Origin of the sequence: Paenibacillus sp. GCM10027628, assembly GCF_042676385.1 — a bacterium.
In the GTDB taxonomy this organism is placed as follows: Bacteria; Bacillota; Bacilli; order Paenibacillales; family NBRC-103111; genus Paenibacillus_E.
On the sequence record NZ_JBHTHA010000040.1, the window covers coordinates 1 to 52,760 of the forward strand.

General features: G+C 48.2%; 45 protein-coding genes and 2 other annotated features. Of the genes, 14 read left to right on the forward strand and 31 right to left on the reverse strand.

Going from position 1 to position 52,760, the window contains the following annotated elements; genetic code table 11:
• Positions 1-159: 159 nt before the first annotated feature.
• The 9 genes from groL to ACFQZT_RS26180 form a co-directional block, all read right to left on the reverse strand.
• Positions 160-1,788, reverse strand: a complete 1,629-nt coding sequence (gene groL, locus ACFQZT_RS26140) for a chaperonin GroEL (protein ID WP_379304745.1) — start codon at positions 1,786-1,788, stop codon at positions 160-162.
• Positions 1,789-1,884: 96 nt separating this feature from the next.
• A complete protein-coding gene (gene groES, locus ACFQZT_RS26145; protein WP_379304747.1) occupies positions 1,885-2,166 on the reverse strand; it encodes a co-chaperone GroES in 282 nt (93 codons plus the stop codon).
• A gap of 238 nt (positions 2,167-2,404) precedes the next feature.
• The gene (gene tatC, locus ACFQZT_RS26150; RefSeq protein WP_379304748.1) at positions 2,405-3,163 is read right to left on the reverse strand and encodes a twin-arginine translocase subunit TatC; all 759 of its coding nucleotides are present in this window, start codon (positions 3,161-3,163) and stop codon (positions 2,405-2,407) included.
• A 366-nt stretch (positions 3,164-3,529) separates the two neighbouring features.
• Positions 3,530-3,874, reverse strand: coding sequence for a twin-arginine translocase TatA/TatE family subunit (locus ACFQZT_RS26155; protein ID WP_379304750.1), 345 nt, complete (start codon positions 3,872-3,874; stop codon positions 3,530-3,532).
• Between the two features lie 217 nt (positions 3,875-4,091).
• Positions 4,092-5,102: a molybdopterin-binding protein gene (locus ACFQZT_RS26160; protein ID WP_379304752.1), complete on the reverse strand. Its 1,011-nt coding sequence runs from the start codon at positions 5,100-5,102 to the stop codon at positions 4,092-4,094.
• Positions 5,099-5,593, reverse strand: a complete 495-nt coding sequence (gene mog, locus ACFQZT_RS26165) for a molybdopterin adenylyltransferase (RefSeq protein WP_379304754.1) — start codon at positions 5,591-5,593, stop codon at positions 5,099-5,101. The genes ACFQZT_RS26160 and mog overlap by 4 nt, the downstream gene beginning before the upstream one ends.
• A gap of 54 nt (positions 5,594-5,647) precedes the next feature.
• Positions 5,648-6,145, reverse strand: a complete 498-nt coding sequence (moaC, locus tag ACFQZT_RS26170; protein ID WP_379304756.1) for a cyclic pyranopterin monophosphate synthase MoaC — start codon at positions 6,143-6,145, stop codon at positions 5,648-5,650.
• A gap of 6 nt (positions 6,146-6,151) precedes the next feature.
• The gene (locus ACFQZT_RS26175) at positions 6,152-6,784 is read right to left on the reverse strand and encodes a 5-formyltetrahydrofolate cyclo-ligase (RefSeq protein WP_379304758.1); all 633 of its coding nucleotides are present in this window, start codon (positions 6,782-6,784) and stop codon (positions 6,152-6,154) included.
• 64 nt (positions 6,785-6,848) lie between these two features.
• Positions 6,849-7,544: an endonuclease/exonuclease/phosphatase family protein gene (locus ACFQZT_RS26180; protein ID WP_379304759.1), complete on the reverse strand. Its 696-nt coding sequence runs from the start codon at positions 7,542-7,544 to the stop codon at positions 6,849-6,851.
• Positions 7,545-7,793: 249 nt separating this feature from the next.
• On the opposite strand from ACFQZT_RS26180, the gene abc-f reads away from it, so the two are divergent.
• Positions 7,794-9,773 carry a ribosomal protection-like ABC-F family protein gene (abc-f, locus tag ACFQZT_RS26185; protein WP_379304761.1) on the forward strand — a complete coding sequence of 660 codons (1,980 nt, stop codon included), beginning with the start codon at positions 7,794-7,796 and terminating at the stop codon, positions 9,771-9,773.
• 85 nt (positions 9,774-9,858) lie between these two features.
• Here abc-f and glpX read toward each other — a convergent pair whose 3' ends face one another.
• The 9 genes from glpX to ACFQZT_RS26230 form a co-directional block, all read right to left on the reverse strand.
• Positions 9,859-10,827 (reverse strand): class II fructose-bisphosphatase, encoded by a 969-nt coding sequence (gene glpX, locus ACFQZT_RS26190; protein ID WP_379304816.1) that lies wholly within the window; start codon positions 10,825-10,827, stop codon positions 9,859-9,861.
• Between the two features lie 68 nt (positions 10,828-10,895).
• Positions 10,896-13,442: a hypothetical protein gene (locus ACFQZT_RS26195; RefSeq protein WP_379304763.1), complete on the reverse strand. Its 2,547-nt coding sequence runs from the start codon at positions 13,440-13,442 to the stop codon at positions 10,896-10,898.
• A 350-nt stretch (positions 13,443-13,792) separates the two neighbouring features.
• Positions 13,793-15,358 (reverse strand): 2-isopropylmalate synthase, encoded by a 1,566-nt coding sequence (locus ACFQZT_RS26200; RefSeq protein WP_460872411.1) that lies wholly within the window; start codon positions 15,356-15,358, stop codon positions 13,793-13,795.
• A 644-nt stretch (positions 15,359-16,002) separates the two neighbouring features.
• Positions 16,003-16,263, reverse strand: a binding site (T-box leader).
• Between the two features lie 73 nt (positions 16,264-16,336).
• Positions 16,337-16,588 (reverse strand) — a binding site (T-box leader).
• A gap of 83 nt (positions 16,589-16,671) precedes the next feature.
• Positions 16,672-17,703 (reverse strand): tRNA (adenosine(37)-N6)-threonylcarbamoyltransferase complex transferase subunit TsaD, encoded by a 1,032-nt coding sequence (tsaD, locus tag ACFQZT_RS26205; RefSeq protein WP_379304820.1) that lies wholly within the window; start codon positions 17,701-17,703, stop codon positions 16,672-16,674.
• A 52-nt stretch (positions 17,704-17,755) separates the two neighbouring features.
• Complete coding sequence (gene rimI, locus ACFQZT_RS26210) at positions 17,756-18,268, reverse strand: ribosomal protein S18-alanine N-acetyltransferase (RefSeq protein ID WP_379304765.1); 513 nt, start codon at positions 18,266-18,268, stop codon at positions 17,756-17,758.
• Positions 18,269-18,270: 2 nt separating this feature from the next.
• Positions 18,271-19,098, reverse strand: a complete 828-nt coding sequence (gene tsaB, locus ACFQZT_RS26215) for a tRNA (adenosine(37)-N6)-threonylcarbamoyltransferase complex dimerization subunit type 1 TsaB (protein WP_379304767.1) — start codon at positions 19,096-19,098, stop codon at positions 18,271-18,273.
• Positions 19,095-19,577 carry a tRNA (adenosine(37)-N6)-threonylcarbamoyltransferase complex ATPase subunit type 1 TsaE gene (gene tsaE / locus ACFQZT_RS26220; RefSeq protein ID WP_379304822.1) on the reverse strand — a complete coding sequence of 161 codons (483 nt, stop codon included), beginning with the start codon at positions 19,575-19,577 and terminating at the stop codon, positions 19,095-19,097. The genes tsaB and tsaE overlap by 4 nt, the downstream gene beginning before the upstream one ends.
• A gap of 142 nt (positions 19,578-19,719) precedes the next feature.
• Entirely contained in the window at positions 19,720-19,902 is a 183-nt protein-coding gene (locus ACFQZT_RS26225; protein WP_379304769.1) for an H-type small acid-soluble spore protein, read from the reverse strand.
• A gap of 28 nt (positions 19,903-19,930) precedes the next feature.
• Positions 19,931-20,116: a hypothetical protein gene (locus tag ACFQZT_RS26230; protein ID WP_379304771.1), complete on the reverse strand. Its 186-nt coding sequence runs from the start codon at positions 20,114-20,116 to the stop codon at positions 19,931-19,933.
• Positions 20,117-20,271: 155 nt separating this feature from the next.
• On the opposite strand from ACFQZT_RS26230, the gene ku reads away from it, so the two are divergent.
• Positions 20,272-21,153 (forward strand): non-homologous end joining protein Ku, encoded by an 882-nt coding sequence (gene ku / locus ACFQZT_RS26235; protein ID WP_379304773.1) that lies wholly within the window; start codon positions 20,272-20,274, stop codon positions 21,151-21,153.
• Between the two features lie 110 nt (positions 21,154-21,263).
• A complete protein-coding gene (locus tag ACFQZT_RS26240) occupies positions 21,264-22,208 on the forward strand; it encodes an ATP-dependent DNA ligase (RefSeq protein WP_379304775.1) in 945 nt (314 codons plus the stop codon).
• A gap of 26 nt (positions 22,209-22,234) precedes the next feature.
• Here the strand turns inward: ACFQZT_RS26240 and ACFQZT_RS26245 are convergent, their stop codons facing one another.
• From ACFQZT_RS26245 to ACFQZT_RS26280, 8 genes are all read right to left on the reverse strand, one after another.
• Entirely contained in the window at positions 22,235-24,088 is a 1,854-nt protein-coding gene (locus tag ACFQZT_RS26245; RefSeq protein ID WP_379304824.1) for an APC family permease, read from the reverse strand.
• A gap of 160 nt (positions 24,089-24,248) precedes the next feature.
• The gene (locus ACFQZT_RS26250) at positions 24,249-24,947 is read right to left on the reverse strand and encodes a response regulator (protein WP_379304777.1); all 699 of its coding nucleotides are present in this window, start codon (positions 24,945-24,947) and stop codon (positions 24,249-24,251) included.
• Between the two features lies 1 nt (position 24,948).
• Positions 24,949-27,612, reverse strand: coding sequence for an ATP-binding protein (locus ACFQZT_RS26255; protein WP_379304779.1), 2,664 nt, complete (start codon positions 27,610-27,612; stop codon positions 24,949-24,951).
• A gap of 39 nt (positions 27,613-27,651) precedes the next feature.
• Positions 27,652-29,976 (reverse strand): histidine kinase, encoded by a 2,325-nt coding sequence (locus tag ACFQZT_RS26260; protein WP_379304781.1) that lies wholly within the window; start codon positions 29,974-29,976, stop codon positions 27,652-27,654.
• Between the two features lie 77 nt (positions 29,977-30,053).
• Positions 30,054-30,617 (reverse strand): potassium-transporting ATPase subunit KdpC, encoded by a 564-nt coding sequence (gene kdpC, locus ACFQZT_RS26265; protein ID WP_379304783.1) that lies wholly within the window; start codon positions 30,615-30,617, stop codon positions 30,054-30,056.
• A 25-nt stretch (positions 30,618-30,642) separates the two neighbouring features.
• Positions 30,643-32,685, reverse strand: a complete 2,043-nt coding sequence (kdpB, locus tag ACFQZT_RS26270; RefSeq protein WP_379304785.1) for a potassium-transporting ATPase subunit KdpB — start codon at positions 32,683-32,685, stop codon at positions 30,643-30,645.
• Between the two features lie 84 nt (positions 32,686-32,769).
• A complete protein-coding gene (kdpA, locus tag ACFQZT_RS26275) occupies positions 32,770-34,443 on the reverse strand; it encodes a potassium-transporting ATPase subunit KdpA (protein WP_379304826.1) in 1,674 nt (557 codons plus the stop codon).
• 48 nt (positions 34,444-34,491) lie between these two features.
• The gene (locus ACFQZT_RS26280; RefSeq protein ID WP_379304828.1) at positions 34,492-34,569 is read right to left on the reverse strand and encodes a potassium-transporting ATPase subunit F; all 78 of its coding nucleotides are present in this window, start codon (positions 34,567-34,569) and stop codon (positions 34,492-34,494) included.
• A gap of 213 nt (positions 34,570-34,782) precedes the next feature.
• Here ACFQZT_RS26280 and ACFQZT_RS26285 point away from each other — a divergent pair, with 213 nt between their 5' ends.
• From ACFQZT_RS26285 to ACFQZT_RS26295, 3 genes are all read left to right on the forward strand, one after another.
• Positions 34,783-35,409 (forward strand): CBO0543 family protein, encoded by a 627-nt coding sequence (locus ACFQZT_RS26285; RefSeq protein ID WP_379304787.1) that lies wholly within the window; start codon positions 34,783-34,785, stop codon positions 35,407-35,409.
• 207 nt (positions 35,410-35,616) lie between these two features.
• Positions 35,617-36,114 carry a C40 family peptidase gene (locus ACFQZT_RS26290; protein WP_379304789.1) on the forward strand — a complete coding sequence of 166 codons (498 nt, stop codon included), beginning with the start codon at positions 35,617-35,619 and terminating at the stop codon, positions 36,112-36,114.
• A 138-nt stretch (positions 36,115-36,252) separates the two neighbouring features.
• Positions 36,253-36,798, forward strand: a complete 546-nt coding sequence (locus ACFQZT_RS26295) for a DUF3231 family protein (protein ID WP_379304791.1) — start codon at positions 36,253-36,255, stop codon at positions 36,796-36,798.
• Between the two features lie 568 nt (positions 36,799-37,366).
• Here ACFQZT_RS26295 and ACFQZT_RS26300 read toward each other — a convergent pair.
• Complete coding sequence (locus ACFQZT_RS26300) at positions 37,367-37,999, reverse strand: nitroreductase family protein (protein ID WP_379304793.1); 633 nt, start codon at positions 37,997-37,999, stop codon at positions 37,367-37,369.
• Positions 38,000-38,243: 244 nt separating this feature from the next.
• Between ACFQZT_RS26300 and ligD the strand changes: the two genes are divergently transcribed.
• Positions 38,244-39,125: a non-homologous end-joining DNA ligase gene (gene ligD, locus ACFQZT_RS26305; protein ID WP_379304795.1), complete on the forward strand. Its 882-nt coding sequence runs from the start codon at positions 38,244-38,246 to the stop codon at positions 39,123-39,125.
• Positions 39,126-39,141: 16 nt separating this feature from the next.
• Here the strand turns inward: ligD and cls are convergent, their stop codons facing one another.
• Complete coding sequence (gene cls, locus ACFQZT_RS26310; protein ID WP_379304797.1) at positions 39,142-40,569, reverse strand: cardiolipin synthase; 1,428 nt, start codon at positions 40,567-40,569, stop codon at positions 39,142-39,144.
• 298 nt (positions 40,570-40,867) lie between these two features.
• Here cls and ACFQZT_RS26315 point away from each other — a divergent pair, with 298 nt between their 5' ends.
• The 3 genes from ACFQZT_RS26315 (at position 40,868) to ACFQZT_RS26325 (ending at position 45,283) form a co-directional block, all read left to right on the forward strand.
• Positions 40,868-42,466: a spore germination protein gene (locus tag ACFQZT_RS26315; protein ID WP_379304830.1), complete on the forward strand. Its 1,599-nt coding sequence runs from the start codon at positions 40,868-40,870 to the stop codon at positions 42,464-42,466.
• Positions 42,453-43,631 (forward strand): Ger(x)C family spore germination protein, encoded by a 1,179-nt coding sequence (locus tag ACFQZT_RS26320; RefSeq protein WP_379304799.1) that lies wholly within the window; start codon positions 42,453-42,455, stop codon positions 43,629-43,631. Before ACFQZT_RS26315 ends, ACFQZT_RS26320 begins: the two co-directional genes overlap by 14 nt.
• A 281-nt stretch (positions 43,632-43,912) precedes the next feature.
• A complete protein-coding gene (locus ACFQZT_RS26325; protein WP_379304801.1) occupies positions 43,913-45,283 on the forward strand; it encodes a GerAB/ArcD/ProY family transporter in 1,371 nt (456 codons plus the stop codon).
• A gap of 77 nt (positions 45,284-45,360) precedes the next feature.
• Here the strand turns inward: ACFQZT_RS26325 and ACFQZT_RS26330 are convergent, their stop codons facing one another.
• Positions 45,361-46,458, reverse strand: coding sequence for a ParM/StbA family protein (locus tag ACFQZT_RS26330; RefSeq protein WP_379304803.1), 1,098 nt, complete (start codon positions 46,456-46,458; stop codon positions 45,361-45,363).
• 188 nt (positions 46,459-46,646) lie between these two features.
• Here ACFQZT_RS26330 and ACFQZT_RS26335 point away from each other — a divergent pair, with 188 nt between their 5' ends.
• The 3 genes from ACFQZT_RS26335 (at position 46,647) to ACFQZT_RS26345 (ending at position 48,951) form a co-directional block, all read left to right on the forward strand.
• On the forward strand, positions 46,647-47,663 hold the full coding sequence (locus tag ACFQZT_RS26335; protein ID WP_379304805.1) for a peptidoglycan DD-metalloendopeptidase family protein: 1,017 nt from the start codon (positions 46,647-46,649) through the stop codon (positions 47,661-47,663).
• A 2-nt stretch (positions 47,664-47,665) separates the two neighbouring features.
• Entirely contained in the window at positions 47,666-48,115 is a 450-nt protein-coding gene (locus ACFQZT_RS26340; protein WP_379304807.1) for a bactofilin family protein, read from the forward strand.
• A gap of 98 nt (positions 48,116-48,213) precedes the next feature.
• On the forward strand, positions 48,214-48,951 hold the full coding sequence (locus ACFQZT_RS26345; RefSeq protein ID WP_379304808.1) for an HAD family hydrolase: 738 nt from the start codon (positions 48,214-48,216) through the stop codon (positions 48,949-48,951).
• Between the two features lie 39 nt (positions 48,952-48,990).
• Here the strand turns inward: ACFQZT_RS26345 and ACFQZT_RS26350 are convergent, their stop codons facing one another.
• Together ACFQZT_RS26350 and ACFQZT_RS26355 are read right to left on the reverse strand one after the other, a co-directional pair.
• Positions 48,991-49,929: an ABC transporter permease gene (locus tag ACFQZT_RS26350; RefSeq protein WP_379304810.1), complete on the reverse strand. Its 939-nt coding sequence runs from the start codon at positions 49,927-49,929 to the stop codon at positions 48,991-48,993.
• Positions 49,922-50,854 carry an ABC transporter ATP-binding protein gene (locus ACFQZT_RS26355; protein ID WP_379304812.1) on the reverse strand — a complete coding sequence of 311 codons (933 nt, stop codon included), beginning with the start codon at positions 50,852-50,854 and terminating at the stop codon, positions 49,922-49,924. Before ACFQZT_RS26355 ends, ACFQZT_RS26350 begins: the two co-directional genes overlap by 8 nt.
• A 220-nt stretch (positions 50,855-51,074) precedes the next feature.
• Here ACFQZT_RS26355 and ACFQZT_RS26360 point away from each other — a divergent pair, with 220 nt between their 5' ends.
• On the forward strand, positions 51,075-52,277 hold the full coding sequence (locus ACFQZT_RS26360) for a sensor histidine kinase (RefSeq protein WP_379304814.1): 1,203 nt from the start codon (positions 51,075-51,077) through the stop codon (positions 52,275-52,277).
• Positions 52,278-52,760: the final 483 nt, after the last annotated feature.

Here is a 52,760-nt window from a genome sequence, read left to right on the forward strand (position 1 = left end):
CTACAAACCCCCACAGCGGACTTTCACCGCCTAGTTAATCACCATGCGTGGCGCACACAAAGAGACCCCCATCAAATGATGGAGGTCTTTCTTCGTTGGGACAGAATTACCGCTAAACCGCGGTCGCTCATCCTCAAATTTCTTCGAGAAATGATTCGATTACATCATTCCACCCATACCGCCCATGCCGCCCATGTCAGGCATGCCTGGTTTATCTTTTTCAGGCTTATCAGCGATGACAGCCTCGGTTGTCAGGAACATAGCCGCTACGGAAGCTGCGTTTTGCAGTGCGGAGCGAGTTACTTTGGCAGGGTCAACGATACCTGCGTCGAACATGTTTACCCATTCGCCGGAAGCTGCGTTGTAGCCGATGCCGACTTTTTCGCCTTTCAAGCGCTCAACGATAACGGAGCCTTCTTGACCAGCGTTAGCTGCGATTGTGCGAACCGGCTCTTCCAGAGCGCGCAGGATGATGTTTACGCCTGTTTGCTCGTCGCCTACAGCAGAAACCTTAGCTACAGCGTTGAACACGTTCACGAGGGCTGTACCACCACCAGAAACGATACCTTCTTCAACTGCTGCGCGAGTTGCGTTCAAAGCATCTTCGATGCGCAGTTTGCGCTCTTTGAGCTCAGTTTCAGTCGCTGCGCCAACTTTGATAACAGCTACGCCGCCAGCAAGTTTAGCCAAACGCTCTTGCAGTTTTTCTTTATCGAAATCGGAAGTTGTTTCTTCCAGTTGGGAACGGATTTGCGTGATGCGTGCGCCGATGTCTTTTTTGTCGCCAGCGCCATCCACGATGATTGTGTTTTCTTTGGTTACGCGAACTTGACGCGCGCTACCCAGTTGATCAGGAGTTGTGGATTTCAGATCCAATCCAAGCTCTTCAGTGATCACTTGGCCGCCAGTCAGAGCAGCAATGTCGCCCAGCATAGCTTTACGACGGTCGCCGAAGCCAGGAGCTTTAACAGCTACGCAAGTGAATGTACCGCGAAGTTTGTTCACAACCAGTGTTGCTTGTGCTTCACCTTCAACATCTTCAGCGATGATAAGAAGTTGTTTACCGGATTGAACCACTTTTTCAAGAACAGGCAAGATTTCTTGGATGTTCGAGATTTTTTTGTCAGTGATCAGGATGTATGGGTTGTCGAGGACAGCTTCCATTTTATCCGTGTCAGTGATCATGTAAGGAGAAGTGTAACCGCGGTCGAATTGCATACCTTCTACAACTTCGAGCTCAGTCGCGAAACCTTTGGATTCTTCAACAGTGATAACACCGTCGTTGCCCACTTTTTCCATAGCTTCAGCAATCAGTTGGCCAACTTCATCGTCAGCAGCAGAGATAGAAGCTACTTGTGCGATGGATTGTTTGCCTTCGATTGGCTTAGCGATAACTTTCAGCTCTTCAACAGCTGCTTTAACCGCTTTGTCGATACCTTTGCGGATAACCATTGGGTTAGCGCCTGCAGTTACGTTTTTCAGACCTTCGCGGATAATCGCTTGAGCCAGAACCGTTGCAGTTGTTGTACCGTCACCGGCAACATCGTTAGTTTTAGTAGCAACTTCTTTAACCAGTTGAGCACCCATGTTTTCGAATGCGTCTTCAAGCTCGATTTCTTTTGCGATCGTAACACCGTCATTAGTGATCAACGGGCTGCCGAATTTTTTCTCAAGAACTACGTTGCGGCCTTTAGGACCAAGGGTTACTTTAACGGCATTCGCCAAAGCATCTACCCCGCGAAGCATCGCGCGGCGTGCGTCTTCACTGAACTTAATATCTTTTGCCATGATAAGGAAACCTCCTCTAAATGATTAAATGTACATACTAAGTAACAAAACGGAAAAGCTAAGTATACGTTCGAACCGATCTATGGGCCTGCTAAATTAGGCTAATACAGCGAGAATATCGCTTTCGCGCAAGATCAACAGTTCGCGTCCTTCGTACTTCACTTCAGTTCCAGCGTATTTGGAGAAAATGATGCGGTCGCCTTCTTTAACTTCCAGCGGAACGCGTACTCCGTCTTTAATAGCACCTGCGCCAACAGCTAATACTTTACCTTCTTGCGGTTTTTCTTTAGCTGAATCTGGCAGCACGATGCCGCTCGCAGTTGTCTCCTCTTTCGCAATGGCTTCAATGACTACGCGATCACCTAACGGTCTGATCATGGAAAATAGCCTCCTTTAGAAATTGGTAATGGTGTGTATGTTGCACTTTTAGCACTCAAACGTCTTTAGTGCTAACAACAATTCTTATGATAATCAAATCGAGACTATTTTGCAAGTCCTTTTACACATTTTTCAATCTTTTGGGCACCCCCCTCATTCTACCCAAATGAAAAGCAAATATTCCGCTCTCTAAAAAGAAAACAGCCTGCACTACTTGCAGACTGTTTTTCTTGATTTCTCACTTAGGACCATATTCCCGTTCCCATTCGGCATCTTTCAACAATTGCTTGCGATAAATAAATCCGGACAAAAAGACGCTAAACTCATATAAAATAATGAGCGGAACCGACACCAGAATCGCTGAAATCGCATCCGGCGGCGTAATCACTGTAGCCAAAATAACCATCAGCATATAAGCGTATCTTCTGAATTTATGCAATCGCTTCGGGTTTAGGAGGCGGATTTTCGTCAAAAACATCACGACCATCGGCAGCTCGAAAACGATCGCTAAAGGGAGAATGATGTTGAACATAAAAGAAAAATATTGCGCTGCCCCATACAGTTCCGTAATATCGAGGCTTTTGCTTATGGATGAAGTAAAGTAAAAGGCCATCGGAAATACGACAAAATAGCCGAAAGCGATCCCAAGCAAAAACAAAAGGAAAGCTGCCGGGATATAAATAATTGAGGCTTTTTGTTCGACTTCGCGTAATCCCGGCTTGACGAAAGCCCAAATATGATAAAGCGCGACCGGCAATGAGATGAGGATTGCCACGGCCAAGCCAAAGTTCATATACAGCCGCAGCGCGTCCCATGGCGAAAAGACATTCCAGCCGATGCCGTTGGCGGGGGGAATGTTTTTCAAATAGCGGATAAGGGGTTTGGCTATGACGAGGCCGCCCACCATGCCAATGACCAAGACGATCAAAATCCACATGATTCGCTTGCGGAGCTCACCCAAATGCTCTACGAGCGACATTTCATCGTTTGTTGTCATGTTTCACCAACCTAATATAGGGATCTTTGAGCGGAGCTCAAAGTCTCTCCTCTTCTGGGATCTTTGAGCGGAGCTCAAAGTCTCTCCTGGTGCATAAAAGATGCGATCCCGAAATTAACAGGAAAAATTACATCTAATTAGACTGCATGCACCTGCATAATCCAATATAACAGGAATTCTTCCTGTTATTTTAAAACATTTCCTTTTTAATCCCCCGAAATAGTTAAATTAACGGGAGTTATTCCATGTAAATAACAAAATACACTAGGCAGAAGCAAGATTAGATGGAGTATTTCCATGTAATATGAGATCAAGCCTAGTTTACACGCTCGACGCCATAAGCATGGTACTCCTTCATAACTTGAACTAATCTGGCAGGCGCCGCGGGTTGCTAAGCGGCGCATGTGCCGTTGCAGGGGCGGCCGGCTCCTCAGCCGCAGCAGCCCCTGCAGGGCTCACGCCCGCCTGCTCCGCAGCGGGCGAAGCAACGGGCGCCGCCGCGCTCTGCGCAGGCGGTGTCGGGTTCGCCGGCGCATCAGCCGCCGGCGGGGTAAGTTGCGCGTCGCTCAGCAGCTCGCGCGTGCCTTTTTTGAACTCGTTGATCGTGCGCCCCAGCGCACGACCGAGTTCGGGCAGTTTTTGCGGCCCAAACAGCAGCAGGGCCACTATGCCTATCAATAAAATCTCGCTGAAGCCGATATTTTGAAGCATGGGTATTCATCTCCATTGGTTTGTAACGGGAAAACCTGCCGTCGAATTGATTACAACAATTGCAGAAACACAGAATAATCGGCGTATTTCGGCTTCATTTAGCACGTTAATTGAATTTCGCGAATTATTTCCCGGGAAAAGTTGCCGAAATTCGTCAAAGAGTCAAAATTTTCATAAAAGCTTGTCAGTTAGCTGCCTGAGCATAGTCAAATAGCGGTTAACACTGATAAAATCCGCCGTACCCCATCTCCGTAATGTCGCTGCGAACAATCTCTTCCCCTGCGCAGATGCGCGGGAGCAGCACATCGAAAGACGTGTACGGGTCGTGCATCACGCAACCCGGCAAGCCCATGATCGGCACATCGCCCAGGTAGGCGATCATCAGCATCGAGCCCGGCAGCATCGGCGTGCCGTAGCTGACCACGCGGGCGCCGGCCTGCTTGATCGCGCCCGGCGTGCGGTCGTCCGGGTCCACGGACATGCCGCCCGTGACCAAGATCAAATCCACGCCCAGCTCCTGCATCGCGTGGATTTCACGAACAATCGCTTCGGCGTCATCCGACACGAAGCGCTGGTCAACGACCTCGGAGCCAAGCTGCGCGATTTTCTCCTTCACGACAGGGCCGAATTTGTCTTTGATTCGGCCCTTAAACACCTCGCTGCCCGTCGTAATGACTCCGACGCGAAGCTTCCGAAACGGCTTCACTTCGACTAAAGCCGTCCCTTCAGCCCGAAGCTCATCTGCTATGCGCTCCACCTCCGCGATCTTCGCTTCCTCGACGATCAACGGAATCACGCGGGTTCCGACAAGCGGCGCGCCGGGAGCAACGACAGCATTCGTACGGACCGTCGACATCACGATCTGATCCAACGCATTCACGCGGTCAACGAACGTCCGATCAATCTTGACCAGCCCGTGAATGGCCGACTTCACGTTCACTTTGCCTTCATGGGGCTCAGTGAGCACCACATGATCGCCTTTTACAGCTTGCGCCATACGCAGCGCGGCCTCATCCTCATGCAGATAGCCATCCTGCAGCTCCATCACATAGATGTGCTCTTTGCCGATGCTTAGCAGAGCAGGAATATCGGCTTCCGTAACCTGGTGACCTTTGCGGAATAGCCGGCCTTTGAACTCGCCTGGCAAGATTTGTGTCAGATCATGCGGGAGTATCATGCCAATCGCATCTTCGACTTTGACCTCACGCAGCATCGATTCAGGTTTCATGGGCCATGATCCCCTTCTTTGCCCGTAAGAATACCGAGAGCATGCGGCAACTGGTCGATAATCGCCATCAAATTCTCCTGAACACCTTTCGGACTGCCAGGCAGATTGATAATTAACGTACGTCCGCGAATTCCGGACACGGCGCGCGAAAGCATCGCTTTTGGCGTTTTTTGCATGGAGATCATACGCATCGCCTCAGCGAAACCCGGCGCCACACGATCGACCACGTTAAGCGTAGCCTCCGGCGTCACATCTCTAGGAGCAAGTCCCGTTCCGCCAGTGGTCAAGATTAAGTCTGCTTGATAGTAATCGGTCATTTCAATTAAGGAAGCCATAATTTCGTCCATCTCATCCGGTACGACCCGATATTCGATGATCTCGCCTTGAATTTCCTCTTCAACCAGTTCGCGGATTACCTGAGCGCTCGTATCTTCTCTTTCTCCCCGGTAACCGCGGTCACTGGCGGTCAAAATCGCAACTTTCCAGCGCATCCCTGTCACCTCTCCCTTGTATTGAATGAGATAACTCCTCTTACAAATGATCTTCTATGATTCAATTCTTTGAAAATCCCCGTTCTTCCCGCCGGTCTTGGTCATTAACATCGTAGAACTGATGACCATATCCTTTTGGACGGCCTTGCACATGTCATAAACGGTTAAGGCCGCTGCGGATACGGCTGTTAAAGCCTCCATTTCAACGCCTGTCAGTCCCGTCGTTCGAACTGTTGCTTCTATGTATAATTCATTTATCCCATTATCGCTAAACTGAATATCAATACCTGTCAGCGCAATCGGATGGCACATGGGAATCCAGTCGGACGTTTTCTTGGCGGCCATAATGCCGGCCACTTGAGCCACGGCGAGCACGTCGCCTTTTTTCATTTTCCCCTGCTTGATGAGATCAAGGGTCTCGTTATTCATAATCAATATAGAGCGAGCGGTCGCCGTGCGCTTCGTCTCTGTTTTCTCCGAAATGTCCACCATCCGTGCTCGTCCCTGCTCATTGAAATGGGTCAATTGGGGGGAATCGTTCAGCGCACTCACCTCTCTCTAGGATATCTCCGTTTTAAAAATCATTTTACTCTCCGTGATCAAACCGTCCACCCGAAAATCATGCCAGGATGAAGGCACCTCAGGGATTAATTGCAGATCAAAAGCGGCCGCAACCGATAAAGGTCTCTTCAGCCCACGTGCGGCAAACAATTGCATGAACCGGTCATAAAATCCGCCGCCATACCCAAGCCTCCCGAAATCCATGTCAAAGGCAAGCCCGGGTACGATAATCATCGAGATTTGCGATAAATCGAGCTCTACGGGTCTATCCGTTCGAGGCTCTCGAATACCATAGGCGCCTTTTTCCAGATCTTCGTAGCTGTTTACGATATGCAAATCCATCGTTTTCGTTTCAGATACAACTTTCGGCAGCAAAACGCGGATTCCTTCCTGCCAGCACCATTCCATGAACGGCGCAACGTCGGGTTCCGATCGAATAGGCATATATGTCAGCACCGACCGCCCATGAGGAATTTGCACATGCGTACCCTCAAGCAGCCGCTCCGTGCTAAGCTTGACCATTCGTTCATGTATGCTCTGCTGTTTATGGTTACGTTCGTCAGGCGATAAGGAGGCGCGTCTGGCTTCCATCTCCTTGCGCAACTCGATTTTCAGCTCTCGGATGTTCATAGATGCTCAGCCCTTCCCTAACGAGGAGTGGTTTCCCCCATTTTAACATAAACAAGGAAAAAAACTATACTCGCACCGCTGCCCCCACCAGAAAGCGCGCCATTACAGGAAAATGGTCAGAAACTGCGGTCTGTATCGTCCATGCCGGCTGAGGATTTTGCAAATTGGTACAGATATGATCGATGACTGCGCCACTATGAAAAGTAGAAGTCAATCCATGTAGTAAAGGAAGCGTTGAAATTTGTCTCAGCTGGGACGATAGGGAAGAAGGGTCCTTATCCGTATTAAAATCGCCTGCTATAATAAGCGGTCCCTGAATCGGAGCGAGTATTTCTGAAATCTGCTTCATTTGAACCGTACGATCTTCGGTTGATAGTCCTAAATGGGTATCAGCAATATGAATGTCCTCGGAGCCGACATGCAAAGTTGCCGTGAGCACACTCCGGCGTTCTTTATCACCAGGTAGAAGGGTCCTGGCACTATTCACGATCGGATAACGACTCAGAATCGCGTTGCCGTATTGTCCAACCGAATAGGATAAACTAGCGGAGAAACAGACGTGCATCCCAAGCAGCTGAGCAAGTTCCAGGGCTTGATCCACATAACCGCTTCGCAGCCGGTAACGGTCTACTTCTTGCAGGGCGATAACGTCGGCGTGCTGTTTCTTCAAGAACTCGGCAATCCGATATAGATTTACTTTACCATCTAAACCTTCACCGTGGTGAATATTAAACGTCATAATGGCGAAGGATTCGGGCATAACCGTCGCGTCCTGTACGGCAGGGCTTAAAGGGAGAGCAATCCCAAGGGATGACGAGACCAAACAGCAAACCATCAGTATACTTATTAGAAGTAATTTAAAAGAAGGACGCAGCAACATGATCCTCGAACCCCCCATCCGTTCCTATTCCAGTAAATTTAAGCATACGATGCCCGCGCGCATGGTGTATACTAGTGAATTGATGGGATTTTTCAGTTTTTTCATTACTAAGCAGGAGGTAGCAGGTCAATGCTATTGCAGGTTTCTAATCTTTCAAAAAGCTATGGAGTTCGCTCCATTCTCTCCAATATAACGTTACAAATCGAAAACAGGGAACGCATCGGCCTCGTTGGTGTGAACGGCGCGGGCAAATCGACATTGCTGCAAATCATTGCGGGCGAGATGTCCTATGATAGCGGCGATATTTTCAAAGCGAAGGAAACGAAAATCGGATACTTGAGGCAAAATAGCGGGCTGCATACGGACAAGTCCATTTGGAACGAGCTGTTAGGCGTGTTCACATCACTGCTCGATACGGAAAAAGAGCTTCGCGAGCTTGAAGCCCAAATGGCCGATCCGAAGCTCGCCGAGGACGAGAAAAAATACGAAGTGACGATGAACCGCTACGCGCAAAAGTCGGAGTGGTTCCGTGAGCAAGGCGGCTACGAAATCGAAGCCAAAATACGCGGCATTCTGCATGGAATGGGTTTCGGCCAATTCCCGCCGGAGACTCCGGTTCAAACATTAAGCGGCGGACAAAAGACCAGACTCGCGCTAGCCAAAATGCTGCTGGAAGAGCCGGATCTGTTGATGCTCGATGAGCCGACCAACCATCTGGATATTCCTACGCTAACCTGGCTTGAAGGCTATTTGCGCGGTTATCCGGGCGCAATTCTGGTCGTGTCCCATGACCGTTATTTCCTTGACGCGTTGGTGACTTCCATTTATGAAATTGAACGCAACGCCTCTAAACGTTACACCGGCAACTATTCGCGTTTCATTGAGCTCAAAGAGGCTAACTACGAGATCGAAATGAAGCAGTACGAGAAACAGCAAGAAGAGATTGCGAAGCTGGAGGATTTTGTACAGCGCAACATCGTGCGTGCCTCAACGACAAAAAGAGCGCAAAGCCGCCGCAAGCAGCTTGAGAAAATAGATCGGCTCGATAAACCGCTTGGGGATTTAAAACGGGCTTCATTTTCTTTTGAAGTTGAGCAGTCTTCCGGGAAAGAAGTGCTCCAGGTCGATGGTTTGGCGCTTTCCTATGATGGTAAAAAGCGACTGTTGGAGCGTGTTTCCTTTGGGCTTCGCCGTTCCGAGACGGCTGCGTTGATCGGACCGAATGGGGTCGGCAAGTCGACGCTGCTCAAAACGTTGATCGGTCAGCACCAGCAAGATGCCGGCAGTTTCAAATGGGGAGCGAATGTGACGATCGGCTACTACGATCAGGAGCAAACAGGCTTGAACCCGTCGAACACCGTACTGGAAGAAGTGTGGAACACCTATCCTCATCTGGAGGAAGCGCGCATTCGAACCGTACTTGGCAACTTCTTGTTTAGCGGCGAAGACGTATTTAAGAAAGTAGCCGCCCTAAGCGGCGGTGAAAAAGCGCGAGTTGCCTTGGCCAAGCTGATGCTGCAAAAAGCCAATGTCCTTATTCTCGACGAGCCGACGAACCATCTCGATTTGTACAGCAAAGAAGTGCTGGAGTCCGCGCTGATGGATTATGAAGGCACGCTGCTCTTCATCTCGCATGACCGTTACTTCCTTAATAAGATGGCGGAAAGCATGCTGGAACTGCGCCCTGATGGCATTACTAGTTACTTAGGAAACTACGACGACTATGTGGAGAAAAAAGCCGAGCTGGCGGAGATGGAAACGAAGCGACTCGCTAAAGAAGCTGAGAAAAAGGCCGGCAGCGGCGGTGGCGCTGTGACCGGCAGCCCCGCAGGAAGCAGTGGAGCGAAAAGCGAACAAGCCGGCGGAACCGGCAGCTATGAAGCGGATAAGCTGGCGAAGCGCGAAGAGCGCAACCGTCAGCGCAAAATTGAACAGCTTGAGCAGGATATCGCCCGTCTGGAGGACGAGGTGTCCGCGCTGGAGGCGGAGCTTGCCGATCCCGCTGTCTACAATGACTACATGCTTGTTCAGACGAAAAGCACGGCAGTTGAGCAGAAGAAAAGCGAGCTCGCAGCTTGTTACGAGGAATGGGAGACGCTGCTGGCTTAAGCTCCGGCAGATTTTACTCCCGGAAATCAAATAAAAGCTTGGCGGAAGTTCCGCCAAGCTTTTTTGTGCGTTTGCCAATGAGGGATTAAATCGTATCGAGAAATGGCTTACTAGGCAAGAAGTGACTAGTTCGGATGTAGCGAATTGTTTTTGTTTTTGCTCGCATGACGATCGAGTACGTTTCGGCACGATGTCCAGGTAAATAAAGTACCCCGCCTAAAAAATCACCAGGCGTGATGCCGGTTGCCGCAAAAATGACATCGCCGTCCCCAACCATTTCTTCCATGGATAATATTTTTAACGGGTCCTGCAGCCCCATTTGGCGGCAGCGCTCCTCTTCTTCCGGAGAAGAAGGCATTAATCTTCCCTGAATTTCACCGCCGAGGCAAGATAATGCCGCTGCGGCAAGCACACCCTCCGGCGCGCCGCCGGAACCTACATAGAGATCAACGCCTGACTCCGGGAAGGCCGGCGCCATCGCTCCGGCAACGTCGCCGTCGCTAATCTGCTTAATGCGAACGCCGACGCTTCGCAGCGTTTCCATATGAGCGGCATGTCTTTCCCGAGCCAAAATCGAAACCGTTAACTCCGAAATCGATTTATTTAATATTTGCGCAGCCTTCATCAGTGTAGTCTCCAAAGGCTCAGATAAACGAAGACGTCCTTTTAATTGCGGCCCGCAAGCCAATTTCTCCATATAGATATCCGGAGCATGTAACAGATTTCCTTTGCTGGCTACCGCGACTACAGCGAGTGCGTTATTGATTCCTTTAGCTACCAGCTCGGTTCCTTCCAAGGGATCAACGGCAATGTCCACTTCCGGCCCATCCCCATTACCTACCTGTTCCCCAATATATAACATAGGAGCCTCGTCCATCTCACCTTCTCCGATAACGACCGTACCTTTGATTGACACTGAATCGAACATCGCTCTCATGGCCGATGTAGCGGCCCCGTCCGCACTATTCTTATCGCCTCTGCCCATCCATTTTGCAGCTCCCAGTGCGGCAAGCTCTGTGACTCTGACGATTTCTAATGCAAGTTCTCTCTCGATATAAAACCCCTCCTTAGAATAACTACCCTGAGAATAACATCAAAAGCAGCGAAGGACAATATCGTTTGTTAAGAGGCCTCAAGCTCCTGCAGCCGCAGGAGCAGCATCGGTACGGCGACGTAAATGATGAGCGTCGCCGCCGCTACAATGCCGGAGTCATTGAGCAGCAGCGCTGCGATGGCTCCGATCATGTTGGCCGAGAACCCGTACATCCAGTACGGGTATTGGTGCTGCCACAAGCGCAGCCGCCCGCTGGGGCGAAGCACGAGCACGGACATCACGAACAGGCTCGTGATGAGGATTTTGCTCCAGACGGATGCGCGAAGCAGGTGCACGTTCATCCGCAGCTTGCGCTCGATCAGATGTCCGATCTGATCGAACCGCCCTTCGCGCAGCGCGTGAAACGCGCGCCCGACGTGGCTCTCCCGCGCAGCCGCCGCGGGAGAATCGGCGCTGTTGAGCAGCCACAGCGCCAAAAGGCCCAGCGCGAGCAGCGCTGCCAGCAGGGGGATGCCCCTGCTCAGGCGCAGCTCGCGCCATCGGCCGCCGGCGAAGCAGCGCGCGCCGGCTACGCCGAAGGCGATGGCGGCGCTGAGCGCGCCGCCTGCGTTCGCGCCGAGTGACGGTGCCGCCAGGCACGCCGTCACGAGCAAGAACGCCGCGCACGCCGCGAGCGCAGCGGCGCGCGAGGGCTTGGCGGCCGACGGCGGAGCCTCGGCCGCCGCGGCGGTTTCCAGCTCCGCGAGCGAGCGCGGAGCCGTGTCATCGAGCCCGCCGCGCAGCGCGGGCTCCCGGTCCAGACGGCGCTGCAAGGCCGCCGTCACGCCGAGGACGAGGGCGCCGATCAGGACGCCCATGTACTCGTTGCCGATGCCATAGTAGCGAGCGCCGATCATCGGATCGTAGCCCAGCGCAGAATATTTCATCGCGTGGGCTCCGGTGCAGCCATCTACCGCGATGATCCCCGCCGTTCCGCAGCCCAGCCAAACCATGGCCGAGGACAGCCGGCACTTTTCCAACATGAAAGACGATAACAACGTCCCTATCACAAACAAAGTAACCAGACCGATGATTGCTGCTTGGATTCCCCAATTTGCTGTTAAGGGCGCCACCAGCCCTCCTAACAACAGCATAATGACAGGCGCTGTTAATAAAGACAGAAGCAGTGTGCGAACGCTCCGCCGCCAATAGATTCCACAACGGGCAGCAGTTCCGGCGAGAAAGCCATGTTGGCCGGCCGCTTTCTTTTTAACCAATACAACAAACAGAAGACTTACAAGCAGAACAATCATCTCAAAAGTAACGAAGGGATATAGTAATTGCGGTCTAAGCCGGTAGATCGTTTGCATATTGACTTCATCATAAAGCAGCGTCCTCAAGGCATGTTCGACAGGTAACGATGTAACAGGCAGTCCAACCATACCGCTTTTGGCCGGAATATGAAATTCGTTTAACAAGCTAGCCGTGAAATCCTGTACCGTAAGAACGCCTTGTCTGCGGGTAGATTCCGAATATAATAAGCCCCCTTTGCCACCGGCTGTATAGCGAATGGTTGGTGACAAGTAAGCTTTCGCTTTAGCCGCATTCACATGAACTTCCGGTGAAAAGACCCATAAGCATTTATCTGACGTCATGCGTGCTGCCACGAGACCTAACCACTCATCCATTTCGCTCAAGATCTGATTTTCAAGCGCTTTAAACCGGGTTGGTTGATAATGTTCTTTATCTGCATACAGCCTATACAAATCTCCCAGTTCAATAAGCGAGATGCTTCTCGGCTTTTCCGGTTGACCCGCTGTTGGTTCCTGACCGCTTGGCAATGCGGCGTCGCTAAACCCTTTTTCCCATAAAGCCAGCAGCTGTGTATAATTTGTTCTTACTCCAAATGGTCTATCCACAGTTTCCGTATTCGTAAGGGCTCCCACTGCCCCGTTATCCACAACACCTTGAGAATCCATTAGCATCTGCGCACCATATCGGCGCAATCTTTTCTCGTCCGTATGGTCTAGATTCGTCATCCCCAGGTCACTGCTGCCCCAAACATTCCGCTGAATCCGATGTTCTTTTAACAAATCTCCCAGCGTACCCGGCAGGGTATCAACCCGCTGCTTCCGGTTCGCACTTTGCAGAATAGCGATGTCTGGAATGAGCAAGAAGCTGCTTCCTGTCGCGATATCTGCACTTCGTCCCCGGTATCCCGTGTATCTGGACATCAGTTCACCGGCCTTAACTTCATTAAGGCGTTCTTTAGCTAAATAGGCCTGTACTTTTCCCACACCTACCGCAGTTGTGCCCGCTCCTATGGTCACATATACATCCCGCATGGATCGGTTCGTTGTCCGAATATTCATGGCTCCGACAGCACCTTGTTCCGTTAGATGGCGCAAATTAGGCAGTGAAGCCAGTCGGCTTGGTTGCAGCTCCAAAAAGGACAACGCCGGTATGGAGATAACCGCGACATGTCTGACCTCTGTGGCGGCACGATCCGAAGAAATCCCTGTTCCTTTACTCACAAGAGCGGATGTCTGCTGGCCAGATGCTCCGAGTGAGCTTGTGGACAACTCTATGCAAAACAATAAGATACCCACAGAAATTGCGAGCTTTCGTAAACTCATCGAATGTTCCCCCGATGTTTTTGCTTATAGCATTTTCATCCAATGGGAAACCTATCCACTGACGGATTGTTCCGAAAATTTGTGGAGATCGTTTTTTTACTTATTCACTTATCCACATCGTTATCCACATAAAAAGAGAGGCATAATCTGCCTCTCTATCAGTGTTTTTTCCCTTTTCCACATTTTTATCCACATTATCCACAAAAATCTGTGAAAAAGTTATTCTTTTCCTGGTCATTTTAAAACCCTTGATAGCATTGAGTTTGCTATAGTTATGCACATTATACACAGGTGCTGTGAATAACTTTGCACACATGGTGTGTATATATCTAAGTTTTCTTACAATTTCGTTAAGAAGCTGAAGACGCTTCGACTTGAGGCACCGGATTGCTTTGCATGCGAACCGCTTGGTTGCAAGCTGATACGAATGCCTTCGCAACGGCGATCAGGACGTCTTGATCGATCCCCGTATTTTTATAAAGCTGACCGCCTACCGAAACGGTAACTTCCGCCTCACCGGTCGCTTTTTCGCCTGTGGATAACGAATGCAGCTCCAGGTCGGAAAACTCCACATCCATCGGCATCGCTTGTCGAAGGCTCTGAACGATGGCTTCGATCGGGCCTTCCCCGGTTCCGGAGTATACATTCTCTTCGCCCGTCCGGTTATTGCGAACCGAGACGGAAGCGACACGGCTGCGGTCACTGCTGCTGACGACTTGCACATGGTTCAGCGTGAAAGCTTCCATTTGCCCTTCAACCGTTGAGCCAACCAGTTCCATCAGCTGGTCGTCCGTTACGATTTTCTGCTCATCCGCTTTTTCTTTAAAGCGCGTGTACAGAGTTTCCAGCTCTTCCGTCGTCAGATCGACGCCGAATTGGCCGACTCGATGTTTAAGTGCATGGCGCCCGGAATGTTTACCAAGAATGATCATAGACCGTGGGATGCCCAGCTTCTCGGGATCCATGATTTCGTAGGTGTTCCGGTTCTTCAACAATCCGTCTTGGTGGATGCCCGCCTCATGCTGGAAGGCATTGCGGCCGACGATCGGCTTGTTGTAGGCAATTGGGAAGCCCATGATGCGGCTGACCATTTTGGAGGTATTAAAAACTTCGCTTGTGACGATACCCGTTTCTACGCCCATCGTTTGTTTGCGCGTTTCAATCGCCATCACCAGCTCTTCCAGCGAGCAGTTGCCGGCACGTTCTCCGACGCCATTCACGGTTACTTCGACATGAGTGACGCCTGCCGCGATGGCGGCCAAACTGTTCGCTACCGCAAGGCCAAGATCGTTGTGGCAGTGCGCGCTGTACTCAACCGTATCTCCGCCTCTGACGCTCTGTCTCACTCTGCGGAACATGGCGCCGTATTCTTCCGGAAGCGCATAGCCTACCGTGTCCGGAATGTTCAAAATCGTCGCGCCTTCTGCGATGACGGCTTCAAGCACTTCAAACAGGAATTCGTCTCCCGTACGCGTCGCATCCATCGGCGAGAATTCAATGCGGTCGACGAATTGCTTCGCATACGCGACCATGGAGCGGGCCATCTCGACGACCTGCTGGCGGGATTTGCGCAGCTGGAAATCCAGGTGAATGTCCGAGGACGAGAGGAACATGTGGATGCGGCGCTGCGCTGCGTCATTCGTCGCTTTCACCGCAGCGTCAATGTCGGCCTTGACGGCGCGGGCGAAGCCGCAAATTTCAACCGTCTGCAGTTCACGCGAAATTTGCTGAACGGCTTGAAAATCGCCGGGACTTGAGATCGGGAAGCCCGGTTCAATCGTATCGACCCCCATCATGGCCAGTTGTCTGGCGATGCGGATTTTCTCTTCGGGATAAAGGGATGCGCCTGGCGCCTGTTCGCCATCTCTCAGCGTCGTATCAAAAATGCGGATGCGTCTCATATTGTTGTTTTCCATGTGTTTCTTCCTCCTCGAATTGGGGCGAGCCTTCTAAGGCTACGCCATTTTATTTGCATTTTAAATGATATTGATGTTGGTACGCGAAAAGAATGTAGGTTGATTCATCTGGATTGCTATCTCAGCAGGACTTTGATTTCAAGACGGCTGCGGAACCAAGCAAAATCACCTTCTTGTAGCTTGAAAGTATTCACCTTCAGCTGAGTATAGAGAATAAAGTCGCTAATAACGCACCGTTGGGACGCTATTGGAATGGCGGAATGGTCCAAACAGGTCTCGAACGAACAAAAGTCTATAATTAGAGAACCATGTTCTTTACATATGGTCATTTGGTCTCTAATCATCCCTAGACGGGAAATCGCCCCCCTTTTAGCGTCTCGACGGTCTCTATTAGCGACAATTGTTCTCTGAGGCTGTTTGGTGGCGGAATGCTGGTGCACTGACGGAATGTCGACGGTCTGGCGATGAACTGGTGCACTGACAGACTGTCTACGATCTGGCGACGGACTGTGGAGAGACTGTCAACGGTCTCCCTTGCGAATCATCAGCCAGCATACACGGATATCAGTTTCCTAAATCGTCGTTTACCCACCAATCAGCATCTTGCCTACTTTTCTTTAAAACAAAAAACCCGCCATCTCTACTTAAGAGACGACGGGTCTTCACCACGGCGCGGTACCACTCTTGTTGGCTCCATAAATGGGAGCCCACCTCAGACATAAAACAACTGCTGTCCTATGTCACCTGATCACGGAGGTCATCCGTTCGTCCCTAACAGCCGGCAATAGCTGATCAGGACGACCGCTTCCAAGCGAGTTCGGGGCGTTCACGGACTGCGTCGCATCATCCCGCAGCTTTCTGTACCGCCTACGTAATCCCCTACTACTCTTGTTCATCGCGTTTGTATATGTTTTTTGTTCTTGTCGGTTCAAGTTTCCCTTGTTTGCAGACCAACCAAAAAAGCCTGCCATCTCTGTAAAAAGAGACGACAGGCTTGTAGCCTTCCGCGGTACCACTCTAATTGATCCGAGCTCATACGCTCAGAACCACTCATGTACCCGATCACGGGGGTCAACCGTCAAGACCTACTTGGCTGCTGGATCCTTGGCATCCTTATCAGTCTTACCGCTCCCGGGCGAGTTCAGGCGTCGTTTCGTCTGCGCTCTCACCAACCGCGCAGCTCTCTGAGCGAAACTGTTCATCCTTACTAATCCCGTTCGTTGCGTTTGAAAGTATTGATTGTGATTATAATATGCAGTTTTGGCGAAGTCAATACAGTTATCTGAAAATTTATTTTTTGGAGCTGCCGGTAATTACCACTCTTCGAGCTTCAGCAGCGGTTCTGCTTTCAGATCCAGCGAGTCAAACTCCTGCTTGTCCCACTTGAGGAAGGCAGCTGCGGCAATCATCGCTGCATTGTCCGTGCACAAGCTGAGCGGCGGCACGAGCAGCGGCACGCCCAGCTGCTCGCAGCGCTCCGCGAGCCGACTGCGCAGCCCTTTGTTAGCCGCTACGCCGCCGGCGAGCAGAAGCTGCTTCGCGCCGAACTCTCGCACGGCACGGGCGGCTTTCTCCACAAGAACGTCGATGACGGATTCTTGGAAGCCTTTGGCGATTTGCGCGGTTTGTACGGCTTCGCCGCGCATCTTCGATTGGTTGACGACGTTCAGCACCGCGGATTTCAATCCGCTAAAGCTGAAGTCGTAGGAGTCCGCTTCGAGCCAAGCTCGCGGCATCGTGATTTCGTGATCGGCTTCCTGGGCCAGCCGATCGACATGCGGTCCGCCGGGGTACGGCAGACCCATCGCTCTGGCGACTTTGTCGTAGGCTTCGCCTGCGGCATCGTCGCGTGTCCGGCCAATAATGCGGAATTGGCCGGGCCCTTCCATATGGATCAGCTCCGTGTGTCCGCCGGACACTACCAGAGCGATCAAAGGATATTCCAGCTCATGCACGAGCTGGTTCGCATAGATGTGACCGGCGATGTGATGGACGCCGATCAGGGGCAGTTCCATGGCGCAGGCCAAGGCTTTGCCGGCGACTACGCCAACAAGGAGAGACCCGACAAGTCCGGGTCCCTGCGTTACAGCGATGGCGGAGAGGTCGCTCAGCGCCACTCCCGCTTCTTCGACCGCTTCCTGCAGCATCCATGTGATCGACTCCACATGTTTGCGGGAAGCGACTTCCGGCACTACACCGCCGTAGCGTTGGTGTGTTTCGATTTGGCTCGACACAACATTCGAGCGTATGACCTTGCCGTTTTCCACAATGGACACGGAGGTCTCGTCACAGCTTGTTTCGATCGCCATAATGTAAACGGGTTTTTGATTCTCTTCGTGCATCATCTGTTCTCTATTTTGCGTTTGCGATGTCAACTTCTTCACCTGTTCTACGGTCTCAGTCTTCGAGACTATCCCTTCTTCTCTTGGACTTGGGCAGATCCGCCCACATAACAATGGCGTCCTCGCGGTTATCGGTGTAGTATCCTCTACGAACACCTACCGAGCGGAAACCTAGCTTTTCGTACAAATTTTGGGCGACATAATTCGAGGCGCGGACTTCCAGCGTCATGCGAATGGCTCCGAGAAACGAAGCTGTCCGCATCAATTCCCGAAGCAGACGCTCTCCGAGTTTGCGACCTCTATAGGTATTGCGGACCGCTACATTGGTTACATGCGCTTCTTCCATAATCAGCCACATTCCGCCATAACCGGCGACTTCGCCCTCGATATCCATAATCATATAATGGGCAAATTGATTGTTCGTTAATTCATTCTGAAAAGCGCCTTCCGTCCAAGGCGTCGTGAATGCTTCCTGTTCAATTTCACAAATAAAGGGAATGTCCTCCAAGCGCATGGAACGGAACACCAATGACGATTCCGGAATGATATGCGGTTGATGCTGCTCCATGTTTATCTCTCCCCTTTAAGCTGTTTCTCTTTCGCCAGCAGATTCACTTCCGCTTCGGGAAGCTGCGTGTAATTCGGAACGAAGGTATGAACTTCCGCCTTCTCTCCTATGGCCAAGCGCGGATACGCCAACTGACCTACATATTGAGCCTCAATTCGATAGGGCAGCGTACTTACTGCTCCATTCCATTGCTGCGCGAAACCAGCGATCTGTTCGGAGAAACCTTCCGTTTCACCGACAAAAACAATCCTTTCGGGCGCATCGAGCCCGCTTATCCCCGCAGTGTCTTGCCGTAGCTCATCATGGGTCGCTAGGGCCAGAAGCTGCTCCGTCCATGGTTCCATGACCCGTATGCCATCTGGCATAATGGTTCGCCATATTTCGCCACGATCTTCATAAACCGCTGTGAAAGCCTGTTTTCTACGCGCATCCATAAGCGGAATGACCCATCTCACAGCAGCCTTGTTTGCTTCTACCTCTTTATCCTTGTTGCTTCCGCCGAGTGCCATTGCTTCCAGGCTTGAGACGCCGATCAGATCCAGACCTAGCGACCAGGCAAATGTTTTGGCCACAGATACGCCAATGCGGACTCCCGTGTAGGAACCGGGACCCTGACCTACCGCAACGGCATCCAAATCTCTGGGCCTCAGTTCCAGATCGGCAAGCAGTTTTTGGATATGGGGAAGCAGCCCGATGGAATGATTTCTTTCGGCATGGGAACTCAGTTCTCCGATTAATTGGCCGTTGCCCAGCACAGCTACAGTCAGTGACGATGTGGACGTATCGATAGCCAGGAGTCGTCCTCTGTGAATATTTGTCGAATCTGTCATTGTAAATGTCCGTTCTCCTTCATCTGTACGCACCAGTCCGTATACGGTGCCCCGTGCGGAATCAAGTGAAATACTCTGTTCTGCTCGCCGTGATGGGCGATGGTGATCGATAGCCTCTCAGGAGGCAACAGGTCTTCAATCAAGCTTGACCACTCAATCAACGTTACACCTGAGCCGTAAAAATAATCTTCCAGCCCCAGATCATCGGCCTCCGCTTGTGAAATGCGGTACATATCCATATGGTAAAAAGGAAGCTCGGCTCCCTCATATTCTTTCACAATGGTAAACGTTGGGGAATTTACAATTTCCGTGACACCCATGGCTCTTGCGAAGCCTTGTGAAAATCGGGTTTTGCCCGCCCCTAAATCGCCATCCAGCGTAATAACCGCTCCCGGCATCAAATAGGCAGCCAGCAGCTTTCCTAGTTGTTCCGTCTCTTCCTCATGAGAGGATTTGTATCTATATTCGGACTGAGTCAGCTTTCCTCATCCCTTTCTTTCGATTGCGCATGCTGCTCCTATTATAGTCCTCGTAAACCTGCCTTAGCAACATAGACCGCCTCCACATGACAAAAGAAGCCCACTCCCTAACAACGGAGCAAGCTTCTTTCGCATGGTTCCATTAATGAACTTCTTCCAACTCCCGCACGGCTACGGTCCGGGCATCAGCCGGATTTTGTTCAGCGTGAACTTTAGCTACCTCTTTCGCGGCATCAACACTGTCGATCCAAACAGGCAAGCCGTTCAATTCCACGTTAATTTTTTCATCCGCAGCTATGATCTCTTGGGCTCGATGAATGTTCATATCCCAATCTCCTTTCACTTAGCCTTTTCTATGGCTCGTCGATAACAGATTCCGGATGATCCATCGTATCCGTGGTCGAGGAATCGATCAATCCATTGTGCATAGTGACGTTTCCGCCTCCCAAGCCCTCGTTAATCATTCGGTCAATATCCATGAAATAATCTTCTTGCCCTTGATGATTCGTATCTTGGGCCGCATTCGGATCTTGCGCCATCCGAGAATCCCTCCTTAGTTTGTAGTCAGATCAACAACTTTAAGATGCCCTCTCTCTTCATAAAGAATTCTCTCAAATCATTGCCGTATAAAGGAATCGCATCAAGAGAATACTAGTCATGTGATATTTATTTGCCCGCTGGGGAGGGATTACGGATGCATACCGTCTGGAAAGGCGCAATCAGCTTCGGACTTGTTCATGTGCCGGTTAAAATGTTTTCTGCGACAGAAGACAAAGATATTTCTATGCGTTATATTCACAAGGCTTGTATTACGCCTCTAGCTTATGTGCGAAAATGCAATACTTGCGAGAAGGAAGTAGAGTGGGAAGAAATTGCCCGAGGTTATGAATATGAACCGGGACGGTACGTGCTTTTTGAAAAAGATGAGCTGGAGTCCATATCCGGGGAAGCGAATAAAGAAATTAAAATTTTGGATTTCGTCAATTTGACGGATATCGATCCGGTTTATTTTCAAAAAACGTATTACCTTGCACCTGGGGAAACGGGAGCCGGCGCCTATAGTTTATTGCTAGAATCGATGAAACAGTCGGGCAAAATCGGGATCTCCAAAGTATCGATTCGCTCCAAAAGCTCGCTGGCGGCTATTCGCGTTATCGATAATTGCCTTGCGATGGAAACGATTTTCTATCCGGATGAAATCCGCCCGATCAGCCAAGTACCCAATCTTCCCGAGCAAATCAATGTGAATGAACGGGAGCTTGAAATGGCCAAGATGCTGATCAACCAACTATCCACCCCTTTTGAACCGGAAAAATATAAAGATGAGTACCGAGGCCGCTTGATGGAAGCTATCGAGCATAAAGTGGCCGGAGAAGAAGTGCAAACCGCGCCGGAAGTGCAAAAAACAAGCGTCATCGATCTGATGGCCGCGCTGCAGGCAAGTCTTGATGCTACGAAACCCGCGGGCACAGTTGAAGCTGGCAAGATGACACTAGACCCGGACACAAGTGTAAAAGAAGTCAAGAAACCGAGATCCAGAGCTAAGAAAGAGAAGGTGCAAGAACCCGTCTCGTGAAACGCAAACAGCGCTGAACCTTGCCAGCCAAGGATTTAGCGCTGTTTTTCAAAGTTGAATCCGGGTTAATCTATACTGTTTCAACAAACAATTTATGGGGGGGTTAACGATTGGATTTTGAACCGATAGTCCCATTTGAGCCAATCAGTACAGAAGAATTACCTTTAGGCAATCATTTGACTAGCCAAATCAAATGGGATGGAGTAAGAATGTTATTATACTTTGATGGTAATATGACCAAGCTAATTAATCGAAGACGAAATGATAGAACTTTACAATATCCAGAGTTAACAAATCCACGACTTTTCTGCTCAGCAAATTCTGTAATATTAGATGGTGAGATTATTGCGCTGTCTCAAGGGAAGCCCTCTTTTTACGAAATAATGAGACGTGACAGTGTTAGAAAAATAAGCAAGGTTACTCAAGTGATGCATCAGGTTCCGATAACATATATGGTATTTGATATCCTTTATTTAAATGGAAGCTGGCTGACTGACCTAAATCTTAGAGAAAGACAAAATATACTACAAGAAATCATTAAGCCTAATCAACAAGTTCAATTAGTGACTAACCATCCGGATATTCAAGCACTCTTTAAAGTAGTGATGCAGCATGAGCTAGAAGGAATTATTATAAAAGACCTAAACAGTAGTTACTTAATAAACGGCAAAGATAAACGTTGGCAAAAGAAAAAAATATTTAAAGACCTATTTGCAGTTGTAGGCGGAGTTACCTACCGAGATAAAGTAGTTAACTCTCTTTTATTGGGTTTATACGATGATCTAGACCAACTCTGGTACATTGGTCATGCAGGTACTGGCAAACTCTCACATAAAGATTGGCAGCATGTAACGGAGATCGTCCAGGGCATACAGACTAAAGAGCGACCTTTTATTAATGAACCCGAAAGAGAAAAGGAATCCGTTTGGATAGAACCCCGGTTAGTTGTTAAAGTTAATTTTTTGGAATGGACACCAAACAAGACGCTAAGACACCCGAGTATTCAGTCTTTTATGGATATCAATATTAAAGATTGCAAAATACATCAAAATTAATATGTACCCATCGTCAATTGAAAGATTCAATCACGGAGGTGGTAAGGTACCGTCGTAATGATCACATCCTTATGCCTGAAAAGCCACGTACGAAGAAGAAACGCATTTTGGTTATGCAAAATATTGTGCCACCATCTTCTGGGGATAAACTGCGGCATGACGATATGAATATGGTCAGGCCTCCCGCCTTCTGATTTTTCGATTAATTGTATAAATCTTGATAGGGGTTCCAGAATAGAGCGATACGGACTCCTAAGCACAACTAACCGACAAGGATTTCCCCATTCGTCCCATTTCTTCTCCATATTCTCGATTGATACATCATCGAACCCAATATATACAGCGATGACCTCTGTGCCTAAACTTTTTGCAAAAGACAATGTATTGTTCACAACCCGATGCACACCGGAAACGAGTACTACGGAGATGATCCGATGTTCATCCGGACGTGTCTCTCTAGGGTCAATCCTTAATTCATCAGCAATTCGATTATAATGTTTTTTAATCAATATGGAGAATAGGATCAGAATGGGTAGCACAATGAGGACAACCCACGCACCGTCAATAAATTTAGTAACCGCAAAAATTGCAGCAACGATTGCCGTGATGATGGCGCCAATTAGATTTATTATATATTTCAAGCGCCACTTCGGACCTTTCTTTCGATTCCAAAGACGTAATAAGCCAATTTGCGCAACGGTAAATGAAAGAAAGACACCAATCGCATACAGTGGGATCAGGGCGTTTGTTTGCGCATGAAAAGCAAAAATCAGCAGAATGGCTAAACCAGCTAATAGCAGAATTCCATTGGAATAGCCTAACCGATCACCACGGTTTGTGAGTGCTCTAGGAAGGAACCCATCAGAGGCTACAATCGCAGATAACTGCGGGAATCCTGTGAAGGTGGAATTTGCCGCTAATATTAATACTATAAATGTTGACCAAATAATAATTTGATAAAGTATCCCGTGACCAAAGTAAGCTTCTGCTAATTGGGACAGCATTGTATTTTTGGGATCGACCGAAATACCTCTAACATAAAGATGGTAAGCAAAACCTAACAAGGTAATACCTGTTATAACTCCAAGAGCGATATACGTTTTTATGGCGCTCTTTTGCCGGGGCTCTCTGAAGATAGGAACCGCATTGGAGATCGTTTCTATACCCGTTAAAGCTGAACATGCTGAACTAAATGCCTTCAATAGCAGCAAAGTGGTCAAGCCTTGAGGAAATGTTCCTATGGGCGGCGTTGTGTTTTGAATAAATCCATGACTCGTTTCGTCAATAAAGCCAGTGGCGATTAATAAAAGCATGCATGCCATAAACAAAAAAGTAGGCCAGGCGAAAACAACAGCCGACTCTGCAACTCCTCTTAAATTGACAAGTACAAGCAAGAAGACGCAGAATATGGCCAGAACGGTTTCGTAAGGGGCGATTGCTTCGTAAGCAGAAGAAACAGCCTCTACGGCCGCGGATACGGACACGGCAACTGTAAGCACGTAATCAACAAGCAACGAGCTGGACGCAATCAAAGAAGGGTATGAAGTTTTAAAATTATCCTTAGCTATCGCATAGGCTCCGCCACCGCTAGGGTAAGCAATGACACCCATAATATACGATACAATGAGGATCCCCAAGAGAATAACCGTAGATGCAGTAATAGGCAATATAAACCACATTGCAGAAGGACCCAGACCTATTAATTCTGTAATCCCTGATTCAGGACCATAGGCGACCGATGAATACAGATCGGCAGAGAGGATTGGGAGAGCTAGTATCCAAAAAATCTTGGTATGTTGAGCATGAAGCTCTTTCGTACGCATAGGCCGACCAATAAATATCCGTTTAAAGTTGGTAAAATTCGAAAATGCATACCACATTGCAAGGACAGCAAGGACGATAAAAATGACTTCTACGACACGAGAGATATGATAATGCAAAAAGGTCACTTCCTTCCGTTCTCATTGTTTAATTACATATATTTTCTTCAGTTTAAATGGTTTACATACACATTAAGCAGATACTTATAGCTACATCAGCTTACTCTTGCATTAGAAACCTGTAGCCAATCCCAGGCTCCGTTTCGATAAATTTGGGTCTAGTCGGATCCTCCTCTAATTTCTTTCGCAAATGACCAATATAGATCCGCAAGTAATGACTATCCGATTCATGGTGATGCCCGCCCCAGACTTGTTGAAGCAACTGCCGTTGTGTGACAACCTTGCCGGCATTAGAGGCGAGTATTTTTAATAGATCGTATTCCGTCGGGGTTAGCTTCACCCGATGACCATCAAGTTCTACAAGCCGCTGTGCCAAATCGACCACTAGTTTTCCAAATTGAAGTATCGGTTCATTTGCAGATTTCGCAACATGCCGAAGCGCAACGCGAATTCTTGCAACCAGTTCTCCCATGCTGAAAGGTTTGGTCACATAGTCGTCGGCCCCGCTATCCAATGCTACAATTTTATCTTCTTCCCGATCTTTGGCTGTAAGCACGATAATCGGTATCCGCGACCATTCCCGAATCCGCTCCAAAACTTCCATGCCGGAAATATCAGGTAATCCGAGATCCAATACGATGAGGTCAGGATGAGTCATACTCGCTTGATATATGCCATCTTCCCCGTTTGAAGATTCAGTGATTTCGAAATGATGGGCTTGTAAGGTAACTTTCAGCAGCTTACGGATCTGAGGCTCATCATCGATGATTAAAATGCGAGCTCCATTCGGTGTTGTCATGTTATTCGCTATCCCCTTCCGGAGTTGATTGGCCAAGAATGTTAGAATTTCCTGTGGGAAGAGTGATGGTAATAATGGTACCCTTAACTTGGTTCGGCGCTGCCGTAATGGTTCCCCCATGGGCTTCAATGATTCCTTTGCAGATCGCGAGTCCCAAACCGGTACCCGGGACATGACTTGTCGCGACGGAACGATAAAATTTATCAAAAATCCGTTCATGGTCAGCAGGCTGAATGCCAATCCCGGAATCCGCTACGGTCATGATGACATGATCGCCGTCCTGCTTAACGGAAATCACAATCTGACTGCGATCAGGCGAATATTTGATTGCGTTACTGACCACGTTAACCAGCACTTGCTCAAGAAGCACCTCATCCCCCAATAAAAAAGGGGTTGGATTCGGCAGTAAGACACGGATTTCCCGATGCTGCTGGAAATCCTTCATTTGCGAGAGGACGACTCCAATGATATCTTCTACATCGCACCACTCTTTGCGCAACCTCAGCATTCCACTTTCCAATTTCACCATGCCGAGCAGGTTTGTCACTAACCGATTCATCCGTAAAGCACCGTCTCTAATGGTTGAAAGCAAATCAAGCCGATCTTCCGAAGAGAAGATGCGGTCTCCTTCGATTAAGCCCGTTGCCGATCCTATTATGGTTGCTAGCGGCGTACGTAATTCGTGAGAAACGGAATCTAGCAACGCCGTTCTGATTTTTTCCGATTCGGCGGTTAAATGGGCTAGTTTAGCCTCTTCGCCTAATTTCACGCGTGCGATAGCGCTTGCGGCTAGTCCTCCAATGGCCTCTAGCAGACGCAGATTTTCCGGAGTGGCCCCTTGGTCCCGATGATCTAGGTTTACAGCCAGAACGCCGTATACTCGCTCCTCCGTACGTAGTGGAACATACAGACCTGAAGATTCTCTTAGCGTGTTAGAGCCCTTACCGGCCAACTCTCCATGTTCATAAACCCATTTAGCGATCGCCATTTCCGATTCCCCTTTGCCCCAGCTTGAATGACTAGAGGAATAAGTCACTGCCTTCAACTCATCATGATGCTCAGGCAAGTAAATCGCGACTTGCGTGTTAATCGTAACGGATACTTGACGTAAAACGTTCTCCAGCAAAGTATTTAAGTCGGTAATAGCCGTCATTTGCCGGCTTAGCGCATAGAGAGATGAGGTGGTGGCCTCTCTTTGCTTTGCGAAGTTTAACTGTTGTCTTAATCGTGCAGCGAGGCTCGCTGTTAAAGCGGCAACTGCAAGATAGACGACAAAAGAAAACGTATACCTCAAATCGGCTACTGTAAAGCTGAGAAAAGGTGGGACAAAAAAGAAATCAAACGCAAGTACACTCGCGCTAGCCGCATAAAATGAAGGCCCAAGCCCCCAATAAACAGCGCTAAAAAGAACGGGAAACAAATAGATGAGCGCAATATTGACCGTTCCTAAACCTAATCCGAAAGTATGTAAGATTAAGGTCAGCATTACAATGAAAAGGGTTACCCCTAAATAAGGCTTCCAAGAGAAATTACGCGTCGAGTAGGTTGAAACTTCCCTTTCTAAGGCGACTTTAGGTTTACCTGGAATCACATGAATGCTGATCCCATGACTGTTACGGATCACCTGTTCAACAACCGAACTGCGAAACCATTCTACAACACGTGGACGATTGGGTTTACCTATGATGATTTGCTTCACGTTACGGTTACGTGCTAAAGACAGCAACTCCTCCGCAACGCGGTTACCGGTAATGGAAATAACTTCAGCACCCAGTTCTTCGGCTAACTGTAAGTTGCCTGCCAACTGATGTTGTTGTCTCTCGCTCCCCGGCATCACTTGCGGAGTTTGCACATAGACGACCATCCATTCCGATTTCAGACTTGCGGCCATTTGCCGTCCCAACCGAATGAGTTGAGAGGAGAAGGGGCTTGCACTTACGCAAACCATCACTTTCTCCGCGACAGGCCAAGGACCTGCAATGTCCTCGGATTGCATATATTGTTCAAGCTGGCTGTCTAAACGCTGCGCGGCATAGCGAAATGTCATTTCCCGCAGCGCATTGATATTCCCGATTCGAAAAAATCGGTGCAGCTCTTCTTTTTTGTTGTCATTAAAAGAGGAAGTATGGAATCTCCCAATCACTTCTTCCGTCGGGATATCGACTACCTGAATTTGATCCGCTTGTTCCAAAAAGGTGTCAGGGACGGTTTCGGTAATTTTCCATCCTATAATTTGAGTGACAGTATCATTTAAACTCTCAACATGTTGAATGTTGAGTGTGGTATATACGTCTATCCCTTGTGAAAGAATGGCTTCTACGTCGAAATAACGTTTTGGCTTCAGGGCACCCGGAGAATTCACATGTTCGAGGTTGTCAATCACAACTAGCTTGGGGTGCCTCTTGATAATTTCTTCTGTGTCCATTTCAAACGATTTGTTACCTTGATATTGAATGGAACGAGGTGATACGGACGGAAACATCCCCTGAGCCGCCAATTGCTGCGTATCCGGATATTGTTCAGCTTCCACCCAGCCAAGCAGAACATCTATCCCCTTATCTCTTTGTTGCTTTGCTGCCATAAGCATGGCATAGGTTTTGCCTACGCCAGGCGCAGCGCCTAGAAATAAAGTTAATTTCCCTCTATCTTTACGCGATGAAACCATTCTAGTCACATCCTGAATAAACGCTTGTATTTAAATCCATTATAATGCGATATTGGGATCAAAATCCGCTACAATTAAAATATCCATATGCCTAGAATGACGAATTAGCCGTTTGACTACAGAACCTTTCCATAACTCTTCCCAGAAAGAAAGTTTAGATTGACCGATAACCAGCTGTGTGGTTTCTACCTCATCCGCTTTCGATGACAAGACGTCTGCGATTTGCTTGGGATTTTGACACCTATGAACAATAAATTTTCCACCTAATCTGACCGTTAACCTTTCCATAGCTTCGAGTCTTTGCTTTAGTTCGTCAGGAAGCGTCTCCCCGACATGTACATAATTGACATACCAAGCGGCTTTTAACCTGTAGGCGGTTCGGAAGCCGCGTCGAATTAATCGTTCCGCATGCGGTGTACGGTTCACACATACATAGATGACTTCTTTTCTTCTCCACGGACCTCGGAGCGAGCTTTTTCGTTCCAATGACTCCAACCTCTCATCGACATCATCGGCAATTTCACGAAGGGCAAGTTCACGCAAGGCAATGAGGTTGCCCGTTTTAAAAAAGTGACTTAACGCTTGATCGACCTTGGCCATGGCATAAATTTTACCCTCCCGCATCCGCTGCTGCAAGGCTTCCGGAGCGACGTCAATTAACTGAACTTCATCCGCCATTTGGAGGATATTATCCGGCACTGTTTCTCTAACTCGTATCCCGGTTATTTGTTCTACAGCATCATTCAAGCTCTCCAAATGCTGGACATTCACTGTTGAAATCACGGATATTCCCGCGTCCAGAATCTCTAACACATCTTCATATCTTTTTTTATTTCTGCTCCCGGGGACATTGGTATGGGCAAGCTCATCTACCAACACAACTTCTGGGCAATTCCGGATAATCGCTTCGGTATCCATCTCCTCAAGTAGAACGCCGTGGTACACAATGTTTTGACGCGGAATGACTTTCAAGCTCCCCATCTGGGCTATTGTCTCCTGGCGATTGTGCGTTTCCAATAGGCCAATTTGGACATCGATGCCTTTTTTCAGATGGTCATTTCCTTCTCGCAGCATCATATAAGTTTTCCCTACGCCGGGTGCGGCTCCTATATACACTTTAAATTTGCCACGCTTGATTTTACCGATTTTTTCCGCCACTTCTTGCTCGCTCAATCGCCGATATCTCTGCTGTTCTTTGGCGGACACAATTTTAGCGGGAAGAATCCGTTCGCCCTCATGTTCAGCCCGATCGGCTACCAGAAATACATCAATATTTTTGGTGATTTTCAAAAGATCGTTCACAATCGAGCCCTGCCAAAATTCTTGCCATCTCGTATGTTTGGTATGCCCCATGACGATACGTGTAACATGATGACTGATCGCATATTGGACGATTGTTTTTGGAATGCATCGGCGCTTCTGGAAGGGCAACTCTTCAAACTCGCCCCCTACTTTCTCTACAAGTTTAATCATGCTCCTGCGGAATGTTATCGCTTCTTTCGATAATGGTTTCTTAAAATTACGGAAGGTGACCACGACAAGATCTCCATTGAGTCGTTTGGCAATTTGCTGGCCTCTCCGAACATAAATCGAGCCATTCCAGTGGTATTGTGTAGATACAAGAATTCTTTCTGCGGCTCCGGATGGGCCCACGAGTCCCATTTCTTCACGGTGCTCTTTCAAAGACTCATTGACATCCTCGGCAACTAATCGAAGAGCCAGCTCACGCAAAACTCCTAAATTGCCGCGCTTGAAGACCGAAGCATCTTTGTTTACTTTCAGATGCCCTTCGGCAAGCCGGTTTAATATCGTTTCCGGGGTCACGTCGATCAGTCTCACCTCATCGGCCAACTCCAGCGTATCGACAGGAACGGTGTGCTCAACTTCGATCCCCGTTAATTTTTGAGCCAGTTCTGTGTAACCTTCCAATTCGTACACATTAACCGTCGTTATCACACTAATCGCATGAGAAAGTAAAAACTTGATATCCTCTATCCGTGTCGGGAAACGGGCGTCCTCCCGATTTCGATGGGCCAGCCCATCAACGAGAACGACTTCAGGATTCCTCTCTACTAACGCGTCCAAATTTAAATCTTTGAATTCAACGCCGTCTTTCGACCAATGAATACTAGGGACTCTCTCCAAATCCCCCAATTGTTCGACGGTCTCGGGTCTTTGAAGCGTTGAAACAGCGCAGATCACGACATCGATTCCATGCTGCCTCAAGGCGTGCCCTTCCCGCAGCATATGATACGTCTTGCCGGAACCGCTCACCGGACCGATATAGATTTTCAAAGTCCCACGGTGGAGCTTGGAAATAGAGTGCAAGATCTCCTCTGGCGTCTTCCTTTTAAAACTTTCCAAAGCTCATTTCCCCCTTTATTAAAAGTTGAATGACAACGGAGAAAGCCACTCCCACTTGCTCGGGAGCGGCCGTGTGATCACAGCTTCACTTGCTTCATCAACTCGATGTTTAATTCGGTCACGTTCACTCGGGGCTCACCGAATACACCAAGCTGCCGGCCTTTCGTATGAGCTTCAATGATTTGATTTATTTGCTGCTCACTAATTCCCGTTTCCCGGCTGATTCTCGTAACTTGCGCTTTGGCCGCTTCCGGAGACAAGTCCGGATCAAAGCCGGAGCCGGAGCTCGTGACCAAATCGGCGGGAATGTCCTTCAAATCCGGATTATCCTTCTTGATTTCGTCGACTTGATCAGCAATCCCTTTCACATAATCCTCGGAAGCGACTGCCATATTGGAACCGGCTGAAGCGGTAGGATCATACTTGGCATTCGATGCTCTGGGATGAAAAAGCTTTGGCGACTGGACGCTTTGAGCCAATAATTCCGAACCGATAATTTGGCCGCCCGACTCAATCAAACTTCCGTCAGCTTGCTTAGGAAAAATAGCTTGAGCAGCCCAGGTTGTAACCAGAGGATAAATCAGTCCGCAGAGCAGCATCAGCACTACGGATACACGGATAGCGGTCAGTATCATTTTCATATTTTCATTCTCCTAACTACTCTTTTTAAGCGATGTGAAGGCCAAAAAGCACGAGATCAATAAGTTTGATGCCTATAAACGGAACAATAACGCCACCGAACCCATAAATGAGAACGTTTCGCGTAAGCAGCCTATCGGCTGACACGGCACGATATTTCACGCCTTTCATGGCTATCGGTATAAGCAGCGGGATAATGATCGCATTGAAGATCAATGCAGAAAGAATCGCAGACTGCGGCGAAGCTAAATGCATGATATTTAGCGCTTGAAGCTGGGGCATCGCCAAAATGAACATGGCTGGTATAATCGCAAAATATTTGGCGATATCATTGGCAATAGAGAATGTGGTCAAGGCCCCGCGCGTGATCAGCAACTGCTTCCCAATGGAAACGACAGATAGCAATTTCGTCGGATCAGAGTCCAAATCGATCATATTGGCAGCCTCTTTGGCAGCCATTGTCCCCGAGTTCATGGCTAACCCGACATCCGCTTGAGCCAAAGCCGGGGCATCGTTCGTACCGTCGCCGGTCATCGCGACCAGCTTGCCTTCCTGCTGCTCTTTTTTAATCGCGGCGATTTTATCCTCAGGCTTCGCTTCGGCAATGAAATCGTCCACACCCGCCTCTAGCGCAATCGTAGCCGCCGTAAGCGGATTGTCGCCTGTACACATAATCGTTTTGATCCCCATCGCTCTCAGCTCTGCGAATCTTTCTTTCAGTCCTGGCTTTACCGTATCTTTCAAGTAAATGACACCATAAATGCGTTCGTTAATAGCTACGGCGAGCGGCGTTCCTCCGGCTTTCGCAATCCGGTTTGCGATCTCATCCAAGTCGCTTGGCGTGGTGCCGCCTTTTGATAAAATATGTTTCTTTATCGCATCAACTGCACCTTTACGGATTTGTATGCCATTCGATAAGTTCAAACCGGACATTCGAGTTTCAGCCGTAAATTCAACGACATCAGCATCTTTATACTCACTTTCAGCCCACGCCTCCCCGAGCTTTCCCGCTAGTTCTACGACAGAACGACCTTCCGGCGTTTCATCCATAACGGAAGCTTTGAGCGCTGCAAAAGTCATTTCTTTGGTTGATACGCCTTTAACAGGAAGGAACTCGGATGCCATCCTGTTTCCATACGTAATCGTACCTGTCTTATCCAAGATGAGCGTGTCAATGTCACCTGCAGCTTCTACAGCTTTACCGGACATGGCCAGTACGTTAAATTGTGTTACGCGATCCATACCCGCAATCCCGATTGCAGAAAGCAACCCGCCGATCGTAGTCGGTATCAAACAAACCAGCAGGGCGATTAAAGTGGCTAAATCAAGATGTACATTCAGATACTGTGCCATTGGAACCATTGTGATGATAACAATAAGAAAAATAAGCGTTAATACGGCAAGCAATGTTGTTAAGGCGATCTCGTTCGGCGTTTTTTGCCGTTTGGCTCCTTCAACAAGTGAAATCATACGATCCAGGAACGATTCGCCGGGGTCGGTCATCACCTTCACGACAATGTAGTCGGAGGCCACGCGTGTTCCTCCAGTAACCGAGGAAAAATCACCGCCTGCTTCCTTAATGACTGGGGCGGATTCACCGGTTATCGCCGATTCGTCGATGGATGCAAGTCCTTCAATGATTTCTCCATCCGTAGGGATTATTTCGCCGGCATCCACACGGACAATATCCCCTTTTTTCAACTGCGTAGAAGAAACTTGCTTGTAGGATCCGTCTTTTTGAACAAGCTTTGCCATCGTTTCGGATTTGGTTTTCCTTAGTGTATCCGCCTGTGCTTTGCCCCGACCTTCGGCCAGCGCTTCAGCAAAGTTTGCAAATAATACTGTGAACAACAGGATGAAAAATACAGCGATATTATAGCCACGATCTACATTTGTAGCAACAAAGAGATCCGGCTTGAAAGATAACAATAAGGTGATGAGTGTACCTACTTCGACAATAAACATAACCGGGTTTTTAATCATGATCGCCGGGTTTAACTTTTTAAAGGCATCGATGCTTGCTTGTGATACGATTTCCTTCGTCAATGTTTTCTTACGTTCAATAGCCATATAGATCCTCCTAAACTAACCCCACAAAGTGAAGAATGCCTTCCAAGCTTATTCCAGTTACTTTGCGGGGGCCCCAATTTTCTCTTAATGCGGCATTGCCAAATGTTCAGCAATTGGTCCCAATGCGAGTGCAGGGAAGAAAGTGAGCGCCCCGATTACGAGAATGATCATGATTAAAATCCCCGTAAATAAAGGGGTATTCGTCCGCAGAGTCCCTGTAGTTACCGGAACAACTCGCTTTGTTGCAAGAGATCCTGCGATCGCAAGCATCGCAATCATGGAAACATACCGCCCAAACAACATGACAAGTCCTATGCCAACATTGTAAAAATTCGTATTTGCGTTCAGTCCGGCAAATGCAGAACCGTTGTTAGCTGCGCCAGATGTAAAGGCGTATAGTACTTCAGAAAGACCATGCATGCCTGGATTAGAAATTGAAGCGATCGATTCTGGGCGCATTAGTGCCAAAGCCGTCGGCGCAAGAATGATTAATGGGTGGACAAGAAGCGCGATTGAGGCTAATTTTACTTCCTTACCTTCAATCTTTTTACCGAGAAATTCCGGCGTACGTCCTACCATCAAACCGCATATGAAAATGGATAAAATGAGATACAATAAACCATTCAGCAGCCCTACGCCTTTTCCGCCAAAAACGTTATTGAGCATCATTTCCGCAAGGGCTACAAAGCCACCCATTGGTGTTAACGATTCATGCATATTGTTTACAGAACCTGTTGTCGCGGCTGTGGTCACCGCTGTGAATAACGAGGATTCGGACAGTCCGAACCGGACTTCTTTGCCTTCCATATTTCCATGAACGCCCATCGAATCCATAGCAGAAACTCCACGATACTCAGATACAAAAACTGTTGTCAGCATGACTAGAAATATGAAACCCATGGCCGCGAATACGGCCCAGCCTTGCTTTTTATTTCGGATCATCAGTCCAAAAGCATAGACGAGCGCGGTCGGCAGCAGCATCATACAGACGATGTGTACCAAGTTGGTTAGCGGAGTTGGATTTTCAAAAGGATGCGCCGCGTTTGTACCGAACCACCCGCCTCCATTCGTTCCGATATGCTTGATAGATTCAAGCGATGCCACCAAACCTCTGGTAATTGTTTGTTTGGCCCCTTCCAGCGTGGTAGCATCTACTGCACCTTGCAGTGTTTGCGGTACGCCTTGGAACACCAAGAACAATGCGACAATGAAGCTAAGCGGTAAGAATATACGTGTAATCGAACGAACTAAATCTACATAAAAGTTGCCGAGATTATCTTGACGACCAATTAACCCGCGGATGAAAGCGATCGCCACTGCAAAACCGGTTGCCGCCGATGTGAACATCGGGAACGTAATCGCAAGCAATTGCGACAAATACGAGAGAGCATTTTCTCCGCTATAAGACTGCCAGTTGGTATTGGTAATAAAAGATACTGCCGTATTAAACGCTTGTGCTGTCGGCATATTGTCAATTCTATCCGGATTTAACGGCAAATATTTTTGCAACCGCAGGACAAGATACATAAGAATCAGCATAATGAAATTTGAAAGAAGCATTGCGCCCAAATATGCTTTCCAACCCATTGATTCCTCTTCGCGAACGCCCATGACTCGATAGGTTACTCGCTCAAACGGGCCGAAAACGCGGTCCAAACCTGTCTTTTTATAATCAAATACTTTTACCAGATAGCTCCCCGCCGGCTTAACCAATAACATGATGATAATCAGCGTTATGGCTACCTGTACGAATCCCATGCCCATGTTATGATATCCTCCTCATTCAATGAAGCAATTGTCTCATCTTTAAAATTTTTCTGGCTTTACTAAAACATATCCAAGGTACAAAATCAGGACAAACGCAATGATTCCAATGATCATCATGAAACTACCTCCTCACCGGTACAATGAAATCTTAATACGGTTCGGTGTAAAAAGGGGGTAAATAAATCTTGCTCTAGGTGTAAAAAAAACATAAAAAAAGCCTTGGAGCAGTGAATCTCTACGCTCAGGCTTCAAGAATGAATTATTGGAGACAGGATAAACTAACTGCATAGGAATCGGGGTTTCAACAATAGACTAAGGGAGCTTTTCATCATGACAATCGAAGAAGGTATTCAGCGAGTAGACGAAGCTAGTCAAAAAATGGTTGAAGCAAACACACTAATCAATGATGCAATCATGAACTCATTTCTATTTACTTGGAGATGGTGGCTTGGGATTGCTTTATTTATACTTCCATGGATAGTTTGGATTATATATAGAAAGAGAGAAAGCACGGCAAGATTTTTTTTGGCCGGGCTTTCCTCCATTATATTGGGCATTTTAATCGACAAATTTGCAATAGCCTTGGGGATATGGTCATACCCGATAAAATTTATTCCTAATTCGGGTTTTACTCTTCTTCCCTTTCAATATTCTATGCTTCCGGTAGGCGTTATGTTTGCTCTTCAATGGAAACCTAACATGAATCCGTTTTTAAAGGGGATTCTTATGGGAGGATTTTCAGCTTATATCGTTGAACCCATCTTCACTCAGATGCGTTTTTATAATCCAAAAAATTGGCTCTATACCTACGATGTCTTTATCTATTTTACTATTTTTATGGTGGCTTACTGGATAAGTAACATGAGCGCCTGGGGACCAATAAGATCGGACAATAAGGCTGATCGCAGCCTTGAGCTCACTCTTCATTCATTAGGCAGAAAGCAAAAGGCAAAATAAAATGAACCTTACGCATGCACCACATTAAGCACCAAATGCTTGTCAATAATAATTTCAAAAGAACATTCTCATCGTTTTCTAATAAAGCGGGCTGCCTCCTTGCAAGCCAACGGTTTCCCTTTCCTATAGCAAATAATAGGAGACTTTATGTCTGCTATACTGTGTTCAGGCAACAAAGCCACACACAATACTAGGAGGGAAACTACTATGAAATTACAACATACATGGGGCAAGCGTTTGGCAATCATGACTATCGGAGCAACCATCGCCATCTCAGGAGGGGTAATCAGTAGTCCCCAGCCTACACAGGCTGCTACGGTGTCCGCATCGACAAAAGCTAATCAAATTATTTCTTTAGGTGAAAGATATATGGGTACACCTTATAAGTTCGGTTCCCAAGTCGGACAAACTCGGACATTTGACTGCTCGACGCTTACGAAATTTATTTATGGTAAATACGGCATTAACCTGCCTCGGACAGCAGCGCAGCAATCAAAGGTAGGTACTTATGTTTCGAAGAATAACTTGAAAAAAGGCGATCTCCTGTTCTTCTCCGTTCCTGGTCGTCCCGGCGTAGGTCACGTTGGCGTCTACCTCGGAAACAACAAAATGTTGAACACTTACGGTGCAGGCGGTGTTAGAATTTCTCCGCTTAATTCGTATTGGAATTCTCACTACATCACAGCGCGCCGTGTCATCAAGTAAGAGAATGAAAAACAAAGTAGAGACTGTCCTCAGTGGCAGTCTCTTTTTTCATTGCTGCGTACCGGCAGGAAGCCAGTGAATAAACAATGTTCCTTTGCAAACAATATAACTGGTATTTCAAGAAAAGGAGGACAGCAAATGGTAAATGTACTAGAAACAGCAATGGATATCATTAAATCAATGACAGATCAAGATGAAAACCAGCCGCTTCATGTCGGAGAAGTAATGGGATGCTGGCTTTATATGGCCGGCTTGGAATTGGCGAAAGTAACCGTTCAAGCTGGAATCAGCACCACTTCCGATCATGAACTGAAATTTATACTTGAAGAAGATTCGAAACTCGGCGCCAGCCAAAGGGAACGGCTTCAACAATTCATGCTTGAACAAGGACTTACCTTACCTAATGCCCCAGAAGATATGCCAACATCGGATCCTAACAGCATTCCTCTCGGCGTAAAATTAACGGACAACGTGCTAGCCAACGAGTTATCTCTAAAAATCGCCAGTTTGATCTTGCAGGCTGCCAGCGTAGCTACACAGTCTATACGCACAGACGTCGGTTTATTGTTTATTCAATTCCAAGGTGAGAAATTAGCTTTTGCGGCAAGATTGAAACAATTAATGCGCAAACGCGGTTGGATCAATATGCCTCCATTTTATCTGCCACCCGGTTCTCTTTCGTGATTCCATCAAGGGTTGGACCGAACAATTCCTGAAGAAAGCAATTATAAGGGTTAAGTCAAGCAAAACATCCACATTGGATATGCTTATCTAATAGCCAATGTGGATGTTTTTCTATTTTAAAGAACCAAGGTCTCTAAATAGAGAACATTTTGACGCATTTGGTGGGTAAATGACCACCAATCAGGCTTCGAACGAATAAAATTCCATAATTAGCGACGATTGTTCGTTGTTTATGGACTTTTGTTCTTTCGAGCCCCGAAATGGCTATTTCTCCGAAATTTAGCGTCAAACTTGTTCACTAATAACGACCTTTGTTCTTTGTCAAGCGGGTAACCCGAAGGTTACCCCTCATTTCTTTGAAAGTGACCGAAGGTTGCATGATGTGAAATCGAATCTGCGGAAGAGCGAGCCAAAAGGACTAGGCGATTAGCTCCCGATATTGCGTCCCGCGGGTCTTTATTAGAGAACCGTCGTTCCAACGATGAAGCCAGAACCAGCGGATTATACACAATAAAGCGCCATCCCCGAGTCTTTCGACCTATGGGATAGCCCTCTTCATGTTCAATGCTTACGCGAAAAACTTCACACGGTCTTCAAGCGGGCTAAATTCTTTCGTGCCCGGCTCAAAAGTTGGTTTACCAAATGGCATTTGTGCAATCAGTTTCCACTCGCTTGGCAGATTCCAAGTCGCTTTCACTTCTTCGTCAATCAGTGGATTGTAATGTTGAAGGGAAGCGCCCAGACCTTCTTGCTCCAGAGCCGTCCAAATCACGAATTGCAGCATACCCGAAGATTGGTTGGACCAGATCGGGAAGTTGTCTGCGTAGGCTGCAAATTGCTTTTGCAAACCTTCAACCACGTTTTGATCTTCGAAGAACAACACAGTGCCGGAGCCGCTGCTGAAACCGTTCACTCGCTCTTCCGTTGGCGCAAAGCTGTCCGCAGGAACGATTTTTCTCAATGTTTCTTTGGTGATGTTCCACAATTTATCTGATTGTTCGCCGAATAGGACGACAACGCGTGCGCTTTGTGAATTNAATAGGACGACAACGCGTGCGCTTTGTGAATTGAATGAGGAAGGTACATGCTTCACCGCTTCGTTAACGATCTCTTGAATGCGCTCATTCGAAACGACTGTTTCCTTGCTCAAACCATAATATGTGCGTCTTTCTTTCACTGCAGCCAAAAATTCTTTACCCATCTTCCATTCCTCCACTTTCTATTTTGGTTTTTTCAACCATAAGATAGTAAATATGAAATTTAATAATAAATTCATATTAACTTTTAATTTAGTTGTTACTAACTATTTGTTATTAACTTTTATTATTATGCTCCCTATTCACCTATTCTGTCAACCCCTATTTTTCACTCGTCCTTCCGTGTTTGAGATCTCCTCCGCCAGGGAATAATCAGGGGAAACGGGCAAATTAGGAGGAGTCGGTACGATGGCGGTTACAACCAAAGGAACACTTATCGTAGAAGGAAATGAGCTGACGATTACGAACCCCGGCAAGCCATTGTGGCCGGAAGCCGGTATTACCAAGGCCGATTATCTGGCCAAACTGACAGAGCTTTCCCCTTATTTGCTGCGATATTGTCGAGACCGCCACTTGACGACCATTCGCTTCCCGCATGGCTACAACGACAAGTCGTTTTATCAAAAAAACGCCCCGGAGCCCACTCCTCCTTTCGTTAAGCTGGCGCCTCTGGACGGCATTAATTATATAAACATGGACTCTTTATCCACTCTTGTTTGGCTCGGCAACCTGGCTTGTCTGGAGTTCCATCCTTCTTTTCATCGGATTGGCGAGACACTTCCTGCAGAATGGGTCATCGATATCGATCCATCCTTGGAAGAAGAGCCGCGCATTATGGAAGCTGCGCATATTATCGGTGAAGTGCTGGATGCTTTGCGCATTCAATCCATTGCCAAGACGTCAGGCGCAACGGGCGTCCAAATTTACATTCCGATTCGACATGGATATACATTTGAGCAATTAAGAAAAATCGGTCATTTTGTGGGAGCTTTTGTCGTAAAGAAATATCCCAATCTCTTCACCATCGAGAGGTTCAAGAAAAACCGCGGAGACAAAATTTACGTCGATTATCTCCAGCACTGGTACGGCAAAACGCTTTCGGCCCCCTACACGCCACGCGCCAAAAAGGATGCCTCCGTCTCCACTCCCCTGTTATGGAAAGAGGTCGAGCTGCATCCAAGTCCTCGCGAATTTAATTTAAATACGATAATCGACAGAGTTCGGCGAATGGGAGATCTCATCGAGACGGTCCCTCAGCAAAATTTGGACGCCATCCTGGAGAGATTGTAGCCGCACGCAACGCGAACTAGAACAATGGGGACAGCATCCGGGCAATAATCTCTTTCGCTTTTTCCAAACGGGACCGCTTCTCAAACTCAGCCAGCTTTAATTCCTCGCATTCTTTTAAATCTTGTAGAAAATCAAATTCTAATCGCTCGATGACGTCCTTATTGAACATCACCGCATTCAGCTCAAAATTGCTGAAGAAGCTCCGCATATCCATATTCGCTGTGCCAACCGTTGCCATAAGATGATCGATGATCATCACTTTGGCATGCATAAAACCTTTTCGGTACAAGAAGATACGTACTCCCGCCTGCATGAGCTCCAATAAATAAGACCTTGTTGCATACTGCACGATGCGTGAATCCGCTTTGTAAGGAAGAATCATGCACACATCCACACCGCTAACCACGGCCGTTTTGAGCGCCATCGTGATGCTTGGATCCGGTATGAAATAAGGGGTTGTCAAGAAAACCCGCTTCTTGGCCGCTACAATTCCAGCAAAAAACATCTCCTGTATAGCATCCCAGTGCGCATCGGGACCGCTTGAAATCACCTGAACAAGAGAAGCTGCAGGGTAAGCATGCTCCGGAAAGAGCGTATCCTCGCTTATCCGATTCCCGCTGACAAACAGCCAGTCGGTCAGAAACGTCTGCTGCAAATAATAAACAGCATCCCCGTTCAACTTCAAATGAGTGTCCCGCCAAAAACCGAGCTTAGGATCAGCTCCCAAGTACTCATCCCCGATATTGATGCCGCCAAGAAAGCCTACGGCTCCGTCCACAACAACGATTTTACGATGATTGCGATAATTCATGCGTTTATCGAAGAATGCAATCAGCGGCGGCAGAAAGGGATGGACCTCGATACCTGCCTGCTTCAACTTTTGGATATAGTCGCCGGAGAGGCTATAGCTCCCGATCCCGTCATAAATAACCCTAACTTTAACCCCCTCATTCGCCTTACGGATCAAAGCTTCTTGAAAAGTCTTCCCCGTCGCATCGTGCCGAATCGTATAGAACTCAAAATGGATATGTTTCTTGGCTTGTTTGATGGATTCAAGCATGGATGCATATGTCGCTTCCGCATTCGTCAATACCTCAACTTGATTGTTCGGCGTAATGGGCGACCCCGGAATGTTAAGCAGTAGCCCGCACAGCCGCGGCTCCTCATACAATTCGTAAAAGCTGGAATGCTCCGAACGGTCTAACATAGCTACATGGTTCATCAGCTGATGCTGTCTTTCCGCTATTTTGCGCGGTCCCTTGCGGCGCACCATTTTACGCTGCGAATATTCTTTTGCCAAAAAGTAATACATGATGAATCCGATTACTGGAAAAATAAACATGACAAGCAGCCAGGCAACCGTTTTCGCAGGTCGTCGGTACTCACCGATCAGAATGGTTGCTGTCTGAAATATGAATAGCAGCAGCACAATCACGATCCACAAACGGCTTCATCTCCTCTGGCACATTGACCGTATTTGCAAGTGGTATGTGGTAAGTGTTAGTAGCTTCTGCCAAGAGATGCGCAAGTATACCCTGAGCCACTTTCCATAACGATTGAGCAAAACTTTCCAACTTTCGTAATAAAATCCTGTCATTAAGCAGAATATAATAGCGGATTCCTATGATTTCATTATTTTCATTTGGGCAGGAGGTGCAACCATCATGAGCAACGCGTCCAAAGAATTAATGAAACGTATCCTGCGCAGGCGACAACCCGACCAGTCAAAAGGCGCTGGTGGTATGGATGAGCTCACCGATTCTCTTGATTACCACTTCATCGAAGAGCTGAAGCAAACCAAGCTTTCCCTTCTCCTGGATGACAATCATTCCTTCATTAAGGAGATGTTTTATGACTGCTCAGATGTCGTCGTTCGGGAATTCGAGATCGAACCGAAGATTCCCGCCCTGCTTTTATTCGTGGACGGGCTCGCCAATACAGAGCTATTGAACGACACGATGAAATCGCTCATGCTGCTCGGAGGCGGTGAAACCGCTATTGAACGTATCGTCGGCTCGATTCTCCCTGTATCGCAAACCCAAGTCTCCGACAATTACGGTGACCTTCTCGTTTCCGTGCTGAGCGGCGACACAGCGCTCCTGGTCGAGGGCAATGCGAAGGCCGTACTCTTGGGCATTCGCGGTACGGAGAAACGCTCCGTCGGGGAGCCGGAGACGGAAACCGTCGTACGCGGACCGAAGGAAGGGTTCGTAGAGAGCCTTCGCACGAACACGTCGATGATCCGCCGCAAGCTAAAGACGCCTAGGTTAAAGATGAAATCGATGAGCATCGGCAAGGAAAGCAACACGAGTCTGGTCGTGTGCTACATGGATGATCTGGCGATGCCCTCGCTCGTCGAGGAGGTGGTCAAGCGGCTGGAGCTTATTCATATCGATGCCATTCTTGAATCCGGCACGATCGAAGAATTAATTCAAGACGACGCCTATTCGCCTTTTCCGCAGGTCCAGTATACGGAGCGGCCAGACGTCATCGCTTCAGCGCTGCTGCAAGGACGCGTAGCCATCATCGTCGACGGCACGCCTTTTGTGCTGGTCGTACCGTTTGTATTTATGCAAATCATGCAAGCAAGCGAGGATTATTATGAACGTTTTCAGATTTCTACGCTGTTGCGCTTGCTGCGATATGTTTTCCTGTTCCTTTCACTGACGACACCGGCCTTGTACGTTGCGATTACGACTTACCATCAAGATCTTCTGCCAACAACACTCATGCTTAGTGTGGCCGCCGCGCGGGAAGCCATTCCCTTCCCTGCTGTCGTCGAAGCCTTCATTATGGAGATCACGTTCGAGGCCCTTCGTGAAGCCGGCATCCGGCTGCCTAAAGCCGTCGGCTCCGCCGTCAGCATTCTAGGGGCCCTCGTTGTCGGGCAAGCTGCCGTTCAGGCCGGCATTGTTTCGGCGCCTATGGTCATTGTCGTCTCCATAACGGGAATCGCTTCTTTCACGATCCCGCGCTACAACGGCGCTATTGCCATAAGAATGCTGCGATTTCCCATTCTCATTGCGGGCGCTCTTTTCGGCTTCTACGGCATCTTCATTTCGTTAATGCTTTTACTCGGCCATTTGGCCAATCTGCGTTCTTTTGGAGTCCCTTATTTATCTCCATTAGGGCCTTTATCTACCGGTGACTTGAAAGATACGCTCATTCGCGCCCCTTGGTGGAAAATGGAGAAGCGTCCGGAATTTATGGCTTTACAGGATGCTCAACGAATGGACAGTAAACTGCCCGAGCAAATCATGAGAGATGGAGGCATAGATGGCAGCCAAATTCAACATGAGCATAAGGCAAGCGAGGAGGGCAAGCAGAATGGGAAATCTTAAGCGGAGAGTTCCTCAACTGATGACTCTCTGCATATGGATGACTCTCCTGACGGGCTGCTGGGATCGTGTAGAAACCAACGATATGGCTTTCGTACTCACTTCATCCGTGGATTTGGAGGAGGACGGCAAGTATCGTGTTGCCTATTTGTTTCCCCTTCCCGGCTCCATGGGCGGAGCAACCGGTGGCGGGGGCGGCACGGGCGGGGGCAAAAGTTACTACATCGATGCCGAGACAGGGACTACGATTCGCGAAGCGTCCAGCAAGCTGCAAAAGCGAATGTCCCGCAAAATGTTACTTTCACATCGACGAACCATCGTCATAGGCGAGAAGTTGGCTAAAGCGGGAATCCATAATCTTTTCGATGCGGTCCCCCGCACGCCGGATAGCCGGTTGACCTGTTATCTGATTGTGACCAAAGGCAATGGCTATGAGCTGCTCAATGCTGAACCCAAGTTTGAGCGCTTTCCGGCAGAAGTCATTCGGGAATTAACCAAATCCCGGCAATCGATCCCTACTACAACAAAGGATATCGGCATCGCCCTTAGTTTTAACAGCGATCCCATTATGACCTATCTCGAAAAAGCGGAAAGCCAATCGGCCAAGAAGCCCTCGCAAGAAATTCAGCTAGCCGGCTATGGCCAGTTCAAGGGCACGCAAATGGTCGGAATTTATAAGAATCAGGAAGCGAATGGACTCTTATGGCTTCGAAATAACGTCAAGGAGCATACCCTCACTTTTCCAATGGATAATGGGAAGGTCATGTCTATACTCGTAACGGGCGGCCGCTCCTCCATTCAGCCCCAAGTGAGTGGTGATCAAGTCACCTTTCAGGTCACCCTGGACGCATTCGGGATTGTTCGAGAGGATAATTCCGGACAAGATCTGAACGAATCCAAGACTCTACATAAGGTAGAACGTAAATTCGCGGAGCAAATTAAGAAGTCCATTCAAGCTACAGTTAAGCAAATGCAAAAGGAAGACACGGATTCTGCTCAGCTGGGTCTCCTCGTTTGGCGGAAGTATCCTTATGCTTGGAAGCATGGTTTGGAGGAGAATTGGCCGAAGATATTTAAAAAAGCGGAATTTCGGATCTCGGTCGAAACATCCATCGTAGAGACAGGTCTGATCAACCAAAATATCGTGAAGGAAGCGATGCATCAGTGAATCCATTTTTCCTGCTCTGCTTTTTTCCCATCCTGCTAGCAAGTCTGCTAATCGACAGAAAAAAGCTGAACGAACAAAAAACAAGGGTCAAAGCTACGTATGGGATCGTTACATTCCTTACATTCACGCTGCTGATAACCAAAATGTTACACATAAAAATTCCGATGCCGTCACGTTTTTTTATTCATACGGTATCCCCGTGGATTAGCAAGCTGATCGGCATATGACCCCGCTTCGCGGACTCACCTATTTTCAGCGCACGGAAGGAGGTGTTCTCCTGTTTGGATCATAAACAAATCATTAATCAACGGCAATTCTCTTGGCTGGTCTCTTCCGTCGTCACCAGCGGCGGCATATTGACCTTGCAAAATGTGTTGATACGAATCAGCGAAACGGATGCCTGGGTCAGCTATTTACTCTCTATTTTATATATCTTTATCGTTGCCGGCTTTTTCGCGTATTTGTCGAGCCTGTATCCTCAAATGCACATTTTCGAAATATCCATGCTCCTGCTCGGCAGATGGGGCGGAACCTTGGTCAATCTGCTTATCGTTTTTCATATATGGCTAATTGTCTTGGGCGACCTTGCTTCGGTTGCCAGATTCACCGGCACTTTATTACTGCATAACACGCCGTTAGAAATCTTGATCATGCTGCCCTGTCTGTTGTTGATCTATTTCGGCCGAACCAGCGTAGAGGTGATCGCTCGCGTCAACGATATCTTTTATCCGCTTTTCGTCGTCACGGTTTTATTGATGCCGCTGCTGCTGTCGAACGAATTCTCCCTTCAGCTCATATCGCCGGTGCTGACGACCTCCTACCAGCATGTAAGCTCCAGCAATTTCCTGGCCATCGGGGGAACCGGTGATGTTTTCTTTCTGGGTGCTTTTCTTCACACGATTTGCAATACCAATCAGATCCGCTCCTCGATCAGACACGGGGGATTGCTTGGCATTTTTTTAATGACGCTCATCCTATTTCTTATCCTGATCGTGCTGGGTCCGAAGATGCCGGGCAACTTTTTATATCCGACTTACAATCTGGTGCAAATGATCCATGTCACCGACTTTCTGGACCGGCTCGATCTCATTATGCTAACGATATGGCTTCCGACCTTTGCTTGTAAAATGGTTGCCCTTTACTTGGCGCTGCTCATAGGCATTAGCTCTATCATCCGTGAACACGACTATCCGACGATCAATAAGCCGGTTGCCCTTTTCCTGGCGTTGACGACGATTCTTTCATTCAAAAGCACAACGGAGCTGAACACATTCGCCAATTTCAGCACCCCCGTAATTGTCATTTTTTATCAGCCAATGGTCATAGCCGTAATGATCGCAGCTGCGATGATGCGTCATCGGAAGCACCCGCCTGCCGTACCACAATCGAGCGACGTAGCGAGTATGAGGGCCTCCCCTTCCCAGAAGGCGGCAAAAATGAGCGTGCGATTTTCCTACAAACAGTGGGTGTGGATTGGCAATATTCTGATGCTCTTCTCAGCCGTATGCATCGGCATCGGATTGGCCATGGGCAAGTATATGCCGGTCATAGGTACGGCTTGCGGCATCTGTTTCGGCTGTTGTCTATTTCTGACGGCGATGACAACTTATATGGAGGTGAGCTTATTGAAGCAGTCGCAAGCAGGTAAATGAAAAGATCCCCGAATTCCCGGAGGACCTGCGGTTTGAAAGAAAAAAACGTACCCGCCGTTTAAGCAGGTACGTTCATGTTAGATAGGCACAGCCTGGTTCATTCGACTTTTGGCAACTTTGAGATAGCCATACATATTAAGGAATTCGCTGTCAGCTGCGAATCGCAACTTCATTGATCCGGCAGCTTCCTGGATATACGGTTTCAACGCAGATGCGCCGCCGCCAATCACATAGAAGCATTGGATGTCGGGATATTTACGCCAGCGCTTTTTGATCATCTCGAGCATGCGCAGGGCTGCCCGGCGGAAATGCTGGTCGACAATCGGCCGGATATCAACTTGGCCTTCGCCGATCAATTGAATCGTGAATTCCCGATTCTTAACGCGCTGTACGAGCTTCGCCCGGCTCGGGAAGACGTAACCATAGGCGTCCTCCACATCCCGGATGATCGCATCCAGGTATGTGGCGATGCCGATCTGTTCGCCATGACTGAAATGATTGTCGATCGCCATCCGTTTGATGACCGGAAAATCCGTCGTGAGCGCACCGATCTCGCAGACGCCGATACAGCCGTTGTAGATTTCTTCGTCCTTGACCATCAGGCTGTCATGCGTAGCAAGGTGGAACAATGCGGCTGCGCCTTCGATGGAAACAGCGACCTTCCGGATTGAGACCTTGATCTTGCGATTATGAAGCTGTGGCGTGGAAAGGAAGGTCACCTCGTGTTCGCCAAGAAGTCTTTGCTCGAATTGCTGATTGAATTTCGCAAATGCGCGTACGGGAAGTCCGGTTCCGAGCACATACTCCACTTCTTCGGTGGTGCCGTAACCGCCTGCGCCGACGGATGCTTGATTGATCAATCCTTGATAAGCCAGCGCCGTTAACGCAACAATGAGAGATTGGTCGGAAACCGCTTTGTTATCCGTGTCTTCGAGCTCCTGGTTATCTTCATGCTCCAAAGCGAGCTGGCCGACAAAATATCGCTGGTTTCTTTGCGAAAGGGACGGGCTGTAGATCATCACGTCCAGCGCCTTCCAAGGTGCATCCTCTTCCTGCAAAATATGCCTTTCGTATCCGGGCGCGATGATATTCGGGATGACCAGCGGTTCTTTAGAACCATCCAGCACCAACTTGATGCTGTCGTTACCTATATCCATACCTGCAAGCTTATTCATAAGCGCCTCCATTGCGATTACCTTATTATGCTAAGTAGATTCGATCTATTCCGACAGGAATCCTTCCTACTAAAGTCTCATTTTCATGTGTCCGCCAAGATATCAAGAGGGTTTTTATCGAAATGTGACGAATGGATTACAAAGAAGATTACCAAAATCAACCACGACAGGAGATTTATATAGCCGTTATGAAGCTCAAATGGAAACCCAAAAAGCTGACGCTGGTCATCATACCCGATGCCAATCAATCCGTCGTCAGATTTCGAATTCCCCATCTGTTCGCTTATATAGCTGCTGCATGTTTCTCTGTGCTGCTGCTCATTTCTATCACCATTTACACCCTGCATGCGCATACCGTGAAAACGGCCAGCGACCTTCAAACCAAGCTGAATGGCGCGAATCAACAATGGAGTGCCACGCTAACGAGCAAAAACCAAACGATTGAGCAGTTGCAGAACGAAGTGATCCAGCTGTCCCAGCAAGCTGAACAGATGAAAGCCAAGGTTGAAGAAATGAAGAAATTAGAGAGTGATATCAAATCGATCGCACAGATCGATGGCAGCGCCAATCCTACTAAAGACCCAGTTGCGATTCAAGATGGTCCAAAGGATGGAGACGCCTCATCCGCTCAAACGGGTATTGGCGGCAGTCCGAATCCGGTCTCTCAAGAAGATATTATGAAACTCGGCGAACAAACGCTCGCCTCCCTCTCCGAATTGGATAGCGATGTAAAAGAACTGCAAACAAGCTTTACCGAAACGAAGGAAAAGGTAGCCGTCAAACAGCAGCAGCTGCGGGTGACGCCAACCCTGTTCCCAACAAAAACCAAGGTCATCACATCGACCTTTGGCTACCGCACCGATCCTTTTACATATCGCCCAAGCTTTCATTCGGGCATCGATTTTGGAGCCAAAGAGAATGATCCCGTCTTCGCCACTGCAGACGGCAAGGTCGTCAGCACCGGTACAGACCAGTTTCATGGCAACAACATCGTCATCGAGCATTCCAAGGGCCTCCGCACTTGGTACATGCATTTGAATAAAATCTTGGTGAATAAAGGGGATAACGTAGAAAAAGGGAATACGATCGGTCTCGTTGGCTCTACCGGACGAAGCACTGGCCCCCACCTGCATTATGAAGTGCTCAAAAATGGAGAAAGCACGGATCCCAAACCTTATCTGAAATCGATGCGAAAGGATGATTAACGATGTTTAAAAGCAAGAAGCTTTCGATCAATCCGAATACGACCGACACCCTTATCGGGGAGGGAACTTCGTTCGAAGGCCGTATTAAATCTGAAGCCAGCATTCGAATCGAAGGCAGCATTACAGGCGATATCGAGTGCATGGGAGACGTCATCGTCGGCGAACATGGAAGCGTCAAATCCAATATCTCCGCAAGAGATGTCGTTCTCGCTGGAAGCGTCCAAGGTAACGTAATCACCAAGGGCAAGCTGACAATTACTTCCACAGGTTCTCTGCAAGGGAACATTAGCGCAGCGTCATTCATCATTGAAGAAGGCGGTCTGTTCCAAGGCAATAGCAAGATGGAAACAAAAACAGCGGCTAACGCTTCGCAGAGCGGCGAGCCTGAGAATGGAAACAAGCCCGCTGCAGCACCTGGCGGCGCATTTGGCGGGAATACCGTTGCGATGTAATCGGCAGTTAGTCGCTGCATTTGATTAGGCATGATCTCAAAAGTCATGGTATAATGGCTGGAAATCCCTAATTTCTGGCTGATGCAGGAGACATACTGATGAGAGAACAAACGATTTTATTCGATCTTGACGATACGCTCGTTCACTGCAACAAATATTTTGATTTCGTCATCGATCAGTTTGTAGACCTGATGCTGACATGGTTTTCCGGACATGCGTTAACGCCGAAAGACATTAAACAGAAACAACTCGAAATCGATCTCGCCGGCGTCCATATTCACGGATTTATGCCGGACCGTTTTCCCAAATCGTTCGTTGAAACTTATCAATGGTTTGCGGAGCATTACAACCGTCCGGCAAATCCGCAAGAAGAATCTTGGCTGCTGCAGCTTGGTCATACCGTCTATGAATACACCGTGGAGCCTTATCCGCAAATGAACGAAACGCTGGAATCGCTCCAGCAAGCGGGCCACAAGCTGTTTTTATACACGGGCGGGGACGCTTCGATCCAGATGAAAAAGGTTCGGGATTGCGGCCTGGATACCTACTTTGACGACCGGATCTTTGTCACTCTGCATAAGACAAAATCGTTTATGCAGTCCCTGCTTCAAGAACAGCGACTGGATCGGCATCACACGTGGATGATCGGCAATTCGGTCAAAACCGATGTACTTCCGGCTCTGCACGCAGGCATTCATGCGATTCATATCCCCGTCGCGCAGGACTGGGAATATAACAATGCCAAGATCGACATCGCGCCCAAAGGAGCATTCCTCCAGCTGAATTCGCTGCAAGAAGTGCCCGAGGCGATCCAGGATTATATAAGAAAAGCATAGCCAGGCTGCCATAGGCGGTCCGGCTATGCTTTTTCCTTTTTAGGCCGCGACATCGCGTCTGCGGAATATTTCCCAAGATAACACGTTAAACAACAAGAAGTAGAAGATCAGCACGCAGATGGAGAAGCCCATCGTCATCCCTTCCGCCATCGGTCTTCCCTCCAGATATTGGGTCAGATCCGTATTGGCAAAGAGGAAGTATTTGCCCCAGCTGTAACGCAGGAGCAGCATGGTCATGATTTGACCCGCAAACATGATGAAAATACTGATCCCGATCGCCAGCGATGAGCTGCGAAATACGGTCGATATCATAAAAGCAAGTGTCACGACCATGATCAATTGGATCAGCTTAAAACCGTAAGTCGCAAGCACATACAGCAGCATGCTGCTTTCATGCACGGAGCCGTCTGCGCTTACTTTCAAGTGCGGGAGGCCTATGTTCTGGAAGCCGTATAAAATTCCATTGATGATAACTGCGCTAAGAAACAATACAACTAATAGTGCCGCTGCGAATAGCAGTGTCGCCGCATATTTGGAGAAAAGAATCTTGGCCCGTGTCGCCGGCCGTATGAGCAGCAGCTTGATCGTCCCCCATGTAAACTCTCCCGCTACCATATCGCCCGCAATAATGACTGTAAACAGGGTGACGATTTGAATGAGATCCGACGCGCTTTGGACGCCTCCCCACAAGGTATTCTGAACAGGAGGCATATCATGATCCAACGCGTATTGTTGGAGGGCTATCTCTTCCTTCATGCTCTGTTTGAACTTCGCAGGGAGATCGGGATTGGTCAGTTCTTTTGTATTGTGCTCGATAGAATCTTTGGCAGCCACTTTCCAATCATGTTGATTGCTTTCATAACCGGAGTGGGAGAAAACCGAGGCCATAACAACAATGGCAATGAGCAGTAGACCCAGAATCCATGTGCGCAGCCTGCGGTAAATTTTCATATTTTCGTTTTGTATGAGATTAAGCAATTTGATCACTTCCCGTCATTTCCAAAAATTGATCTTCCAGAGACTTCGTCGTGGCGCGAATGCCATAGACATGAATTCCCGCATCGACAAAACGTTTGTTCCACGCTGCGATCTGGTTCCTATCGAGGCTCATGACCAGTTCACGTCCTTCTACTTCAGCTTTTTCCTGAGCTTCGGCTAACAGTGCCGTCGCTCTATCCATAGGCTCTAATTCAAACGCAACCCGCTGCTCGCCTTCAGCCCGAACGTATTCCTTGATCAGCCTAACGTCAACAAGCTTGCCGTTCTGAATAATGGCGACACGGTCGCACATCAGCTCCATCTCGGACAGAAGGTGACTGGACACTATGACTGAAATCCCGTCCTCCCGCGTGAGCTTGCGCAGATGGTCGCGAAGCTCGCGAATGCCTGCGGGATCGAGCCCGTTCGTCGGCTCATCCAGAATGAGGACGGACGGCTTATGCAGCAGCGCCTGTGCAATTCCCAGCCGTTGGCGCATGCCTAGCGAATAGGTTTTGACCTTATCATGGATTCGGTTTTCCATACCGACTAGGGTAATGACCTCCTGAATGCGCTCCTCGTGAATCCCGGGGATCATTCTGGCGTAATGCACAAGATTGTGATACCCGCTTAGGAACTTATACATTTCCGGATTTTCAACAATCGCTCCAACATGCCGAATCGCCTGCTCAAAATGTGTCCGAATCGACTGACCGCCGATCCGGATGTCGCCTTCGGTAATGGACATCAGTCCGACCATCATGCGGATGGTTGTTGTTTTGCCTGCGCCATTGGGGCCGAGAAAACCAAACACTTCACCCCGTGGAACATCAAAACTTAAATGATCAATAATTGTTTTGGAACCGATTCGTTTCGATATATTTTGAATCTGTACAATCGGCAATTGTGAATCTGCGTTAGACATTTGGTCACTCTCCTAAGAGTTTTTCGCCAGAAAAACTGGCTTCGGAAGCATAAAACTTATACTACAAATTGTATCTCACCCGCTTCGACGTTTCCTAGTGGCAGAGGTCATGAAGAAGTCACATGAGAAGTCATGTCAGGACTATGACTGATCTCACTATGGAATTTGCCGGTTTTTATGTACAATGTTCTTACAAGCATGAATATAAAAGGAGTTAACCATGGTCCAAAGAAGAGATTGGCATAGTGTGGAATGGTCTCTATTTATCGTTTTGACCGGTTCAACGCTGCTCAGCCTGCTATACATCCTTTTGCACATGAACGAGTTTAAAAACATTTCTGTTTTGTTTACGATTCTTTCCATTCTCCTTTCTTATGCCCTGCCTCTACTATTTTGGAGGCCCAATTACGTTAACGCGCCACTATACCCGTTGGCAGTCCTGCTAACCGGCGCGCCTCTGCAAATCTATCTTTCTTGGATGGAGCAAGAAGCCTACTCTATTATTAATTGCCCATTAATGGTCATTGGATTCCTCACCGATCGAAAAAATGCATGGTGGATCGCTCCTGTCTTCCTTGTAGCCATGCCCGTCTCCTACTTTTTCATCCTGCATCGCGGCATGGGACTGGGTGAACTATCCAGTGAAATCTTGAATGCTGCGCTTTTATTCGCAATCGGGTTGAGCTTACAGCGCGTGGTGACATCGAATGAAAAAACCGAAAAGCTTTTAGCGGAAAACCAGCGCCAATATCAATTAATCCATGAGCAAAACAATGCCCTGGAGCAGTATGCAAATCAAATCGAACAGCTTACACTGCTGGAGGAGCGCAATCGCATGGCGCGTGAAATGCATGACACAGTCGGACATACCTTCACGTCGGTCATCATGGGCATGGACGCCGTATCCTACCTGATCGAAGCCTCACCGGAAAAAGCCAAATCGAAGCTGGACGTGCTGCGGAACGTAACCCGCAATGGGCTGGAAGAAGTCCGCCGAAGCATTCATCAGATGGTGCCGGGCGGGGAGGATATGATGCTGTCGCAGCAGTTAACCCGGCTAGCCAACGAATTCGCTCTGCATACCGGCACCAAAATCTGCTTCAAAACGAACGGAGACGAATACGAAATCCCGAAGCAGACCAAACTTTCTTTAATCCGCTGCCTGCAGGAATCGCTGACCAATGCCAAAAGGCATGGTAGAGCCAACACCGTCGAAATCATCCTGACTTACGGGGAAGATGTGGTCGATTTGCGCATCGAAGATGACGGCATCGGCACCGAGCAGCTGAAGGTCGGCTTCGGTATCAACGCCATGCAGGAGCGGATCTCAGCCTTGCAGGGTACGCTGCAGGTTAGCTCGGCTCCTGGTCAAGGAACCATCGTTTCCTGTTCCATTCCCGCCAAGCGCTTTCCTTCGCTCTAGTTCGTTTTGGAACCGGATGGTACAATTGAAGTAGAGGCTACAAATGGCGGTGCTTGGAGGCGTTTGGGTGAAGTTCGGAGCCGGTTCGGAGTCGGTTCAGGTCTAGTTCCGAACAAGTTCGAACCCAGTTCAGATCAAGTACAGATTAGATTCGTATCTCGTTTGAACACCATTCGACTCCCACTCAGGTCAAGTTCAGGTCAAGTTCAGATCAAGTTCGAACCTCATTCGAATCCCGTTCGAGCCCAGTTCGAACCAGTTCGGATCCCAGATTGCTAAAGAACAAAGGTCGCTATTAGCGTATCCGATTGACGCTAATTTTTTGAGAAACGGTCAGAACGTGGCGCGAGCGAACAAAGGTCTTTGTTTAAAGAACGATGTTCTTTATTTATGGAACCTTGTTCTCTAATCGATCTTTTGCGGATGAAGTAAAATAGTTTGTGTACCAATATTTGGAGTATTCCCTTCAAATAAAAAGGCAGG

Coding starts and splice junctions, on each gene's coding strand:
- ACFQZT_RS26250 (WP_379304777.1), bottom strand. CDS start 24,947: ATGACAACACCGAATGGAGCTCGCATTTTAATCATCGATGATGAGCCT.
- ACFQZT_RS26230 (WP_379304771.1), bottom strand. CDS start 20,116: ATGGCGCAAGATCCGAATGCGGCCCAAGATACGAATCATCAAGGGCAA.
- ACFQZT_RS26195 (WP_379304763.1), bottom strand. CDS start 13,442: ATGAGTTTACGAAAGCTCGCAATTTCTGTGGGTATCTTATTGTTTTGC.
- kdpC (WP_379304783.1), bottom strand. CDS start 30,617: ATGAAAATGATACTGACCGCTATCCGTGTATCCGTAGTGCTGATGCTG.
- ACFQZT_RS26175 (WP_379304758.1), bottom strand. CDS start 6,784: ATGAACATCCGAGAGCTGAAAATCGAGTTGCGCAAGGAGATGGAAGCC.
- tsaB (WP_379304767.1), bottom strand. CDS start 19,098: ATGACAGATTCGACAAATATTCACAGAGGACGACTCCTGGCTATCGAT.
- ACFQZT_RS26285 (WP_379304787.1), top strand. CDS start 34,783: ATGACAATCGAAGAAGGTATTCAGCGAGTAGACGAAGCTAGTCAAAAA.
- ACFQZT_RS26280 (WP_379304828.1), bottom strand. CDS start 34,569: ATGATGATCATTGGAATCATTGCGTTTGTCCTGATTTTGTACCTTGGA.
- ACFQZT_RS26315 (WP_379304830.1), top strand. CDS start 40,868: ATGGATGAGCTCACCGATTCTCTTGATTACCACTTCATCGAAGAGCTG.
- ACFQZT_RS26330 (WP_379304803.1), bottom strand. CDS start 46,458: ATGAATAAGCTTGCAGGTATGGATATAGGTAACGACAGCATCAAGTTG.
- ACFQZT_RS26340 (WP_379304807.1), top strand. CDS start 47,666: ATGTTTAAAAGCAAGAAGCTTTCGATCAATCCGAATACGACCGACACC.
- abc-f (WP_379304761.1), top strand. CDS start 7,794: ATGCTATTGCAGGTTTCTAATCTTTCAAAAAGCTATGGAGTTCGCTCC.
- mog (WP_379304754.1), bottom strand. CDS start 5,593: ATGCGCTGGAAAGTTGCGATTTTGACCGCCAGTGACCGCGGTTACCGG.
- ACFQZT_RS26320 (WP_379304799.1), top strand. CDS start 42,453: ATGGGAAATCTTAAGCGGAGAGTTCCTCAACTGATGACTCTCTGCATA.
- tatC (WP_379304748.1), bottom strand. CDS start 3,163: ATGACAACAAACGATGAAATGTCGCTCGTAGAGCATTTGGGTGAGCTC.
- ACFQZT_RS26360 (WP_379304814.1), top strand. CDS start 51,075: ATGGTCCAAAGAAGAGATTGGCATAGTGTGGAATGGTCTCTATTTATC.
- ACFQZT_RS26255 (WP_379304779.1), bottom strand. CDS start 27,612: ATGGTTTCATCGCGTAAAGATAGAGGGAAATTAACTTTATTTCTAGGC.
- kdpB (WP_379304785.1), bottom strand. CDS start 32,685: ATGGCTATTGAACGTAAGAAAACATTGACGAAGGAAATCGTATCACAA.
- ACFQZT_RS26245 (WP_379304824.1), bottom strand. CDS start 24,088: ATGTGGTATGCATTTTCGAATTTTACCAACTTTAAACGGATATTTATT.
- kdpA (WP_379304826.1), bottom strand. CDS start 34,443: ATGGGATTCGTACAGGTAGCCATAACGCTGATTATCATCATGTTATTG.
- ACFQZT_RS26295 (WP_379304791.1), top strand. CDS start 36,253: ATGGTAAATGTACTAGAAACAGCAATGGATATCATTAAATCAATGACA.
- ACFQZT_RS26355 (WP_379304812.1), bottom strand. CDS start 50,854: ATGTCTAACGCAGATTCACAATTGCCGATTGTACAGATTCAAAATATA.
- groL (WP_379304745.1), bottom strand. CDS start 1,788: ATGGCAAAAGATATTAAGTTCAGTGAAGACGCACGCCGCGCGATGCTT.
- ACFQZT_RS26345 (WP_379304808.1), top strand. CDS start 48,214: ATGAGAGAACAAACGATTTTATTCGATCTTGACGATACGCTCGTTCAC.
- ACFQZT_RS26180 (WP_379304759.1), bottom strand. CDS start 7,544: ATGCCCGAATCCTTCGCCATTATGACGTTTAATATTCACCACGGTGAA.
- ACFQZT_RS26200 (WP_460872411.1), bottom strand. CDS start 15,358: ATGGAAAACAACAATATGAGACGCATCCGCATTTTTGATACGACGCTG.
- ku (WP_379304773.1), top strand. CDS start 20,272: ATGCATACCGTCTGGAAAGGCGCAATCAGCTTCGGACTTGTTCATGTG.
- ACFQZT_RS26290 (WP_379304789.1), top strand. CDS start 35,617: ATGAAATTACAACATACATGGGGCAAGCGTTTGGCAATCATGACTATC.
- rimI (WP_379304765.1), bottom strand. CDS start 18,268: ATGGAGCAGCATCAACCGCATATCATTCCGGAATCGTCATTGGTGTTC.
- ACFQZT_RS26225 (WP_379304769.1), bottom strand. CDS start 19,902: ATGAACATTCATCGAGCCCAAGAGATCATAGCTGCGGATGAAAAAATT.
- ACFQZT_RS26335 (WP_379304805.1), top strand. CDS start 46,647: ATGAAGCTCAAATGGAAACCCAAAAAGCTGACGCTGGTCATCATACCC.
- ACFQZT_RS26160 (WP_379304752.1), bottom strand. CDS start 5,102: ATGAAACCTGAATCGATGCTGCGTGAGGTCAAAGTCGAAGATGCGATT.
- groES (WP_379304747.1), bottom strand. CDS start 2,166: ATGATCAGACCGTTAGGTGATCGCGTAGTCATTGAAGCCATTGCGAAA.
- ACFQZT_RS26155 (WP_379304750.1), bottom strand. CDS start 3,874: ATGCTTCAAAATATCGGCTTCAGCGAGATTTTATTGATAGGCATAGTG.
- ligD (WP_379304795.1), top strand. CDS start 38,244: ATGGCGGTTACAACCAAAGGAACACTTATCGTAGAAGGAAATGAGCTG.
- tsaD (WP_379304820.1), bottom strand. CDS start 17,703: ATGATGCACGAAGAGAATCAAAAACCCGTTTACATTATGGCGATCGAA.